The 56,452-nt window shown below is 62.3% G+C and carries 62 protein-coding genes (2 of these 62 only partly in view); 40 read left to right on the top strand and 22 right to left on the bottom strand.

Annotated elements, in window-relative coordinates; translation table 11 throughout:
- Positions 1-891 carry the 3' portion of a DUF4389 domain-containing protein gene (locus ACQP2D_RS09820; protein ID WP_433683402.1) on the top strand. It extends 141 nt beyond the left edge of the window, so the window shows 891 of its 1,032 coding nt (coding positions 142-1,032); its start codon lies beyond the left edge, outside the window; the stop codon is at positions 889-891.
- Between the two features lie 4 nt (positions 892-895).
- On the opposite strand, the gene ACQP2D_RS09815 is transcribed toward ACQP2D_RS09820, so the two are convergent.
- Both ACQP2D_RS09815 and ACQP2D_RS09810 read right to left on the bottom strand, forming a co-directional pair.
- Positions 896-1,903 carry a DNA polymerase domain-containing protein gene (locus tag ACQP2D_RS09815; protein ID WP_433683401.1) on the bottom strand — a complete coding sequence of 336 codons (1,008 nt, stop codon included), beginning with the start codon at positions 1,901-1,903 and terminating at the stop codon, positions 896-898.
- Between the two features lie 81 nt (positions 1,904-1,984).
- Positions 1,985-3,343: an MFS transporter gene (locus ACQP2D_RS09810; RefSeq protein WP_433683400.1), complete on the bottom strand. Its 1,359-nt coding sequence runs from the start codon at positions 3,341-3,343 to the stop codon at positions 1,985-1,987.
- A gap of 58 nt (positions 3,344-3,401) precedes the next feature.
- Here ACQP2D_RS09810 and ACQP2D_RS09805 point away from each other — a divergent pair, with 58 nt between their 5' ends.
- Together ACQP2D_RS09805 and ACQP2D_RS09800 are read left to right on the top strand one after the other, a co-directional pair.
- Positions 3,402-4,361, top strand: a complete 960-nt coding sequence (locus tag ACQP2D_RS09805; RefSeq protein WP_433683399.1) for a LysR family transcriptional regulator — start codon at positions 3,402-3,404, stop codon at positions 4,359-4,361.
- A 102-nt stretch (positions 4,362-4,463) separates the two neighbouring features.
- A complete protein-coding gene (locus ACQP2D_RS09800; RefSeq protein ID WP_433683398.1) occupies positions 4,464-4,994 on the top strand; it encodes a phenolic acid decarboxylase in 531 nt (176 codons plus the stop codon).
- Between the two features lie 14 nt (positions 4,995-5,008).
- On the opposite strand, the gene ACQP2D_RS09795 is transcribed toward ACQP2D_RS09800, so the two are convergent.
- Positions 5,009-5,881, bottom strand: a complete 873-nt coding sequence (locus tag ACQP2D_RS09795) for a glycosyltransferase family 2 protein (protein ID WP_433683397.1) — start codon at positions 5,879-5,881, stop codon at positions 5,009-5,011.
- Positions 5,882-6,088: 207 nt separating this feature from the next.
- Between ACQP2D_RS09795 and ACQP2D_RS09790 the strand changes: the two genes are divergently transcribed.
- Complete coding sequence (locus ACQP2D_RS09790) at positions 6,089-6,487, top strand: hypothetical protein (protein WP_433683396.1); 399 nt, start codon at positions 6,089-6,091, stop codon at positions 6,485-6,487.
- Between the two features lie 88 nt (positions 6,488-6,575).
- Here the strand turns inward: ACQP2D_RS09790 and ACQP2D_RS09785 are convergent, their stop codons facing one another.
- Genes ACQP2D_RS09785 through ACQP2D_RS09775 form a run of 3 tightly spaced genes read right to left on the bottom strand, consistent with a single transcriptional unit; the run spans position 6,576 to position 8,516 of the window.
- On the bottom strand, positions 6,576-7,184 hold the full coding sequence (locus ACQP2D_RS09785) for a SanA/YdcF family protein (protein WP_433683395.1): 609 nt from the start codon (positions 7,182-7,184) through the stop codon (positions 6,576-6,578).
- Positions 7,185-7,240: 56 nt separating this feature from the next.
- Positions 7,241-8,260, bottom strand: a complete 1,020-nt coding sequence (locus tag ACQP2D_RS09780; protein WP_433683394.1) for an ArsR/SmtB family transcription factor — start codon at positions 8,258-8,260, stop codon at positions 7,241-7,243.
- 49 nt (positions 8,261-8,309) lie between these two features.
- Complete coding sequence (locus ACQP2D_RS09775) at positions 8,310-8,516, bottom strand: hypothetical protein (protein WP_433683393.1); 207 nt, start codon at positions 8,514-8,516, stop codon at positions 8,310-8,312.
- A 306-nt stretch (positions 8,517-8,822) separates the two neighbouring features.
- Between ACQP2D_RS09775 and ACQP2D_RS09770 the strand changes: the two genes are divergently transcribed.
- The 3 genes from ACQP2D_RS09770 to ACQP2D_RS09760 all read left to right on the top strand — a co-directional run bounded on the left by ACQP2D_RS09770 (position 8,823) and on the right by ACQP2D_RS09760 (position 10,645).
- Positions 8,823-9,215, top strand: coding sequence for a cupredoxin domain-containing protein (locus ACQP2D_RS09770; RefSeq protein ID WP_433683392.1), 393 nt, complete (start codon positions 8,823-8,825; stop codon positions 9,213-9,215).
- Positions 9,216-9,340: 125 nt separating this feature from the next.
- Positions 9,341-9,760 carry a transglycosylase SLT domain-containing protein gene (locus ACQP2D_RS09765; protein ID WP_433683391.1) on the top strand — a complete coding sequence of 140 codons (420 nt, stop codon included), beginning with the start codon at positions 9,341-9,343 and terminating at the stop codon, positions 9,758-9,760.
- A 498-nt stretch (positions 9,761-10,258) separates the two neighbouring features.
- Positions 10,259-10,645 (top strand): LppP/LprE family lipoprotein, encoded by a 387-nt coding sequence (locus tag ACQP2D_RS09760; protein WP_433683390.1) that lies wholly within the window; start codon positions 10,259-10,261, stop codon positions 10,643-10,645.
- A gap of 9 nt (positions 10,646-10,654) precedes the next feature.
- Here the strand turns inward: ACQP2D_RS09760 and ACQP2D_RS09755 are convergent, their stop codons facing one another.
- The 5 genes from ACQP2D_RS09755 to ACQP2D_RS09735 form a co-directional block, all read right to left on the bottom strand.
- Positions 10,655-11,245 (bottom strand): hypothetical protein, encoded by a 591-nt coding sequence (locus tag ACQP2D_RS09755; RefSeq protein WP_433683389.1) that lies wholly within the window; start codon positions 11,243-11,245, stop codon positions 10,655-10,657.
- A gap of 354 nt (positions 11,246-11,599) precedes the next feature.
- On the bottom strand, positions 11,600-12,100 hold the full coding sequence (locus ACQP2D_RS09750) for a carboxymuconolactone decarboxylase family protein (RefSeq protein ID WP_433683388.1): 501 nt from the start codon (positions 12,098-12,100) through the stop codon (positions 11,600-11,602).
- A gap of 30 nt (positions 12,101-12,130) precedes the next feature.
- The gene (locus tag ACQP2D_RS09745; protein WP_433683387.1) at positions 12,131-12,664 is read right to left on the bottom strand and encodes a VOC family protein; all 534 of its coding nucleotides are present in this window, start codon (positions 12,662-12,664) and stop codon (positions 12,131-12,133) included.
- 14 nt (positions 12,665-12,678) lie between these two features.
- Positions 12,679-13,323, bottom strand: a complete 645-nt coding sequence (locus tag ACQP2D_RS09740) for a TetR/AcrR family transcriptional regulator (RefSeq protein ID WP_433683386.1) — start codon at positions 13,321-13,323, stop codon at positions 12,679-12,681.
- An 85-nt stretch (positions 13,324-13,408) separates the two neighbouring features.
- Positions 13,409-13,876, bottom strand: a complete 468-nt coding sequence (locus ACQP2D_RS09735) for a hypothetical protein (RefSeq protein ID WP_433683385.1) — start codon at positions 13,874-13,876, stop codon at positions 13,409-13,411.
- Positions 13,877-14,051: 175 nt separating this feature from the next.
- Here ACQP2D_RS09735 and ACQP2D_RS09730 point away from each other — a divergent pair, with 175 nt between their 5' ends.
- Genes ACQP2D_RS09730 through ACQP2D_RS09720 form a run of 3 tightly spaced genes read left to right on the top strand, consistent with a single transcriptional unit; the run spans position 14,052 to position 15,435 of the window.
- A complete protein-coding gene (locus tag ACQP2D_RS09730; RefSeq protein ID WP_062985155.1) occupies positions 14,052-14,210 on the top strand; it encodes a ribbon-helix-helix protein, CopG family in 159 nt (52 codons plus the stop codon).
- 20 nt (positions 14,211-14,230) lie between these two features.
- Positions 14,231-14,575 (top strand): VOC family protein, encoded by a 345-nt coding sequence (locus ACQP2D_RS09725; RefSeq protein WP_433683384.1) that lies wholly within the window; start codon positions 14,231-14,233, stop codon positions 14,573-14,575.
- Between the two features lie 20 nt (positions 14,576-14,595).
- Positions 14,596-15,435 (top strand): class I SAM-dependent methyltransferase, encoded by an 840-nt coding sequence (locus tag ACQP2D_RS09720; RefSeq protein ID WP_433685595.1) that lies wholly within the window; start codon positions 14,596-14,598, stop codon positions 15,433-15,435.
- 13 nt (positions 15,436-15,448) lie between these two features.
- Here ACQP2D_RS09720 and ACQP2D_RS09715 read toward each other — a convergent pair whose 3' ends face one another.
- Together ACQP2D_RS09715 and ACQP2D_RS09710 are read right to left on the bottom strand one after the other, a co-directional pair.
- A complete protein-coding gene (locus ACQP2D_RS09715) occupies positions 15,449-16,126 on the bottom strand; it encodes a CPBP family intramembrane glutamic endopeptidase (RefSeq protein ID WP_433683383.1) in 678 nt (225 codons plus the stop codon).
- Positions 16,127-16,233: 107 nt separating this feature from the next.
- Positions 16,234-16,491 (bottom strand): hypothetical protein, encoded by a 258-nt coding sequence (locus tag ACQP2D_RS09710; protein ID WP_433683382.1) that lies wholly within the window; start codon positions 16,489-16,491, stop codon positions 16,234-16,236.
- A gap of 289 nt (positions 16,492-16,780) precedes the next feature.
- Between ACQP2D_RS09710 and ACQP2D_RS09705 the strand changes: the two genes are divergently transcribed.
- Complete coding sequence (locus ACQP2D_RS09705; RefSeq protein ID WP_433683381.1) at positions 16,781-18,331, top strand: FAD-dependent monooxygenase; 1,551 nt, start codon at positions 16,781-16,783, stop codon at positions 18,329-18,331.
- Position 18,332: 1 nt separating this feature from the next.
- Here the strand turns inward: ACQP2D_RS09705 and ACQP2D_RS09700 are convergent, their stop codons facing one another.
- Entirely contained in the window at positions 18,333-19,256 is a 924-nt protein-coding gene (locus tag ACQP2D_RS09700) for a LysR family transcriptional regulator (RefSeq protein ID WP_433683380.1), read from the bottom strand.
- A gap of 75 nt (positions 19,257-19,331) precedes the next feature.
- Between ACQP2D_RS09700 and ACQP2D_RS09695 the strand changes: the two genes are divergently transcribed.
- From ACQP2D_RS09695 to ACQP2D_RS09685, 3 genes are all read left to right on the top strand, one after another.
- On the top strand, positions 19,332-20,843 hold the full coding sequence (locus tag ACQP2D_RS09695; protein ID WP_433683379.1) for an MFS transporter: 1,512 nt from the start codon (positions 19,332-19,334) through the stop codon (positions 20,841-20,843).
- A 220-nt stretch (positions 20,844-21,063) separates the two neighbouring features.
- Positions 21,064-21,474 (top strand): hypothetical protein, encoded by a 411-nt coding sequence (locus ACQP2D_RS09690; protein WP_433683378.1) that lies wholly within the window; start codon positions 21,064-21,066, stop codon positions 21,472-21,474.
- Positions 21,475-22,001: 527 nt separating this feature from the next.
- Positions 22,002-23,375: a TerD family protein gene (locus ACQP2D_RS09685; protein WP_433683377.1), complete on the top strand. Its 1,374-nt coding sequence runs from the start codon at positions 22,002-22,004 to the stop codon at positions 23,373-23,375.
- A 456-nt stretch (positions 23,376-23,831) separates the two neighbouring features.
- Here ACQP2D_RS09685 and ACQP2D_RS09680 read toward each other — a convergent pair whose 3' ends face one another.
- Positions 23,832-24,326: a hypothetical protein gene (locus ACQP2D_RS09680; RefSeq protein WP_433683376.1), complete on the bottom strand. Its 495-nt coding sequence runs from the start codon at positions 24,324-24,326 to the stop codon at positions 23,832-23,834.
- Positions 24,327-25,258: 932 nt separating this feature from the next.
- On the opposite strand from ACQP2D_RS09680, the gene ACQP2D_RS09675 reads away from it, so the two are divergent.
- Entirely contained in the window at positions 25,259-26,260 is a 1,002-nt protein-coding gene (locus ACQP2D_RS09675) for a restriction endonuclease (RefSeq protein ID WP_433683375.1), read from the top strand.
- 46 nt (positions 26,261-26,306) lie between these two features.
- On the top strand, positions 26,307-26,978 hold the full coding sequence (locus tag ACQP2D_RS09670; RefSeq protein ID WP_433683374.1) for a hypothetical protein: 672 nt from the start codon (positions 26,307-26,309) through the stop codon (positions 26,976-26,978).
- A 124-nt stretch (positions 26,979-27,102) separates the two neighbouring features.
- Here the strand turns inward: ACQP2D_RS09670 and ACQP2D_RS09665 are convergent, their stop codons facing one another.
- From ACQP2D_RS09665 to ACQP2D_RS09655, 3 genes are all read right to left on the bottom strand, one after another.
- Complete coding sequence (locus ACQP2D_RS09665) at positions 27,103-28,047, bottom strand: restriction endonuclease (protein ID WP_433683373.1); 945 nt, start codon at positions 28,045-28,047, stop codon at positions 27,103-27,105.
- An 82-nt stretch (positions 28,048-28,129) separates the two neighbouring features.
- Positions 28,130-28,933 carry a phosphotransferase enzyme family protein gene (locus ACQP2D_RS09660; protein ID WP_433683372.1) on the bottom strand — a complete coding sequence of 268 codons (804 nt, stop codon included), beginning with the start codon at positions 28,931-28,933 and terminating at the stop codon, positions 28,130-28,132.
- 83 nt (positions 28,934-29,016) lie between these two features.
- Positions 29,017-30,333, bottom strand: coding sequence for an XRE family transcriptional regulator (locus tag ACQP2D_RS09655; RefSeq protein ID WP_433683371.1), 1,317 nt, complete (start codon positions 30,331-30,333; stop codon positions 29,017-29,019).
- Between the two features lie 275 nt (positions 30,334-30,608).
- Between ACQP2D_RS09655 and ACQP2D_RS09650 the strand changes: the two genes are divergently transcribed.
- The 8 genes from ACQP2D_RS09650 (at position 30,609) to ACQP2D_RS09615 (ending at position 36,285) form a co-directional block, all read left to right on the top strand.
- Positions 30,609-31,046: a hypothetical protein gene (locus tag ACQP2D_RS09650; RefSeq protein WP_433683370.1), complete on the top strand. Its 438-nt coding sequence runs from the start codon at positions 30,609-30,611 to the stop codon at positions 31,044-31,046.
- Between the two features lie 150 nt (positions 31,047-31,196).
- Entirely contained in the window at positions 31,197-31,403 is a 207-nt protein-coding gene (locus tag ACQP2D_RS09645) for a hypothetical protein (RefSeq protein WP_433683369.1), read from the top strand.
- Entirely contained in the window at positions 31,393-32,088 is a 696-nt protein-coding gene (locus ACQP2D_RS09640) for a PEP/pyruvate-binding domain-containing protein (RefSeq protein ID WP_433683368.1), read from the top strand. The genes ACQP2D_RS09645 and ACQP2D_RS09640 overlap by 11 nt, the downstream gene beginning before the upstream one ends.
- Positions 32,085-32,984: a hypothetical protein gene (locus ACQP2D_RS09635; protein WP_433683367.1), complete on the top strand. Its 900-nt coding sequence runs from the start codon at positions 32,085-32,087 to the stop codon at positions 32,982-32,984. The genes ACQP2D_RS09640 and ACQP2D_RS09635 overlap by 4 nt, the downstream gene beginning before the upstream one ends.
- Complete coding sequence (locus ACQP2D_RS09630; protein WP_433683366.1) at positions 32,984-33,643, top strand: hypothetical protein; 660 nt, start codon at positions 32,984-32,986, stop codon at positions 33,641-33,643. Before ACQP2D_RS09635 ends, ACQP2D_RS09630 begins: the two co-directional genes overlap by 1 nt.
- A 44-nt stretch (positions 33,644-33,687) precedes the next feature.
- Positions 33,688-34,677 carry a hypothetical protein gene (locus tag ACQP2D_RS09625; RefSeq protein ID WP_433683365.1) on the top strand — a complete coding sequence of 330 codons (990 nt, stop codon included), beginning with the start codon at positions 33,688-33,690 and terminating at the stop codon, positions 34,675-34,677.
- Positions 34,671-35,582 (top strand): hypothetical protein, encoded by a 912-nt coding sequence (locus ACQP2D_RS09620; RefSeq protein WP_433683364.1) that lies wholly within the window; start codon positions 34,671-34,673, stop codon positions 35,580-35,582. Before ACQP2D_RS09625 ends, ACQP2D_RS09620 begins: the two co-directional genes overlap by 7 nt.
- Positions 35,583-35,604: 22 nt before the next feature.
- Positions 35,605-36,285 carry a hypothetical protein gene (locus ACQP2D_RS09615; RefSeq protein WP_433683363.1) on the top strand — a complete coding sequence of 227 codons (681 nt, stop codon included), beginning with the start codon at positions 35,605-35,607 and terminating at the stop codon, positions 36,283-36,285.
- Positions 36,286-36,539: 254 nt separating this feature from the next.
- On the opposite strand, the gene ACQP2D_RS09610 is transcribed toward ACQP2D_RS09615, so the two are convergent.
- Positions 36,540-39,461: a hypothetical protein gene (locus ACQP2D_RS09610; RefSeq protein ID WP_433683362.1), complete on the bottom strand. Its 2,922-nt coding sequence runs from the start codon at positions 39,459-39,461 to the stop codon at positions 36,540-36,542.
- 249 nt (positions 39,462-39,710) lie between these two features.
- Entirely contained in the window at positions 39,711-40,277 is a 567-nt protein-coding gene (locus ACQP2D_RS09605) for a hypothetical protein (RefSeq protein ID WP_433683361.1), read from the bottom strand.
- Between the two features lie 511 nt (positions 40,278-40,788).
- On the opposite strand from ACQP2D_RS09605, the gene ACQP2D_RS09600 reads away from it, so the two are divergent.
- The 14 genes from ACQP2D_RS09600 (at position 40,789) to ACQP2D_RS09535 (ending at position 53,673) form a co-directional block, all read left to right on the top strand.
- Positions 40,789-41,922, top strand: coding sequence for an OmpA family protein (locus tag ACQP2D_RS09600; RefSeq protein ID WP_433683360.1), 1,134 nt, complete (start codon positions 40,789-40,791; stop codon positions 41,920-41,922).
- A gap of 43 nt (positions 41,923-41,965) precedes the next feature.
- Positions 41,966-43,297: a hypothetical protein gene (locus ACQP2D_RS09595; protein WP_433683359.1), complete on the top strand. Its 1,332-nt coding sequence runs from the start codon at positions 41,966-41,968 to the stop codon at positions 43,295-43,297.
- Positions 43,294-43,554, top strand: coding sequence for a hypothetical protein (locus tag ACQP2D_RS09590; protein WP_433683358.1), 261 nt, complete (start codon positions 43,294-43,296; stop codon positions 43,552-43,554). The genes ACQP2D_RS09595 and ACQP2D_RS09590 overlap by 4 nt, the downstream gene beginning before the upstream one ends.
- Positions 43,551-43,754, top strand: coding sequence for a hypothetical protein (locus tag ACQP2D_RS09585; protein WP_433683357.1), 204 nt, complete (start codon positions 43,551-43,553; stop codon positions 43,752-43,754). Before ACQP2D_RS09590 ends, ACQP2D_RS09585 begins: the two co-directional genes overlap by 4 nt.
- 185 nt (positions 43,755-43,939) lie before the next feature.
- Entirely contained in the window at positions 43,940-44,185 is a 246-nt protein-coding gene (locus ACQP2D_RS09580; RefSeq protein WP_433683356.1) for a hypothetical protein, read from the top strand.
- Positions 44,175-46,364 carry a type IV secretory system conjugative DNA transfer family protein gene (locus ACQP2D_RS09575; RefSeq protein ID WP_433683355.1) on the top strand — a complete coding sequence of 730 codons (2,190 nt, stop codon included), beginning with the start codon at positions 44,175-44,177 and terminating at the stop codon, positions 46,362-46,364. Before ACQP2D_RS09580 ends, ACQP2D_RS09575 begins: the two co-directional genes overlap by 11 nt.
- 212 nt (positions 46,365-46,576) lie before the next feature.
- Positions 46,577-47,398 (top strand): replication-relaxation family protein, encoded by an 822-nt coding sequence (locus tag ACQP2D_RS09570; protein ID WP_433683354.1) that lies wholly within the window; start codon positions 46,577-46,579, stop codon positions 47,396-47,398.
- Positions 47,395-47,991 carry an MT-A70 family methyltransferase gene (locus ACQP2D_RS09565; RefSeq protein WP_433683353.1) on the top strand — a complete coding sequence of 199 codons (597 nt, stop codon included), beginning with the start codon at positions 47,395-47,397 and terminating at the stop codon, positions 47,989-47,991. Before ACQP2D_RS09570 ends, ACQP2D_RS09565 begins: the two co-directional genes overlap by 4 nt.
- 121 nt (positions 47,992-48,112) lie before the next feature.
- On the top strand, positions 48,113-48,472 hold the full coding sequence (locus ACQP2D_RS09560; RefSeq protein ID WP_433683352.1) for a hypothetical protein: 360 nt from the start codon (positions 48,113-48,115) through the stop codon (positions 48,470-48,472).
- A 250-nt stretch (positions 48,473-48,722) separates the two neighbouring features.
- Entirely contained in the window at positions 48,723-49,115 is a 393-nt protein-coding gene (locus tag ACQP2D_RS09555) for a helix-turn-helix domain-containing protein (RefSeq protein WP_433683351.1), read from the top strand.
- Positions 49,116-49,259: 144 nt separating this feature from the next.
- Complete coding sequence (locus ACQP2D_RS09550; protein ID WP_433683350.1) at positions 49,260-49,931, top strand: ImmA/IrrE family metallo-endopeptidase; 672 nt, start codon at positions 49,260-49,262, stop codon at positions 49,929-49,931.
- Positions 49,928-50,245 (top strand): helix-turn-helix domain-containing protein, encoded by a 318-nt coding sequence (locus ACQP2D_RS09545; protein ID WP_433683349.1) that lies wholly within the window; start codon positions 49,928-49,930, stop codon positions 50,243-50,245. Before ACQP2D_RS09550 ends, ACQP2D_RS09545 begins: the two co-directional genes overlap by 4 nt.
- Positions 50,242-51,834: a tyrosine-type recombinase/integrase gene (locus ACQP2D_RS09540; protein ID WP_433683348.1), complete on the top strand. Its 1,593-nt coding sequence runs from the start codon at positions 50,242-50,244 to the stop codon at positions 51,832-51,834. The genes ACQP2D_RS09545 and ACQP2D_RS09540 overlap by 4 nt, the downstream gene beginning before the upstream one ends.
- Before the next feature lie 9 nt (positions 51,835-51,843).
- Positions 51,844-53,673: a recombinase family protein gene (locus ACQP2D_RS09535; protein ID WP_433683347.1), complete on the top strand. Its 1,830-nt coding sequence runs from the start codon at positions 51,844-51,846 to the stop codon at positions 53,671-53,673.
- Between the two features lie 120 nt (positions 53,674-53,793).
- Here ACQP2D_RS09535 and ACQP2D_RS09530 read toward each other — a convergent pair whose 3' ends face one another.
- A complete protein-coding gene (locus tag ACQP2D_RS09530; RefSeq protein ID WP_433683346.1) occupies positions 53,794-54,285 on the bottom strand; it encodes a helix-turn-helix domain-containing protein in 492 nt (163 codons plus the stop codon).
- 63 nt (positions 54,286-54,348) lie between these two features.
- On the opposite strand from ACQP2D_RS09530, the gene ACQP2D_RS09525 reads away from it, so the two are divergent.
- Complete coding sequence (locus ACQP2D_RS09525) at positions 54,349-55,179, top strand: alpha/beta fold hydrolase (RefSeq protein WP_433683345.1); 831 nt, start codon at positions 54,349-54,351, stop codon at positions 55,177-55,179.
- A 609-nt stretch (positions 55,180-55,788) separates the two neighbouring features.
- On the top strand, positions 55,789-55,956 hold the full coding sequence (locus tag ACQP2D_RS09520; protein ID WP_433683344.1) for a hypothetical protein: 168 nt from the start codon (positions 55,789-55,791) through the stop codon (positions 55,954-55,956).
- Positions 55,957-56,198: 242 nt separating this feature from the next.
- Here ACQP2D_RS09520 and ACQP2D_RS09515 read toward each other — a convergent pair whose 3' ends face one another.
- Positions 56,199-56,452 carry the end of a DUF6223 family protein gene (locus tag ACQP2D_RS09515; RefSeq protein ID WP_433683343.1) on the bottom strand. The gene runs 286 nt beyond the window's last position, so 254 of the gene's 540 nt are visible here — the last part of the coding sequence; the start codon falls outside the window, past its right edge; its stop codon occupies positions 56,199-56,201.

Genomic DNA, 56,452 nt, shown 5'->3' with positions numbered 1-56,452 from the left:
AGCATCGCCGCATTCGTGGTGGTGGTCTGCGGCTGGTTCGGCGCATTGGCGCTCGGCCGATTGCCGGACTGGTGCGGTGAGTTCCTGCGGGGGTATTTCGGCTACACCGTGCGGGTGTACGGCTACCTGATGCTGCTGGTCGACCGCTATCCGCCCTTCGCATGGACCGCACCGGATTATCCGGTGCGCCTGCTCTTCCCGGCACCGACGCCGTTGAATCGAGCGGCGGTGTTCTTCCGGATCATCCTCGCCGTGCCGATTCTGGTGCTGTCGAACTGGTTCAGCACCGGCTGGGTCATCGTCTCGTTCTTCCTGTGGCTGATCGTCCTGATCACTGGGCGAATGCCCGCTGCGGTCTTCGAGGCCACCGCGGCGGTGCTGCGCATCGAAATGCGGGTGTCGACCTATGTGTATCTGCTGACGCCCGCCTATCTGAAGGGCGTATTCGGCGATAAGGCCGCGGCTGCGGCTCCCATGCCCCCGGGTGCACCACTGAACAAACAGGCACCGCCGATGACGGAACCGCCACCGCCATCCCCGACCCGACCGCTGCTGCTCTCCGGCGGTGGCCGCGCCTTGCTGATCGTCATACTCATCCTCGGCATCTTCGGCAGCGGGTTCCAGACCAGGACGAGCTGGGGCAACAACGACAATGACACCGATTCGATCTCCAGCGCACAGCTCGCCGCCCAGGTCGCCATCGACTTCATCGGCGACATCGGGCACGCGCCCAAGCACGTGAACTGCCCCAACGGCCTGGACGCCGAGATCGGCGCGACCGAGGTCTGCGCGGTCACCGATGACAGCGACGAGTACCGGGCCCGGGTCACCGTCGACGCGATCACCGACGGGTCCGCGCACTTCCGCACCGATATCGAACAGCAGCACTGAAAAGCTAAGTCTGCCTGCGCGCCCGGGCCCGGCGCTTGCCCTCGTGCATGGCCTGGACCCGGGCCACCGGGATGGTGTGGCCCTCGGCGATGAGATCGGCGGGCAAGGCCTGTGGCGCGGGCATCTCCCGAGTCCACGGGTCGTGCTCGCCCAGGAGTTTCGGTGCGGTTCGCACGGTGAAGTCGGCCGGGCTGATATCGGCGAGCTGGGCCCATTCGACGGGGAACGACACCGGCACACCGGGACGCACGCGCGGGCTATAGGCGGCCACCACGGTCGCGCCGCCCGCGCGCGTCGAATCCAGGAAGACCTTGCCCGCACGGTCCTCGCGGATGAACGCGGTGGTGGCCAGGGCCGGGTCGATGCGTTCGGCCCTGGCCGCGATCGCCCGGGTGGCGGCCGCGACGTCCTCGATCGGGACACCGGATTCGATCGGTACGAAGACGTGAACACCCTTGGCGCCGCTGGTTTTCACCGCGCCCGCGAGTCCGTCGTTCGCCAGCGCCTGTCTGATCAGTTCGGCGGCCAGTACGACGTGTTGGAACGGTCCGCCCTCTGGTGGATCGAGATCCAGGATGAGATGCGTCGGCCCCTGGGCGTGATCGGCGAGCAGCAGCGTCGGGTGATATTCGACCGCGCGCTGATTGCCGAACCACAGCAGCGTGCGCACATCATCGCAGAGTGCGTAGGTCACTTCGCGTTTGGAGGTCTCGGCCCACACGGTCACCCGCCGCACCCAGTCCGGGGTGTACTTCGGCAGGTTCTTCTGCATGAACGGTTCCTGCCCCGGCCGGATGCGCACCACCGAGAGCGGGCGGTCCCGCAACTGCCGAACCAGCCGATCGCCGGCGAATTCGAGATAGTCGATCAGGTCACGCTTCGTCGCCTGCGCACCGTCGAACAGCGGTGCGTCGAGATTGGTCAGCTCGACACCCGCACGGACCTCTGCCTCGCGTCCACCCGCCACCCGGCCACCACCCCTCGTCGAATCGCTGTGCGATGCGGCATTCATCGGCCAACCATGCCCCGCGGCCCGGGACACGGTCAACCATCAACGGTCGTTGCCAGGTGCGGCGGATCGGGTGAATCACCTTCAGGATTCGACTGCGCGGTGGGAACCGAAGACGACGAAGGCGAGCGCGCAGGCCGCCGCGGAGGTCAGCAGTGCCCAGCCGATGCCCGGCGTGACGAGCCCGCCCATGACGGCGACGCCGAGGGTCGCACCGACTTGGCGGACGGCGTTCAGCAGACCGCCGACCGCACCGGCGGTACCCGATGGAGCCGCGTTGACGATGGCGGTGACCAATGCCGGAAGGGCAAAGGCCACACCGAATCCCGACAACAGCAGACCAAACGCCAGCACCGGGTAGGCGAGGCTGGCGAAGACCGCGACGGCCAGCACCGCACCGCCCGCAGCGAGCAGGCCGAGTCCGGTCAGGATCGGGCGGCGCGCGCCGACGCGGGCGACGACCTTGCCAGCCAGCGGTGGGATCACGGCGAAGGGAACGGTCAGCGGCAGGAATGCCAGTCCGGTCTGCAGCGGGCTCAGGTGCCGTTGCTGTTGCAGCAGCAGTGGCAGGACGAACAGTGCGCCGGTGAGCGCGAAGTTGACCGCCGCACCCGCGAACAGCCCGGCCCGCACCCGACCCGCGCGCAGTAGTTCCCGATTCAATACCGGTGCGGCACTGCGTCGTTCGAAGAATACGAAAGCAACCGTCGCGAGCACGGTGCCACCGAGCGACCACGCGGCATGCCGCAACGACTGCGCACCCGCCGCGATCAGCGCGTCGGTGCACAGCGCGAGGGCGACGGCCGCGATCAGCTGCGCCGGCCAGTCGATCCGGCGCTCGCCACGGGCGCAGTGCACCGCCGAGCCCGCGCTCAGCGCCAGCACGATTATCGCGATGGGCACATTGACGAGGAAGATCGAACGCCAACCGGCCAGCCCGACCAGTGCGCCGCCCGCGATCGGCCCCGCCGCGACCGCCGCGCCGCTGATCGCCGCCCAGGTCGAGATCGCGCTGGCGCGCCGCGCCGGATCCGGGTAGAGCCGGCTGATCATCGCCATCGAAGCGGGCACACACGCCGCCGCGGCCACTCCGAGCAGCACCCGCAGCGCGACCAAGGCCCACAGGCTCGGCGCGGCCGCGCTCAACAGCGACACCACACCGAAAGCTGCTGTACCACAACGGAATACCCGATGCGCACCATAGCGATCGGCGACCGCGCCCGCGGAGAGCAGCAGCGCGGCGAACGCGACGGTATAGCCGGTGGTCGCCCACTGCAGTCCGGCGACCGAGGTGTGCAGTGACGCCGCCAGATCCGGTTCGGCGACCGAGAGCACCGTCATATCCAACAACACCATGAAGTACCCGAGGGATATTCCGAGCAGGGCGCGGGTCCGCCCGCTCGACGCGGCGGACGTGCGCGCCCGCGATTGCAGAATGCTCATCTGGTGCAACAGCTCCCGATCAGTCGACTCGAATGATGACGCGATCGACTCTGGTCGGGTGGGCACGGCCACTCCACCGGCCGCGGCGCACGGGGCATTCGGAATATCCGAATGCTCCGGCGCTGTTGGCCACGCCATGGAGTTACGTCAGCTGCGGACCTTCGAGGCCGTGGTACGCCATCGCACCGTCACCGATGCGGCGGTGGCGCTCGACCTCGCACCGTCATCGGTGTCGCAGCAGATCCGCACGCTGGAGTCCGCACTCGGAGCCGAGCTTTTCGTGCGCGACCCCAAAGGCATGCGGCTGACCCCCGCGGGCCAGCGCCTGACCGGGTGGGCACGGCGGCTGCTCGACCTGGCCGAACGGGCCACCCGCGATGTGCGGGCGCAGCGGCCGCTGCTGCGGCTCGGCGCACTGGAAACACTCGCGGGCACCTATGTGCCGCAGGTGCTGGCGCGGCTGGCCGAGCGACGGCCGGATCTCGAGGTCGAGGTGCGCTCGGATCGGGCCCGCGACGGACTGCTCGCCGATGTGGTCGGCGGCGAACTCGATGCGGCACTGCTACTGGATTCCGGTGGTGCCGTGGGGGATCTCGGGTTCCCTGCACCGGCCGAACCACTGGCCTTCCTCGATCTGGACCCGGTGCCGCTGGCCCTGGTCGCGGCGCCCACCCATCCGCTGACGGATAAGTCAGCCCTGACACCGGCCGATCTGATCGATGAGCGGCTGCTGGTCAATGTGCCCGAATGCTCGTTCTGGATGGCCGGGGAGCGGCTTCTCGGCTCGGGTCCGCGGCGGGTCAGGGCCGGTGCGGTTCCGGTCATGCGGGCCTGGGCCGAGCACGGACTCGGCATATCCCTACTGCCGGAATTCGCGGTCGCCGACGGTCTCGCACACGGCACGCTGATCCGACTGGACTTTCCGGTGCCCGATCTCAGGCTGCGGCTGGTGTGGCGGGCGGATCAGGAATCCCTGCCCGGAATGCGCGAGATCCTCTACGCCGCCGCCCGGCCGTGATGACGACGTTCCCGGCAAACCGGCCGCAATGTCGGTCCAAGTGATTAGGCTGACGACAAAGCCCTGGTCCCGACGGCGTAGGTCGACCGAGAGGAGTCAGTGATGAGCGTGCGGCAGCCAGCCTGGACGGCCTCAGCCCTGACCGGTGATCTGTCCGGCATTGTCGGAAAGCACCTGATCTACGCCTATGACAACGGCTGGAAATATGAGATCTACGTGCGCGATTGGCACACCATCGATTCGCGCTGCCTGATGGGACCGATGTTCGGGCGCTGGTCCAAGCATCAGACCGTGAAGCTGGTCCAGCTCAGCGGCGATATGTACAAACTCGCCTGGGTGGAGGAGACCGGCACCACCACCGTGATCATCATCTGGCTCGGGGACCGCCGCGTGCACACCACGATCTCCTATCCGCAGTGGATGCTCGACTACCCCGAGAGCACGCTCACCCGCTACGAACACAATCTCGACGCGATTGTCGCCGACCGCGACAAGGGACCGACCTATCCGCTGACGCTGGTCTCCGCGACCGGGCGCATCACCTTCCTGGAATCCCGGGGTATCGACGACGACACGGTGATCAACTGTCCACCGCACAAACTGCCGCCGGGATACGCCGTGCAGTCCAACTGATCGTCAGGCATTGCCTAGCGCCGTAGACGCTGGGTTATCGCGGTCCGCAGCACCGACAGCGCGCCTCGGACTATCAGGCCCGCCGCGACCAGCGGTGCGAACAGCAGCCACGGTGAGCCCTGGTGGTAGTCGCAGTAGAACCGCAAGGCGCTGCGGTGGTGGCTGCGGATCTTGCGGAAGGGCGCCGACCGCATGCTGCCGCCCTCGCGATGACGGATCTCGACGCCCGGATCGAGCACGACCCGCCATCCGGCGCGGTGCATATCCAGCGCCATCTTGGTTTCCTCGAAGTACAGGAAGTACCTGGCATCGAACCCGCCGACGGCATCGAAGGCCTCGCGGCGGAACAGCATGCAGCAGCCGGAGATCCAGTCGACATCACTGACCATGGTCACCGGATCGCCGAAATACGCGCGGGTGGCGGGATTGCCGGGCCACACACCACCGAGCACGGCGTGGGCGATCCCCACCGCGAGCGACGGGAACCGACGGCCACTCGGGTAGGGCGTTCCGTCCAGCCGGGCTATCCGCGGTCCGATCATGCCGATCGTCTTGTCGGTGCCGGCGGTCTCGACGAGTGCCGCTATCGAACCCGGTGCGAGGTGGGTATCCGGGTTGGCGACCAGGATCCATTCGGCATTCGTCGCGGCCGCGCCCTGGTTGATCGCGGCGGCCAGGCCGACGTTCTTGCGGTTGCGGATCACCGTCCCGCCGAAATCGTCGACGATATCGGCGCTGTTGTCGGTCGAGGTGTTGTCGATGCCGATCACCTCGAGCGCCAGTGGCTCGACAGCCGCGGGTAGCGATTTCAAGAAGGGCGGCAGGTCCTCTGCGCTCTGGTAGGTGACGAGGACGAGACCGACGGTCTTCTCATCGCGAGCGGGCATGCCCGCGAACCTAGCAGGCCGCGAGCCGCTCTGTGGGGCCGATCCCGAGATGCTCCGAACAGTTGGTACCCCAATGCTTCACCGATGCGTTCTTACATCCCCCGCCGACGTCGCCGCCTGGACGACATGAGCCCGACCCGGGTCAGCTGGTGTTGCACTGATTCACCCGCGACCGGATGGGTACCGCTCCGGTGAGGAGGAACGCACATGACGCGTCCAGTGCCACCGAATCCGAGCCCTATCCCGCCGACGCCGATCCCCGACCCGGTCCCGCCGATGCCGATCCCGGATCCGGTCCCGCCGGGTCCCGGCCCCGAGCCGGTTCCCGGCCCTGAGCCGGTCCCGGGCCCCGAGCCGTTCCCTGAACCCGAACCCGCGCCCGGCCCCGATCCCTTCCCCCGGCCCGCACCCACCCCCGATCCGCAGCCCACACCACCGACACCCGGCCCCGGCCCCCAGCCCACACCACCTCCGGAACCAGGCCCGACGCCGACGCCGCCGATTCCCGACCCGGCACCACACCCGGATCCGAACCGACCGCCACCTATCCCGAACCCCGGCGGACCGATCGATCCGATGGATCCCGCACTGCCGGATCCGCGTTGATTCCGAACGCGTAGAACAGCGCGATATCCCTGAGCAACGCACCGCCGCCGCCATCGCCGACGGCGGCGGAGACCACGGAGCAGTGTGGTCAGCGCCAGATCACTGCGGCAACCGCTTTCGGCGCGGCGAGCCATTCGCGAATAGTGTTGCGCACCTTCGTTATTCGCCTGCAGTCGCAATACGCGATGACCCCGTCGGCATCGATGCCTGCGGCGCGGCACAGGGCGACCGCCCGTGGCAGATGCTGGTATTGGGTGACGATGATCGCACGGTCGATGCCGAATAGGCTCTTGGCTCGCGCGCAGGTCGCGCGGGTCGATAGTCCTTCGCCGTCGGAGCGCACGACCGCCGGATCGACGTCATGGTCGACGAGATACTTTGTCATCGCGGCGATCTCATCCCCCGAGATGCCAGCGGCATCACCGGATACCAGGATCTCGTGCACTTTTCCGGCCCGCAGCAATTCGATCGCCACATCGAGTCGCCCGCGCAGATACGCCATCGGCGCTCCATCCGGCCCGACCTTCGCCCCGGGCACGATCGCTACGGGAACCCTCGGCGCGGCCGCGGGTCCGGACCGATGTCCGGACGACACCAGCCACAACCGGAGATTGGCCCCGGCGACGACCAACACAGCTCCGGCGACCAGCCCGACCCCTGCCCACAGCATCCGTGCCGGTCCGCCCTGCTCTACCACGCCGAACTCTTCCAGTCGGTTATGCACTGCACGGGCCCGACCATACTGGCGCGGCATCAAGCGATGCGCACACCACTGTCGAGATCACCGTCGAGCAGCGCGATGCCGAGCGTCGTCGCCTGATGCCGCATCGCATTGCGGTGCCGCCAACTCTCGATCAGCCCGGCCGCCCGCAGGATCGATGCGTGTTCGCTGGCCGTCGCGGGTGAAATACCAAGTCGGCGTGCGAGTTCGGTCGTCGAGCAGCCCTCGGCGATCACCTGCAGCGCGGCGGCGCGCGTCCGGCCGAGCAGCGCGGTCAGCGCCTCATTGGTCGCCCGCGGACCCCACGCCGATGCGAAATCGGCGATATCGCGCAGCATCGGAACCACCAGCGTCATGGGCGAATCCTTGTCGATGGTGGATTTCAGCAAGAGCGGCCCGGGCCAGGCGAACAGCGACGGAATAATGATCAGTCCACGGCCGTCGAGGTGTTCGTCGTGGCAGCCGGTCTTGGCCAGCACCTCCAGCACCGGCGCGCGCCACCGCGCGAGCGGCGCGAGCGCGGCGAAGAGCCGTTCCACCCCCTCGGCGGCAAGGGTGCGGGCCATCCGTTCGGCGGCCACCTCGAGATAGGACTGCAGATGCACCCACCGACCGGCGAACGCCGCCGAATGAAACGCCTGGACGGCGGCCGCGACATCGCGCCGCACCGCACTATCGCGGTCGGACAGGCCGCGCGCCCACGTGGGCAGCGGACGCTCGGTCCGCGCCCGGCTGCGATCGGTATGCTCCACCTCCCGACGGAGTTCATCGCGGGAGGCCAGATGCAGCGCCTCGACTCCGGCGGAGATCGACCGCGCGGCGCGGGTGGGCGTGATCAGGTCGACGAAGGGATCGACGCCGGGGATCAGATCGGCGAGCATGCCGAAGTCCTGCGGTATCGCACGCCGCACCTGACTGCGCCACCCGTCGTACAGCGGCGCGTCGGTGCGTTGCAGCACCCTGGTGGCCAGCACGGTTTCCCCCATCGCGCCGAGCGGTGGTCCGATCCTGATGCGCGTCAGATCCTCGGGTGTGCAGTAGATCCGCTTCATACGCTGCCCCGCATCGCCGTGCCCAGGTATCGCACCACGGTACCCGCGATCACCGCGGACCTCGCACCATCACGGCGAGCACCGGATCCAGCCGCACCAACTGCTGATCAGCGGCCGACGGCAGCGAGAACGTCACCACCCAGCGCAACCGCATCGGCCACAGCCGCCTGCGCCCAGCCACCATCGCGCTGTCGGCCAGTCGACCGATCGCCAGCGCGAAACCGCCGCCCGGCCGCACCGCAACATCCTTCAACATCTCCAACTCCTGCATCGTCACTGTTCAGGAGCCTAGAAATCAGCGGCCCGGATCCTCACCATGTTTCGGCGGTGGCCTAAACACCGTCGAATGGGCCCCCCAGCGCAGCCAATCGAGATACCGGTCGAGCCAGCTATCACTCGGCAGCCCCTGCCGTCCTCCGCGAAGCCGCGACCATCCGATCGTGCAGTCCATCCGCCGCGACGAAGTGCCGGTAGGCGGCGGGTCGCCACCAGCGGTGCGCCTATTCCGGATGCGGTCGACGGATACCGGCATGACGGCGCGAATTTTGGGAAGCCGATCTGTGTGAACAGCACTCGAACCATCCCCGCGCGGCGGCACCGGGTGGCGGTCGCGGTCGGCATGCTCGCCATCGCCTGGACGGCGGGGTGCTCCACATCCAGGGAGGAGCAGGCCGCGCCGGCGCCACCTGGCCCGGCCCCGATATCCGCGGTCACCATCACGATCGAAAAGCAGACCTACAGCGACACGCCCCCGATCACGCCGGGCGCGGTCATCACGGTGATCAACCACGATCTGCTGAAACACAGCATCACCAGCAGACGGCCCGGCCTCTTCGACAGTGAAATCGGTCCCGGCCAGATCATCACCTTCACCGCACCCGATGACATCGGGTCACACCCCTTCTACTGCAAGTATTTCGCGCTCATGGATGGCTGGCTGAGCGTGCGTCATTGACGAAATCCGCAGGAGCGGTGCCCGCCACATTCCCGGACACGCCGGAGCGGCTGCGACACAGTCACGGTAACTAATGCTTTGCTGACTATCGCATCTGTCCCGAATGTGGAGGGAGTAGATCGTCGATGTCACGCATCATCAGCGCCGTTCTGGCCACTGTCTGCATGTCGTTCATCTGCGTCGCTCCCGCGGCAGCCACCACCGACAGCGATGAGATCTCCGGTTCGTCGTCGGCCGGGTTCGCGTTCTCGCTGGTCCGCGCAAGCAGCAAGGTCATGGCATTGACGGTTGTCCCCGCCCATCAGTTCGATTCGTTCGACAAAGTCGTCACGCGCGAAAGCGGTTGGGACCCCTTCGCCACCAACCCGAGCACAGGCGCATACGGCCTCGGCCAAGCCCTGCCGCCGGAAAAGATGGCCACCCACGGCATGGACTGGCGCTTCAATCCGCTCACCCAGATCCGCTGGACCTACGACTACATGATCCAGCGCTACGGCAGCCCCGAAAGCGCCTGGGTGTTCTGGCAAGCGCACCACTGGTACTGAGTCGCTCATCGAGCGCCCCGATAATTCGGGGCACGTTTCTCCGGCTACCCCTGTAACACCGATCGCAATTCGTCCGATGTGCCTGCTGTACGCAAATTGGTTGCGGCACAGGGAAATTCGCGTTGGCGATCAGTTCGAGGGGAAGCCATGGGAATCAGGTCAACGGCGTTCGTCATGCTCGCGGTGAGCATTGCGATCGGCACTGCTGGGTGCGGCACGAGCTCATCGCCGACTGCCGCTACCGCAACATCCGCCCCGTCGGCGAGTTCGCCGAATGTGGTGCGTGCAGGCTCCACCGATCATTCGCAACCCGCAGCCGATCCGAAACCCGAGGCGACACCGGCAGTACCGGCAGCCGAGCCTGCAGCGAGTCCGAAACCCGTAGCGACACAGGAGCCTTCGGCCGCACCCGAGCCCGCAGCCGGTCCACAAACGGGAACGACCTCCGCGCCCGCGGAAGCCGGGCCCTACGGCAGCGGACACGGTCTGTGCTTCGATGTGAACTCAGCGCTCGCGGCCTCCGCGGTCGCTCAGTTGGCGCCGCCACCGGCCGGTAGCGGCTGGGTCGTACAGGGCGGAAGCGGTGATCCGATTCAGGCGGGATGCTCGGGCGTGCTGTCGTGGATGCAGGTGGAATGGCAGGGAATTCATCCCGGAAGCCACATCCTGTTCTTCACCAACGGCACCTACCTCGGCACCGCCACCTCAAAGCCCTACGGCTACACCGAGATTCTCGGCAAGACCAAGGACACCGTCTCGGTCCAGTACCGATGGGCCAAGCCCGACGACGCGCTGTGCTGCCCGCAGGGCGGACCCAGTGTGGTGACGTTCAGCTTGAACGGCACCGCGGTCCACGCGAACGGGCAGTTCCCGCCGGACAACTGAGGCTGCTCGTCACACGCAGTATTGGCAAGTCCCGCTGGCGGGGAGTTGGATGAAACACTGCGCGCATACCGCCGGGCGGGTCGGCTGCGGCTTGGCCTCCTGCGCGGTCGCACCCGCCGATCGACGCCGCCCCGCCACCTTGGGAAGCAATGGCGGGGCGGTCAGATCGGCGGGCATGGCGGCTCCGTAGTGCTCATAGCACTGCCACCGGGCGTAGGACGCATGCAATTCGAGGTCGTTCGGGATCGGTAGCCCCGCGAGCTCGAGCACATATTTGTAGGTGTCGCCGACAGTGTGGTTGTCTTGTACACACAGCGAGGTCAGCGGCGGCTCGCCCGCCTTGTGACAGCGCCGCGCGACCTTACGCAGAATGGCCGCCATCCAGGTCCGCGTCGGCGCCCCAGTCTGCACCCCCGACACGTCCTGCACCCGCTCGGCCAACTCCCCGACGGTGATGAAATGTCCATATCCCGTGGCGATCTCGGCCAGCTCGGCATGTGCGGCAATCGCCCACGCGACCGTCGCCTCCCGCAATGACACCGGGTCGCCGTCACCTACCCGCCAAGCCCCAGCCGTCGTGGATACAGAACTCTCGATCACCCGACCAAGTTATCGCGCCACCCCTCGATCCACCCAATGACCCGCCGCCAAATGTGGGGTGTCACACCGCCCCGGCGACATGGCCTTGCTCGAGCCCGCAAAGTTGTGCGACCGCACATCGAATGCGGCGCGCCGTCCGATCGGGTTCGATGGCGGGCACAACACATAGAGACCGGATGCATCAAGACTTTGACGGAGCATCGCGACGGATCCAACTTGATAGTCAACAAGTAAGTTTTAATCAGCGGAACCCGCTGACCTGCAGGGCTGGCATCTGTTGATCGGCACAGCGAATCGAGAACAGCCCTGATGGCAGCGATGCGCATCCGGGCCCCGACATTTTCGGTTGGCCGCTCAGGCTTCGCCTTCGGTGGTGACCTCGAAGGTATTGAGGAAATTGCAGACCAGTTGGTAGAAGCCGACGGTGAGCACGAAATCGGCCAGCTGCGTCGCGCTGAAGAGTTCCAGGGCTTCCTTGCGTTCGGCCTCGCCGAGGGTGTGCTCAGCGAGTAAGTGATCGGTCCACCGCAGAATCGACGCCTCCTCGGTGGACACACCCGCCGCGGCGCCCGTGGCCGCGGCGGCGATGACATCCTCGCTGAGACCCGCCGCGCGCGCGAACCTTTCGTGATGGTGCAGCTCGTAGGGCGATTCGTAGACGTGCCCGACACGCAGAATCGCCAACTCCCGCAACGGGAACGGCACCGAATTGGTTTGCAGCATCGCAGCGGCCATGTCCAGGAAGCTGCGACCCATGCCGTGCGAATGCGCCACCATTCGATAGATATTCGCAGTGTGGGTGGTCAGTGCCGCGCGCAGTTCGGCGGGCAGGGTGGCGGGATCGGGATATTCCATTGCGGTTCCTCGGAAGTCGTAGTGCCGGGGTCAGAGCTCGCTGATATCGCCCCGGATGGGATCGGTGCCGTCCCAGGTGGCGGCGACTTCCCGGATATATTTGAAGACTTCCCCCTTGGGCCCGCTGATATCGGAGATCTCGATGATCGTGCCCTGGGTGTGCTCGGTGTCGAGATAGGCGAAGCGCCCCTGCGCACCCCCGATGGAACCTTCCTGTCCGACTACGTAGCCCAGCGACAGCGCCTTGTCGTAGAGGGTCTGGAAATCCGTGGTCCAGTACGCGATGTGCTGCGCGCCTTCGCGACCGGAGTCGAGGAAATCCTTGTAGAGCGACGGCGCGTCGTTGCGCTGCTGGATCAATTCGAGCTGCACATCACCGGAGTTGGCCAGGGCCACGCTCATCCGCAGCGGTGAGTCGACGCCGCGGTAGGTGAAGTAGTCGGTCTCCACCTTGTGGACGTAAAACCAAGGGCCGATGCCATTTTCGATGAACTGGTCCATCGCGGCGCGGATATCGCGGACGACGTAACCGATCTGGGCGATCTGACCGAAGATTCGACTCATTGCACGTGTTCTTTCTATTCGGGTGGCACCTCGTGCTCCGCAGGGCGGAGCCGAGTGCGAAATAGTTGTTCGACTTCCCGGCGGCAGGCGTCGAGGTCGACATCCGGGTCGAGCAGTTTTTGCAATGCGATGCCGCGCAGCATGCCGACGGCGGTGGTGGCGAGCCCTTGCGCGTCGATATCGCGGGAGAACTCCCCTGCGGCCTGCCCCTGCGCGATGCGCTCGGCGAGTTCGTCGCGGAATTCGCGATCGGCGACGACGATGGCCGGACGCAGCTCCGACGGTGTGGCCACCGCATCGGCCCACAGCACCAGCCGGGCTCGATTCATCGGCGGAATATCGGACACGATGTCGAAGTAGGTGCGCACGAAACCGATCATCTGGTCCATGGGCGATGCGGATGCGGTCGAAATGATGAGGTCATCCTGGAAGCGTTCGCCGACTACGCCGACCAGCCGCGCCATCATCGCGCCCTTGGAGCCGAAGTGATGGGTGACCAATCCGCGGCTGTAGCCAGCGCGATCTCCGATCGCGGCCAGCGTCACCTTCGAGGGGCCGATCTCGCCGACCAGCTCGGCGGCCGATTCCAGCAGCCGCCGCTCGGCCTCGGTGCGGCGTTCCTCCTGGGACCGACGCGATGTCGCGTCACCTCGACTCATGACCATTCCTCCCGTGCGGCGACCTGTCGTCATGACGGTATCTCGCAAGGTGGCGGGGCCGATGGCGGCGCGGCTCGGGCATCGTTCATGCGCTCCCCTTCGCACCGCGGCGGTGGGTGATGCGCTGGTAGGTGAAGGTCGGGGCGGTACGCGGATTCGTCCACCGGCGCGTCAACTCACTGGAGGGGAAGAACTGCGGAAAGCGGCTGTCCCGGGCGCTGGCATCGACGATCGACCGTTCCAGAATCAGCGAATTGTACTGGGCGGCAATCATTTCGACGGTATTGGCGTTGACCATGACCCCCTGCTGCCATTGCTCGGACCACCGGCGCACACCTGGCAGCTTCGAATGCCTCGGGACCAGGCATTCCGCGGCGATCGCGTTCTCGCTGCCGGCCCAGATGCCGGGCATGCCCGTCGCGCGCAGTTCCGGTCGGAAATCCGTTGCGCACGAAGAGATTCGATCCAGGACCGCACCGGGGGCCAACCCGGGTTCGTGCAGCGGCGCCAGCCATTCGATCCGCGCGCCGACCTCCGGCGCGACCGCGCTCACCACGCACCCCCAGCAGCGGGCATTCCGGTGATGAGCGCTCGGCGGCACTGCACGTCGACGATCATGAACCCTCCTAGAAACTTCCTTGTTGACTAACAAGTTACTGGCCCGAGTTCACTCCGTCAAGGTTTGCGCGATGCGTGACGCTAGCTTGCTAGCATGCTAGCCTCGGGATGTGGGCGACGAGGATGTGAAGCAGTTCAACGTGTACCTGCCGGTCGGACTGATCAAGCAGGTGAAGTTCCGTGCGATCGAGTCGGGCATGTCGCTGTCGGCTCTGGTCGCGGAGGCGCTGCGCGGCTACCTCGACGACACCCACGACCAGCAACCGTGATCGCGAGAAGGAGATTCCATATGGCGACGGAAGGCATTCAGGGCGTCTTCATCGAAACCCACAACTGGGGCAAGGCGGCGCGATTCTTCATGGCGCTCGGCTTCGAACCCGAATTCACCACCGACCACAACTCCGGCCTGTTCCGCAATGGCGACGGACCCTATGTCTTCATCGCCGAGATTCCGGCCAGCGAGACGCCGTCGACCAAACTCGTGCTGACGGTGACCGAACCCGATGCGTTCCGGCCGGGCAGCGATGTCGAGGTGGTCACACCGTTCGAGGAAACCCATTACGGGACAAAGGAAATGACCGTCCGCGACCCCGATGGACGGATCTGGAGTCTGCAGGTCGGAAAGCTCGGCTGAGGGAGTACACCGTGCAACAGATCATTGGTCCGGAGAGCACCGCGGAACGGGTCGCGCTATGGCGCGCCCTGCATATCGAACTCGATCAATCGCCGCATGTCCTCGAGGACGAGGTCGGTCTTCGGCTGGCTGACCCGCCCCCCGGGTGGCGCGACCGAGCGGATATGGATCCCCAGACGACCGCGCTCTCCCGCGCCTGCGTCACCGCGCGCGCCCGCTTCGTCGAAGATCTGGTGGTCGAACAGGCCGGCCAGGGTGTCGACCAGTACGTCATCCTCGGGGCCGGACTCGACACGTTCGCCCAGCGCCGACCCGAAATCGGCGCCCGCCTCACGGTCTTCGAAGTCGACCAAGCTGGACCCCAGGCTTGGAAGCGCCAGCGGCTACTCGAACTCGGTTACGGAATTCCGGAATGGCTGCGGCTGGTGCCGGTCGATTTCGAGACCGAATCCTGGTGGGAACGGCTCATTTCCGCGGGCTTCGATCCGCAGCGGCGCGCGGTGGTGGTCTCGACAGGCGTCTCCATGTACCTCACCCGGGAGGCGAATATCCAGACGCTGCGCCATCTCGCGGCGCTCGCCCCCGGCTCGACCTTCGTCACGACATTCCAGTTGCCGCTGGAGCTGCTCGATGACGAGGAGCGCCCGATCCGCCGAGCGGTCGAGAATGCCGCGCGCGCAAGTGGGGTCCCGTTCCTCAGCCTGTTCGACCCCGACGAGCTGATCGGACTGGCCGAGGACGCGGGTTTCCCATCGGCACAACATATTTCAACGTCGGCCATGACCCAGCTCTATTTCGCCGGGCGGACAGACGGGCTGCGCCCCCCGAGCGCCGAGCAGATCCTGGTGGCGAAAACGTAGCCGAATTCGGCGCTCATTCCACGGGCAGCTGGGAGCCCTGCCGAATTTCGGTGGCACCGTGATAGAAGTATCGGCCCAAACCGATGGTGAAAATGAGCATTCCGTATACGGAATGCTCGACCGAAGCGGTGAACAGTGATTGTGTCCGCAGATATCGAGTTGCGAAGATCCAGCCGCCGGCACCGCTCAGCACGACCGAGATCCAATTGCCGAACAGGATGTGCACGTATCCGAACGCGACGGCGCTCGCGGCCACCAACCCGGTGCCCTCGCCGAAGACCGGCGCGTACCGATGAAAGAGAAAGGAACGGAATATCAGCTCCTGCGGGTACACGCTGAGCACGGGATACAGCACCATCACCGCCAGCCACAGCCAAGGATTGCGCCGCGGCAGGTCGAATAGGTCGTCGCGCCGCGCCATCGCGACTGCCGCGGCGAGTGCCAGCGCGTTCCCACCCGCGAGCGCGGCCATCGAGCGCGCCTGTGGCCGTAGCGCCTCGGTGCGCCACAGTGCGGCGCGGTCGAAATCGGGCGAGCGCCGCAGGTAGCCGGAGACCCCCAGCGCCAGCGCGAGCAATGCGGGAATCGGAGGCCTGCCGCGCAAGACCGCGTTGTACGCGGTCGCCCCGCCGAAGAACAGTGCCGCATACTCGGCGCCCAGATACACCCGGCGCCACCGTCGAATCCGCACGACCACACCATAGTTCCCCGGCCAGCTCACCGCTCGTGTCGAACACAACCGGATGCAGCGCGAGAAAGGCCCTATGTCCTTGCCGGACATAGGGCTGCGGTCTCAGATCACTGTGCGGGCGGCTGGCATCCGGGCGGCGGACCCTGCTGATCGCCCGGCGGCGGACCCTGGCGGTCACCCGGCGGCGGACCCTGGCGGTCGCCGGGCGGCGGGCCCTGGTGGTCACCCGGCGGCGGCGGACACTGCTGTCCGGAGTCCGGTCCCTGGGGCTGGTCGGCGCTTGCGATACCAGCGCCGACGCCGAGCGCGCCGAATACCACGACACCCGCCGCGGCAGCCGTCACCAGCTTCGACTTGACTCCCATACATTCCTCCTGAGGGTGGATCTCGATCAGAAACCGTCGGCCGATATCTCGTACCGACGCGAGAATCGTTGCGCCCCAACCTCTGCTCGGAATGTGAGCAAGATTTGTGCCAGCTGTGAGCACCGCATCCGGGTTTCGGTCATCATCGATGTGGAGCCGGTGAAATGCCGGTGAGACTTCCCCGAGACGGCGATCTCGCAGAGTTGCGGTCGCTGGCCGGGACCGAGGATCCGACCGCGCCTTCCCAATCGAGTGCCCCACAGCTCTCAGGTGATCAGGAGGAGTCGATATGCCCGCAGCTAATGTGGAGGTTCTGATCGTCGGCGGCGGACCGGTCGGGCTCACCGCCCGAGCGCTGCTGGAACGCTGGGGTGTGCGGGCAATGCTGGTCGAGAAGCGCCGCGAGCTGTCACCATTTCCCCGGTCCCGGCTGGTCAATGTGCGCTCGATGGAGATCTTGCGCCAGCTAGGGCTCGCAACCCCGATCGCGGCTCGCGCATTCGCGCCGGAGTACGGCCGCATCCGCTTCCGCGACACCCTGCGGGACCGCGATTTCGCCACCGCGACGATGGTCGGGATCAACGCGCCGATACCCGAAAGCCCGGTGATCGGTGTGATCACCTCACAGGATCGGCTGGAACCCACCCTGCTCACCGCGCCAGGTGCACCGATGCGGTTCGAGGTGGAGTTCATCGACCTGGCCGAAGACACCGACGGCGTGACGGCCCTACTCGTCGACCATCACAGCGGTGCCGACACTCACGTCCGAGCCCGTTATGTGCTCGCCGCCGACGGCGCGAATTCCACGGTCCGGCAACGGCTCGGAATCGACACCACGGGCCCCGGCGCGATCGGGGACGTCACTACCGTCGTATTCGATGCCGACCTGCGCCGCTGGTGCGCCGACCAGCCCGCAGGGCTCTACGTCACCGCGCACGGATCGTTCCTCCCGCTCTACCCCGAGGGCGGGTGGGCCTGGTGCGGCCCCACCCCCGAAGACGCCGCGCGCATCGACTGGCGCGACCTCGTCTCGCGCGCCCTCGGCCCCGGCCTCAATGGAAAGGTCGATGTGTTGCGGGTTCAGCACTGGGTGGCCAACGCATTTGTCGCCGAACGCTTTCGACACGGCCGGATTCTGCTGAGCGGCGATGCCGCGCACGCGGTCCCCATCGTCGGTGGCCTCGGTATGAACACGGGCATCGCCGATGTGCACAACCTGTGCTGGAAACTGGCGGGTGTGCTGCACGGATGGGCCGAACCGAACCTGCTGGAAACCTATGAGACAGAACGACAGCCGGTCGCCGACGAGACCCTCCGGCAAGCGGTGGCCAACGCCCAGCTCATGCTCCAAGCCCAAAATAGGCGACGCGAACAGTTGCAAAGCGGTGCAGCAGCGCAGGCACAGATCGAACTGCCCTGGTCGGAGCGGTACTTCGCCCAGCTCGGTCTGGTGCTCGGGGTCACCTACCGCTCGGACGCCGTCTACAGCGAGGATGACAACCCACCCGGATCATCCGACATAGGCACGGATTACCTGCCCACCACGGAACCGGGCCGCCGTATGCCACACCAGTGGCTCACACCCGACCGCTCCACGCTCGACGCCATCGGCGAATGGCTCACGCTGCTCACCCCGGACCCCGACCACTGGAAGCAACAGACCACCGCACCGTGGCCGCTGCACATCGAGCTCCTCACTGCCGAACACGCCGATCGCTTCGGCCTCGGTCCACATGGAGCACTGCTCATCCGGCCCGACGGCCACATCGGCGCCCGCTGGTCCGACCGGTCTTCCGGCTACTCCGCCCTCCCCCGAGCCCTCGCCACGATCACCCGCTGAATCACTCCTGGCGGCCCACCGGATCGCCAGGCGAGCCGAGCGCGTCGCGAATCGTGTCGCGTAGCCAGCGCTGTGCCGGGTCGGCATCGAGTCGTGCGTGCCAGGCCAGTCGCACTTCGACTTCCGGCAGGGCCGCGGCAATGGGAAACCAGCGCAGGCCGAGGGCGCGGCCGTACTGTTCGGCGAAGCGCTGCGGGACGAGCCCGACGTAGTGGCTCGATGCGACCAGCAGCGCGGCGACGGCGAAGGTGGGGACGACGGCGGCGACGCGGCGTTGTAGGCCCGCGGCGTCGAGCGCATCGTCGAGTGGTCCGCGAGCGCGGCCACGGCGGGAGGCCGAAACGTGGGGATGCTGGCACAGCTGCGCCAGCGTCGGTCGGCGGTGACGGCCGAGCGGGCTGTCGGCGCGGACGATGCCGACTATTCGTTCGCGGTACAGCACGGCCGTCCGGATGTCGGGCGCCGCTTCGCCCGCGCCGATATCCAGATCGACCGAGCCGTCACGAAGGGCATCGTTGCTTTCACTGCCCTCGGTGACGAAGCGCAGTGTCACGCCGGGCGCGAGCGCGGCCGTGGCGTCGACCGCGGCGCTCGCAAGGGTCGCGGCCACGCCGTCATTGATGCGAATCGTGAAGGTGCGCTTCAGTTCCGCGACCGTGATCTCGCGGTCGGCGCTGATCAGTGCCGACGCCTCGTCCAGCAGTGACCGCACCCGCGGCGCGGTGCGCAGCGCGAACGGTGTCGGGGCCATCCCGCGACCGGCGCGCACCAGAATCGGGTCACCCATCGCCCGCCGCAACCGGCCCAGCGCCCGGCTGGTCGCCGGGATGGACAGATGCAGGCGCTCGGCGGCGGCCGTGACGCTGCCGTCCTGGAGCAGCGCGTCGAATACGCGCAGCAGATTCAGATCGAGCTGCTCGGGCATAGTTGCATCGTACGCAAGAATCTATTGTCAAAGTTGCGTGGCACAGAGATCACCCTGGTCCATAGCGTCGCAGCCATGTCATACAACATCTCGACCGCTCCGCCATCGCGCGCCCCGTCGGCCCGTCCGGTCACGCAGCGCGGCCTGCTCGTAGCCATGTGCGCCTGTGTCGTGCTCGTTGTCGGGATGGTCGCCGCCATCAACCTCGCCGTCCCGATGCTGGCCGCCAGCGCATTGCACCCGTCCGCGTCGGCGCTGGTCTGGATCGTCGACACCTACGTGATCGTCTTCGCCTGTCTGGTGATTCCGGGCGGGGCGGCGGGAGATCGCTTCGGGCGCAAGGGGATCCTGCTCGTCGGCCTCGGGCTGTTCGCGGTCGGCGCGCTGCTGTCGGCGATGGCACCGAATGTGGCACTGCTGCTCACCGGCCGTGCCATCACGGGTGTCGGCGCCGCCGCCATACTGCCCAATACGCTCGCCGTCCTGCTGCACGCCGTCCCCGTCGAACGCAAGAGCGCGACGATCGCCGTCTGGGCATCGATGACAGGTATCGGCGGAGTCGTCGGCAATGTCGGCGGCGGCGCGGTCCTGTCGGGCGGATCATGGCGTTGGCTGTTCGCCGCCGCCGTGCCGATCTCGCTGATTCTTCTCGCGCTCGTCGCCCGGGTCGCACCGATCTCGCCGCGCCATGACCGCCGCCTCGATCCGCTCGGCACGGTATTGCTCGTCGGCGCGTCGGTCGCACTGCTGCTGGGCATCGTCCAGGGGCCGGAAGCGGGCTGGGGCAGCACGATCGTCATCACCGGATTCTCCTGTGCCGCTGTTCTTTTCGCGTTGTGGACGATCGTCGAGCTGCGGGTAGAACACCCGCTGCTCGATCCCCGATTGTTCCGCCTCCCCACTCTGCGCAGCTCCTGCCTCGGCATGACGGCGGTCTTCTTCGGCATGTTCGCGCTGTTCTACGTCAACGCGTCATTCCTGCAGTACGGCAAGGGATTCGGCGTGCTGCGGACCGGTCTCGGAATCATCCCGCTGACCGTCCCGATCATCCTGGGCGCAAAGTACGTCGGACGTCTGTCACAGCGCATGGGCCTCGACGCCACCCTCGCTATCGCATTCGTCTTCGTCGGTGGTGGCATGCTCGGACTGTCCACGAGCGACGCGCAGACGCCCTATCTCGCCTACGCCGCATGGCTCGTCGTGACGGGAGTCGGTGTGCTGCTTGCCCTTCCGACACTTTCCGGAGCCATCGCAGGTTCGCTCCCACCCGCACAAGCCGGGGTCGCAGCCGGATTGCAGTCCACGACCCGCGAATTCGGCAGCGCCCTCGGCGTCGCTGTCATCGGCACGATACTCACAGCCCGGTTCGTCTCCGCACTACCGCACGATATCCGCACCGACCACGATCCACACACCGTGGCCCGGGCACTCGCCACCGCCACACCCGACCGTGCCGACGATGTCATCACCGCGTTCGTCTCGGGCACCGACTACGGTCTGCGGATGATCGGCGTGACCGTACTCGTCCTGGGCGCGCTGGTCGTGCTGCAGTCGCTGCTGTCACGACGTGGACAGGCGGCCCGGTGATCACCCGCAACTGCTGTCGGTCGCGAATTGCCGACGCGCGGGATTGGTGATCTTCGAACGCTCGCACCGGCTCGTCCCAGCCGATGCCGGATAGATCTTCGAGAAGTTCTGTGCTGCGGGACGCGGTGAGGGAACATGGAGTGCGGTGCGGTGAGCGCCGTGCCGTCTTTCTCAGTGTGTTCCGCGATCTACTTCCACCTACGCAGGAGGACGAAGATCCATGATGACTTTCCGGAACTACGGACGTCCCGCCCTCATCGCGACCGTCTTCGGCGTGATGGGGCTGGGCGTGATATCGACCGCTGCTCCCGCTTTCGCCGCCAACAGCATCGACGTCACCGGCGTCGGTCCGACCAACATAGGGGTCGACTACAGCTGCGACGCCGCGGCAGGAGTGACCGCTATCAAGGCGATGGTGGGCGATCCCGACGCGGACAGCCCTTCGGCCACCGGCACACAGACCGCCGTCACATGCGACGGATCCCAGCATTCCGCTGTGATCATCCTCGCCGGAGCCGCTGGTCGGGATGCGCCGTTGTCGGCCGGGCAGCGGGTGCAAGTGCGGGTCGCGCTGGTCGATCGCGGCGACACTGTCGTCTCCGGGCAGGCCAAGGTGGTCTCGCTCGGGTAGGTCGCTACCGGCTCCTCCCATTCGCCGAAGGTACTCGGCCGGGAGCCGGTTCTTTTCACCGCTGGCCGGAGTCCGCTCCAGCGTCCGAAATATGCTGGATGACAACCGATTACGCAGGCTTCGGTAGCGTCGAGTTATGTGTGGTGGCGATATTCCTACTTGCGACGTTGCAGGACGAGGAACGCCATCCACGCCGCACCGGCGAGCACGAGCACGCCGACTATCCCAATGCTCGTCAACAGAAAGTCCACGCCCTCGATTCTAGATGTTCGCGAGTATCTTTGATGGGCTTACCAATTCGATGGCCCCGGCTCGCGGCCCGGAGATGTACGGCGCGCGGCGCCACGGCCAGGCCCTGTCCTGCGGCGACCACGACCTCCCGAATCCCACACTCACAGTCGATGATTCGCACCGCGCTCGCCCCCCCCCCCGAACGAGCCGTGCGCCAAAGTTGTTCGGTGTCATCGCCGGTGATCGGCCGCAGTCGTAGAGTTGGTAGCAGACTGCAGTGACGGGTAAGGGGCCGGATGTCCGCGACACTGGTGAAGGGCCAGAACGGCCCGTTGACGGTCACCGATGTGGTGGTCTCGGTGCAGGTCGCCGCGCCAGCGGAGGTGTCAGCGCTGCTGGTCACCGAGGCGGGCAAGGTTCGCTCGGACACCGATTTCGTCTTCTTCAACCAACCGACCGGTCCCGGTGTTCGCTTGCAGCCGATAGAACCCGGCCGACCCGCCGCGTTGGCGGTGTCACTGCATCGGGTGCCCGCCGATATCGCTCAGATCCGGGCGGTGATCACGCTTGATGATGCGAACAGTCGATTCGGTCGCATCGCCGCCCCGTCGGCGGTCGTCTCCGATACTGCGGGTAATCGGTTGTACGAGTACCGGATCGAGGGTCTGAGCACCGAATCCGTCGTGATCGCCCTGGAGCTGTACCGCCGCCAGGGCGGTTGGAAGGTCCGCGCGGTCGGACAAGGCTATGCGGGTGGATTCGCCGCCCTGGTCACCGACCACGGCGTGACCGTCGACGACCCACCCCGGCCCACGGCCACACACATGCCGGCGCCGTCGCCCAATGCTCCCACCTACCCTGCACAGCCCGCGCCGAGCTATCCGCCGCCGATCGCCGATCCGGTGTATCCCACTCGGCCGCCGCAATATCCGCCCGCAGCGGCCCACCCGGCCTCACCCGGCAATCACCCCCAGGGGAGTTACCCTCCGGCACCATCCCCCGGCTCTGTTGGTCCGGGCCACGGCCATCGGCCATCGCCCGGTCCGCCTGCGACACCACCGCCAGGCGAGGTCAGTCTCTCCAAGAACCGCCCGGTCAGCCTGGCGAAGGGGCAGCGCGTCACGCTCCGCAAGGACGGTGGTGTCGCGCTGACCTATATCCGGATGGGTCTGGGCTGGGACCCCGTCAAGAAGGGCCGCTTGTTCGGCGGCCGCACGATCGAGATCGATCTCGACGCCTGGGTGGCGATGTTCGCCGAGGCGCATTTGGTCGATGTCGCCTACTACGGCCAACTCACCTCCAAGGACGGATCCATCCGCCACCAGGGCGACAACCTCACCGGCGAAGGCGAGGGCGACGACGAAGTGATCCTGGTCGACCTCACCCGAATCCCGGCCCACATCACCACCCTGCTGTTCGTCGTGACCTCCTACCAGGGCCAAACCTTCGAACAGGTCACCAACGCGTTCTGCCGCCTGGTGGACAGCACCACCGATGTCGAGCTCGCCCGATACTCACTGACCGGGGGCGCGGCATTCACCGCGATCGCGATGGCCAAGGTCTTCCGCGTCGGCGGGGAGTGGAAGCTGCAGGCACTCGGCGAAGGCTTCCAAGCCAAACACCCCGGTGAAGCGGTACCACAGCTCGGGCGGTTCATCACCGTCCGATGACCAACAGGACCCAGATGCCGACACCCGGCCGTGTGCTGTTCAAGTGGTGCGGAGCGCCCGGCTGCGGCGGGCTCTGCGCGGGAGCCGCTCGCGATCCTGTGTGGCGCCCGGCCGACCGATGTGACGGCCACCCGACATTGCCGCCGCAATCAGCACTGGCGCAGGATGTGGCACACCTTCCAACTGCCGCCCGGGCGGACGGTAGGGTCCCCACAAACACAATGAAACGAGAAAGCCCCATGCTCTTCTGAGCATGGGCCTTCTATAAGTGGGCCGGATCAAGCCGGTCGGCACGCGTAGGGCGACATTGAAGGCATGACCTGCGGTATTTGGGTTCGCTGGTTATCGACGCTCCTCACGCACTCGCCTGATCGGCGGCATCGAATACCCCGACTCGACAGATATCCCGGTCGTGACCAGCAGAAAACACTCGATATGCGGCAAGAGAGGGTGTTGCTAGCCGTAGCAACAGACCCGAACAAGCACGGTGTCGTCGGGCAGTGTCTCCAGGTAGTTTTCGATGCCGCGCGGTGGTATCGGACAGTCGGGTTCGGCCTCGCGGGACGTGGTCTCGCCCCAATCCTTATGTCGGCAAATGCCGCTCCACTCGACCCACCAACCGTCCAGGGTGAGTACATCGGGCTCTGACAGGTTGTGCACCGCGACGTTCAGCAAGGACTTCGGGCCGCCCGCGCACTCGCCTCGCTTGGGGAGCAGCACGATGCCGAATTGGTTGGGGCCGTCGTGAATCAGCCGAGGATCGTCCTCATGACCCGGTCGGACGTAGAACCCGGCTCCTCCTCCGCCATCCCGAATCTGCCACGTGTCCCACATATCTCGCTCCGGGAACCCTTGCCGCATCTCGAATGGAGCGAGAGCTCGCGTGATCGCGGCTTCCACGTCATCGATCGCATCCGGCGGCAGACAGATCGTCACCCAGCGTTGCGCCAAACCACATCCCTCCCGCTGTACCGCGCGCCCCAGATTACCTCTCGGAATCGACGAACGCAGATTCCTGACCGCTGTGACCAATCCGCCAGAACAGTGCCCTGTCATCGGCATGAGCGCTCACTCATTCCAGATATAGCCAGTGCGCGACGACGCAGGTGCACCGGCACCCCCTCTGCGCCGGTTGCGCCGACGCCGACATCATCGACCGCGAGCAGACAGCCCGAGCCCATCCGGAAGCTGTACATAACATGCCGCTCAGCCCCAGGCCGTGCACGCTACAGCATGGAAATGGTTCGGATTACTACACAAACGTGACAAAACCGTAAGCCATTGACCTGCGGCTTTGCCGTTCTGTGGACCTACGGGGAACTTACTCGAACCGCGTGGACCTTCGCGACGGGTTCGCCGACTTGGGCAAACGCATCGAGCAGGGTGGTCGGCGCCAGCCGCGGCCAACTCTTAACGACAGTGCTGGGCAACGCAAGACATGGCGTGTTGATGAGGCGACGGCCGCCAGGATCGTGGCCGGGTACGAAGCGGGTATGCCCTCGAGCCAGCTGATGGTCGATCACCAGGTGGCGAAGGGGACGGTGTTGAAGATACTGCGGGAGGCCGGGGTGACGATCAGGCCGAGAGGTGGACAGTTTGCCCGATGAGGTGGAGTCTTCGCCGATAACACATCCGCTGACTGGACCGCGACCACCCGATCGGTTCGAACGCACCAGCGGCATGTGGCCGGCGACGGTACGACGGGCGTTAATCAAGATAGGAGTGAAGATGAGGTCGGCGGGTGGGAGTCAGGCACATACCAAGCTCCCGCGCATGTTTCGTCAATCGCGCGCCCGCGCCGTAGGCTCTCGGGGACGTTTCGTCGACTGGCGTTCCGCTCCCAGCCAACGACGAGCCAGGCGAAAGAATGCGGAGGATCGACTTTGCTTGATCTCGATTCGTTGGATTGGCAAACCTTCGAAGCTCTTGCGATTCTGCTGCTACGGCGCGAATCCTACGAGTTAACCTCGTCGCCAGTGCCGTTCAACCGGGCTCCCGATAGCGGCGTGGACGCTATAGCTATCGCACCCGACGGAAGGCAAACATTCGCAATAGTCAAGCATTTGCGCGGAAAATTACGGACGTCCTCCGTGCAGGCCAAACGCACAATTAGCGTCACTGTCCGACTTCGTGCTCAGTTCCCCGAATCGAACATTCTCTATATCGTCTCCAGTGACCTCACCCACGAGGCCCGTGCCCTCCTGGATGAAAACGGGATAGTTACATGGGATCGCACAACAATCGAACATCTTCTATCGGCAAACACCGATATTGCGGATGCGATCCAGAAGAAGGCCGAAGAACGGGATCTGAATGACTTATTTCGCGAACATGAAGAGCCATCGCATACCACCTTAGAGAGTCGCGTCATGGCGGAACTCGCTAGCATTCCGCCTGGACAAACCGGCTGGAAGGCGTACGAAGAGGCCGCTGCAAAGCTTCTCACGGAGATCTTCTTGCAACACTTAGATCCTCCCAAGATCCAGAACCGTACAGACGATGGCCTCGATATAATGGATGCCATCTTCGACATACCCCATACGGACTCATCCTGGTCGCAAGCCCGCTCTACATACAAGACTCACTTTGTCATCGCCGAGTTTAAGAATTACACTGGCAATATCGACCCAAAAGCGGTAAGACAGCTCGTCGAGTATCTGTGGCCGAAAGCATTTCGCATGTTCGGCATCGTAGTTTCACGAAGAGGACCGAACGACCAGGCCATCGCCGCGCGGAGGCGCGCATGGTTAGACGACGAGAAGATGGTTGTTTTCCTTAACGATAGCGACGTCATCGAGATGGCACGGCTGGTCGACACTGGAGAGAATCCATATAATCTCATCCATCTCCAGTTGATGGATTTTTTCCGTACGCTTACCCCATAGCAAACTCTCCGCACCGGATACCTCGAATGTATGTTATGTTGAGTATATGAATCCGACAACATCATATTGTCGCCATGGGGGTGGCAATACTTGCGATCTCGCCATCGCAAGTTTCACACCCAATAAATGGTTGGCAAGCACAGGCCAGGTCGGCCATCTTTTCGATGGCCTGTCGTATCTGCTACAAGCCGCGCAGGAGTGGCAATTGCAGACAGATCTCCAACTGGAAGTTGTTGGCTATCCGGCACCAGTCTATGCCATGGATTCCGTATTCTTGCGTGCCCGGTCTCTGTTCGAGTTCTTTCTTGGCACGGGCAGGAACTATTGCCATGCGGAATGCCTTTTCGGACTTAATAGCCAGCTTTCTTGCGCCAAATACGCCAACCCCAGTTCGATCACCAACTTTAGCTGGAAAGATGTCCTGCATGTAGGCTCCATACATCTTAAAGACAGGGATAATCCAGTACAACTCGTCGGCTATGACGGCACTTTGAAGGATCTGAATCAAATGCCCGTTGACTTTGCCAAGGGCATACTCGACGTATGGGGCGACTTCGAAACACAACTACAAGCGCAGGGGTATACGCACTTGCACAGTATGGCAGAAGCGTGCAGAGATAAGGCGAAAGAGGATGCTGGACATGTTTTCGACAACGTCATGCGGCGTGCGGACGCTTACCGGCTTGCATCTACCACGAAGTTAACAAGACTCTTCTAATTAATGCCGGCGGTGCAACATGTGTCGTTGCGGCAGCACTGTTGATCTCTGACACCACGGGACTGTGCTATTAGAAACGCCTAATTGTCACCGGTAGGCTCTAACGCTAAAGGTACACCCCACGTCATGATGCTGACTTCTTTTTGATGTGCTTCGGGTTCAATTGCAGTGACACCCGGCTGCCATCCGAACTTTCCGTCGCCACAATCAAAGCAGGCGTGCTCCCAATATACCCTTCACCGTAGGAGTAGCTGACACCGATCTCAGCCAGCCGCCGATGATGCATGGCTATCTCGGCGACGCGAATTTCCGCCTTGGCGGTAATTTCTAGGCCATCAATCCTTTGCAGCTCTGTCTTTTCACCCTCGACGTAACGGACATAGAGGTAATGTTGCTCGCCATCCACCTTGATCGTCCAGTCTGGCCCGACCCCTATAACGGCGAACCCGTCAAAATCTTCCTCGATATTTACAAGGTCAATCTGCTGGATTATCTGTGGCCAGTGGCCCTCTATGAGCGCCTGAACAATTGGCTTAAGCGGCACAAATGAGCCATCCTCTGCGAATACATCGAGATTGTCAGGAGCTAAGAAGGCGATCACTCCTTCTCCCGGGAAATCGACCAATACGCGGTAGCGCTCCGGGGTCAAATTGACCTGTTTCGGCCACAGAGAGCGGACCGCATTCACGATTTTGAAGGTTGGATCTCCTGCGCCGAGGATCTCCGGCGAAATAGGGACCATATATTCCTTGATCGCGAGATCGCGGGCCTGCTCGGTGAAACCGCTCTCCGATATAAGGATCACCTTGTCTGTCGGGAGGTTCTTATGCTTGCCGACCATATCCTCGACCCACTCGACTGAGGCAGGTTTGGACTGTCGGGAAGTGGCCTCGATACCGATGACAAGTTCGTGACCAGCTGCCTTGGTACGGAGGACCACGTCGACTTCACGCTTCTTGCCGGTGAACCGGTTTAGCAACTCTGCGGACGACTCCATGGAAGCGCCATCGGCGAGATGCTCGTAGATCACCGTGACGACCTGCTGGAAGAGGTTGGTGCGTTTGGGCACGAGACGAGGATACGGCAGACCAGGGACAACTACGGTCGCAATACGCCCGCTTCACGGTACGGTGTTGCTGCCCAGCAAAACCCTAGTATTTTGCTGTCCAGCCCCTCCACGGACGTTCGCCCTCTTTCCCGCGGAGGCATGCCACTCGGTGAGCCGCTTGCTCATGCAGGCTGGGGTTCTCGGCCGCCAGTTGCGCCAGCCAGCTGGTCATCCGGAACTCGCGCACATCGCGGAGCAGTTCGAAACCGTCCCACCCCATGATGTCGTGGCCGTAGGCCGTGACGAACTCCTTGTACTCGGCCTCGGTGATCCATCCACAGGTCGCCCAGTTGACGGCCGTCTGCACGGTGTCCCACTCCGGCGGACCGATACAGAACCGTTCCAAATCCAGCAGGATCGCTCCACCGTCGTCAGCCGTCACGATATTTCCCTCGTGGGCATCACCGTGGATTGCGCACCACGGCAAGCCATCTGGCAGATCCGCCCACCGCTGTTCCAGTGAGGCCAGGTGCTCGTGCATCCACACCCGGTCGTCGTCGGTCAGGCTGGGAGCTGCCTCAATCCGCTGATCAAGCCGAACGAACGGCTGGACTCGACCAAGGCCAATGTCTGTCGGTGCAGGTACGTCATGCAATTGCCGCAGCATGCGCCCAACTTGGGCTGGCCGGCTGATGTCATGCGGCGGCAGTTCGTGCCAGAAGACAACCGGTTGCGCCTCGACCTCGATCGGCTGCTGAAGTTCCCGAATCACGCGAACAGCACGGATGCCGGAATCCTCCAACCAGCGGGATACCACTACCTCACGGCGGGCCGTTTCCAACTGCCCAGGCCGAGAGATTCGCGCAACCACGCCACCGGGCAGCCGGTACACGGCGTTCTCGTTCATGCTGATCACCTCCGCTCCAGTAGCGGAATAACCAACGGCCGCGGAGGCAGATTCGAGGACCGAGCGGGTTGCTGCTTCACGGCTCATACAGCAGCTATACCACCAAGACGCTGCCGAAGGTCGGCCACACCATCCAACCTGCGGTGGGGTGCGGCCAGGCCGTTCAGCTCACGGAGATACCACCCGGCCCGTTGCGAACGAACATGGGAAACGTCGTTCACCGCGGCCTGCCCGATCACGGCGGCCTCTTCCGGTTCGCCAGTTGCCATCACCAGCGACGCCAGCTTGAGGTTCGCGAAGGCACGGGACCGAACGTAGTTGTCGCCATGCCCGTCAACGGCTGTCTGGAGACGGCGCCGGGCCTCGGAAACAAACCTGCCGTGCATCGCCAGATCGTACAGAGCATGGCCGGTGTCGCCGCCATGTTGGGCAGCGTCGTAATAGCCCATCCAGACCGGATCGTTCTCGGGCTGGCTATTACTGAATTCGTCGTCGGCTTCGCCAACGGCCCGGACGGCATCATCAACCCGTTGCAACGTGGCCAGTGCTCGTGCCCGAACCGTATGGATGTTGGCGCGTTCGGTGGCCGTCAGCATGTCGGCCCGTACCAGCGCCAATTCAGCGAACGTCAGTCCGGTATCGGGATCGCCGCACCAGATGGCCTGGCGAGCCATCCGCGTCAAAACCTCCGCCCGGAGGTGGGGGTCGCCCGCTTGTTCGGCACAGGTAAGGGCAAGTCGCATCATGCGCCGTGCGTCGTCGTGAGCGAAGGCATCGAACGCCATCCAGGCTGAGGTATGCCCAAGGAAACCGACCGCGGTAAACAAATCCGCTCGGTTACTGGCTGAGCACCGGGCATTCAGCAGCTCCACGGCGTAGCTCAGTTGCGCGGCAACGGCTTCACGGACCAAGCCACCGCCGTAGGTGTTGTCCCATGACGAAAAGACCTGGGCGGTATTCAGTACCTGCTGGATCTCGGTTCTGCCGACCAAGGATGGGACCGGCGTAGGTTGCGTGACGACCGCCAGTTCCCGCAGTGGCACCGACGCCGCGAATGCAGCTGCGGTCCCGAGAGCTACACGGAAAAAGTCTGAACGGCGCACAGGTTCCTCCTCGGGTAGATCGGAAGCCAGCACAACTGGTGAGCGCTGGTCGTGGAACCCCACGTCATGGTCAGATTCGACCTTGAAGACATGGCGGAAAGCCGCACGGTAGCGGGGGTTCGGCCAGGTTCGTTCGCCGCGCAAGTAGCGGCGAATCGTTTCATCGGTATAGCGGCCGGGTTTGCCGCCAAGCTGTTCGACGCGGGCGTTCAGCAGATCCGCCAGCCGCTGCTGCGTCATATTCGCCTCACTCATGAGGCTCTGCAGCTTCATGTTGGGCACCAGCTGTTTGGTCATCGCCGCCTCCCCTTGCGGTGCCGTGGGTACGGATTAGTGGGAAGGGTACGCCCGGTGGGGGTTTCGTGACGAGAAACCCCCGGTAGACCCCCCTTTTACGGCCCCGGAACCCCCCGTTTAGCGCGGTTCTAAACGGGGGTCGGTGGTGGGCCTACCGACGTTCGCCCGTCGGGGCGACTCTCAAATCGGCGCTTGACAATTCCGGGGTTGGCCAACCCTCCCCACTTTCGCTGAATGTCAGGTGCCCCTTGCCAATCTGCCCAGGGGTTGCCCACATGGAGACGGAACTACTGCTGATCGCGCAACCGACCGCTGTTCGGTGTGCGTGCAATCTGGTGCTGATCAGGCTGTCCCACTGGGGGCTGTCGCATATCTCCTCGGTGATGGAAACGCTGACAACAGATCTCGTTGCCAGCGTGGTTCACACCATCGGTTCCCCTAAGCGGGACCGGCCTGAGCCTGGCGACGACATCCCGCTTATTCGCTGCGTGCTGTGGCAGCGCGGTGGCGTCGTCGGTTTCGCGGTTGAGGACCCGACCGATGTGGACATCCCAACCCCATCCATCGCCACGTTGTATCCAGCCGTCCGGTGGGACCGGACAAGGCTGACGACCGGCAAGGCGACCTGGTTCATCGTCCCAGTGCCATCGACTCTCTCCAGGCCGGACGAGCGCGATGGCTCCTTGTCTCCCAGGAGGGTTCGCCGTGCCTGAGTACCACATCCGGGTTCAGCTCCAGGGATTCCCACCGCTCGACTTCCGCGCCGAGCGGGATACCGCCCTGAACTTCGTCCGCGCTGCACCATCCGTGGGAGCGGTCGCCTCCACCGATGACGACGTGCGAGATGACTTGCCGCTCTTACCTTGCGCACGGCTCTGGCGGTGGCCATGACCCGCGCCACTCACATCCGTCGCAAGGCTGCCACACCGGCGGCAGCACGAAACGAGCTGACGATGCGTGATCTGGAAATTGTCGCTCGTGTCTTCGGCTTCACCGACCTCAACACCCTGATCGACCTCATGACCAGATCTGCCCGCCACCAAACGAAGGAGCAACTCCATGATCGTTGATCTCGCCAATGCGCCTCTGCCACCGGATCTTTGGGGCAACAAAGCAGCGCGGCTCAGTAAGCTCGCAACCGAAGGATTGCCGATTCCGCCTGCATTGTGCCTACAGCCCGGTGCCGTCACCGGCCTGTGGCGAGGAAGCATCCTGGGCCACTGGCTGGCAGCGCTGACCTCCGATCGCGTGGTGCTGCGTTCATCAACCCAAGCGGACGATCGGAGAGATGACGCCGGGGCCGGCAAAACCGTGTCGCTCACAGATCTGCCACCCTCAACCGAACATCTCATCCGGGTGATCGAACAGGAGATTGAACCGGATCTGAGCCGCTACGAGGGTGGACGCTGCTGCATCCTCCAGGAGCAAATTCCCTGTGTACTGGGCGGTGTCGCCTTCAAGACGCCGGAATCCCTTGTGGTGGAAGGCTGCTATGACACACCGCTGGCCACGACGGGCGGCGAGGTGCCTCAGCTGAGATTGGTTTGCCGGGACGGGGTTCGCGAATGGGAGTTCATCGACCACGACAGCGTGCAGTACCAGCGGCTTGCGGCTCAGATCGAAGATCTGGCCACCCGTGTTCACACCGTTATGCGGACGCCAGTGGATATGGAGTGGATGTTCGACGGCCGGAGCGTCTTCGTCGTCCAGGCCCGGCCGGTAACAGCCCCGCTGACGAGCGAGGCCCAGGCGTGACGATCACCAAAGCCCAGGCCGTCGAACTGTTCCAGCGTTTCCACCTGGACGGGCTGCCTGCCTTCCTGCTGCATCTGCCGTCGCCCGATCCGATCGACGCCATTCGCACCCAGCTGCCGAATGCTTCACGGTTCACCCTCCGGGTGTGCGGTGATGATGAGAATCAGAATCTGCCGCGGATCGTCGGCTGCGACCTCGGCGACGCCGAGCAGTGGTTACGTGAAGCCGAAGAGGATGGCGTCAGCACGGTGGTGGTGCAGCCCTACGATGATCTGCTCTTCTCAGTGGAACTGGCTGTGGCCGAACAGGCATACGTCGCCGAAGTAATCCCCGGCATCTGGGAACTCGACAACCTGGCCGAACCCACCACCATGACGCTGACGCCCGCCGAGGAGATCGGTGTCCGACTGCGCGGTCCGATGAGTGCTCAACCTGCCAAGTTCTGGACGATTGCAACTGGCTACGTGGCGCAATATGCCCGCGTCGAAGATTGGCAGCTGAGCGATGTCATGTGCTGGGTCGGCGAAAACGCCGGCGAACTGCAACAGCTACGGACTGCGGTCGGCACCGATGTTGTGGGCATCAAGCTGCACTACGCCCGCCGGTATGGCCTATCGCCGCAGAACATCCACACCAAGGGTCTGTCGATTCCGACCGACGTCCAATCGTCGGCGCTGACACACCTTCCCTTGATCACGTCCATTCAACAGGGACCGCCCCAAACGCCAGCGGTCCGGCTGGCAGTCGGCATCGGCCGGGAGCGCTACGGGGAGCTATTGACGTTCGCGACCAAGTTGCAGGCAGCGGGAATCACAACGGTGTATGTCCGCTCTGGCCTGCTGTCCCACATGGCAATCACTCTGCGGCAGCAGGGTTTTGACGTAAGGCGATGGTGATGTACTGGATATCTATCGACGGTGTGGACGGCGCAGGCAAAACCACCCTTGCCCGTCAACTCCAAGCGCTCGACCTCAAGCGAACCCGCATCCTGGTCCGCGACGACAAACCTGAACAGGCACTGGACAATTCGCTCTTCGTCAGCAAGCGCCTGATCGCTCTGCGCGAACTGGTCTGGGACTACGACCCCAAGGAGAGCGTCTGGGAGTATGGCACCCGCTACTGGCTGCACAGCCTCGCCAGCTGGTTCTGGCTGTACTACGAAACCGTCGTCATCCCGGCAGGTCGGGTGTCGTCGTTCGTCATCACAGACGGCTGGGCGATCAAGCACTGGGCCCGCTTTCGGATGCATGAATCACCGGCCATCCGTGATGCAGCTGACCAAGTGTTTCGCGAGCTGCCGTGGCCCGATCGAACCGTCCTGCTGCCTCCGGGAACCGTTGCCGGAGATGGACCAACGAAGCAGCTGAAACCCTCGGAACTCGGCGCGTTCCAGCCAGGCGGTACAACGAAGTTTGATACCTACCAGCAGGCCACGTGGGTGCAGATGCGGGAGTTGGCCGAAGAGATCGACGACGAACTGACCGACGTCCGCTACGCGCCAGATGGCGAGATACCGGATGCTGCCTCCTTCTTGCGGATTGTCGAGGTCAGCTGATGGCGACGCGCCTTGTTCCTCCGACGCCGCCCGCGGATCACACCATGGGTGAGCAGTTGCATCGCTACGTCCTGCCCAAGGTGCCTGAGTTGGATCTGAGCGACGTGCAGGCCATCAAGGTGTACGGCTCGCCCTCGCTGGCATTGCTACTCAATGCCAAGCCGCTGGATACGAAGCTATTCAATTGGCGCCGACCGGAGTTCATCCGCCTCGGCAGCTTCCTCCACTGCGTCACGTCGCCAGGCCGGGACTACACCTGGCACTACGCCAAGCTGATCGCCACCGCGGGCCTCATCAGGGGTGAGCAGCGGCCGGTGCTGCTGACCCAACCGAAGCGCTACGAGATGGATTGGTTCATCGACCGCTGGCTACCCCATTCGCTGCCGGATGCCGATGTGGTCGTCTTCGGATACGTCCAGCAGCTGTTCGGCCGCGAGGCTGAGGGCGTGCCCTGGAACCACTGCCATGGCTTCGGCTGGAAGCACATCGACGTGGCAGGGGCATCGGTGCTACTACTCGGCTGCGAGTTCAGTTACTGGGGCGATCTGGCCGGGAGCCTGACTGCCGCCATCCTGCGCCGGGAGATCACCTCGTGGGTACTGTACGTCGGCAAGTTGGGATCGCTCGATCCCAGCCTGGCCCCGAACCAGTGGCTGGCGACCGGTCAGAGTTCGGTGGTCGATGGCGTGCCGTTTACCTGGCGGGGCCGTCTCCAGTACGTCCGGCCGACAGGGCGGATGCTTCGAGATATTTGTCACGTGACTATGCCCTCGGTGATCGACGAGACCCGAGAGTGGGCGGTCGAAGCATCGCAATCATGTCAAGTGGTTGATCCCGAAATTGGGCAGATGGGACGGGCAGCCGTCAAGGCTGGCGCGTCGTTCGACTACCTGCATCTCGTGACGGATAACCTCGTCAAGGATTTCGACCAGGGACTGTACGACGAGCGTTCCAAACATGTTGCATCGCAACGGAAATCGCTGCTTTTGGAAGCGGAACAAATGATACGAAGGGGTATAATTCAAACATGCTGAGGGGACCATTTTTGTATTGCGGATTGAGCTGGCGTGAAGATGGCCAGTGGTTCCATGAAGCCATTTCACCCGACGGCGCGGTTGAATACTGGCCGGGTCCGAACAAGCGACTGGCATTTCGAGTGACTGATGAAAGTCGCTACTGCTTGGGTTATTTCACCTTCGACAATGGGATCGGCACCAGACAGCCATGCGCAGAGCGCGCTGCGGTGAAGACCGGCAAGCAATGCGACCGGTGCCGCTTTCTCGAAGGTTTCTCGACTGTCCATCAGCATCAGGGCGCTATTGACGGATTGCCCGTGCAGATACGGGATTACATCGGCCAGCCGCACCTGCTCTACATCGCCTGTTTCGGAACCGGGCAATGCAAGGTGGGAACCGCTGCGCTGTCGCGGAAGAACTCTCGTCTGTATGAACAGGGGGCGATCCTGGCGCGAGTCGTTGCCAGCTCGCCGGATGGCCTCCATGTCCGCCATCTCGAACGGATTGTGTCCGCGGCCGGATTCAAGCAGGCGATGACCAGCAGCGCCAAAACGAACGCCCTTACCGGCACGCTGGATAAATGGTCGACTCTCGAAGGTTCACTCGCGACCGCAGCCGCCAAGGCCGTCGAAAGCCTGCCTCCTGACGCCAAGCTCCTGTACGACACATGGACTGGCGGTGAGTGGTTCTACAACAAGCTGCTGGATTACGGCCGATTCCTGGAGGCTGCGCCATCATTCGACGGCGCTGGCGAGTACGTCATCGACGGGGTCGACGCGTTAGGGCACACCATCCTGTGCCATGACGGCGACGGGTCGTCAGATCTGGTGCTGCAGAACGAATCCAAGTTCGTCGGCCACCTGATCGAACTGGACGACACCATCGAAAACAAACCAAGCTCGGCTCAGGCCAGCCTGTTCTGACCTTCGTTCAAAGGAGTATCCAGTGAGCGCACTGGCGGATATCTGCACCTTCTGCTGCGAGGTGAGCGGCGGAACCAGCTCTAATCTGTTCTACGACCTTGGCATCTCCCCGGAGGACAGCCGCGACTACATCCTCGATGAGACACCGCATTTCGTCATTTTCCCCTGCATCGGGGCGCTGGTGCCGGACTACGTCCTGATCGTCAGCAAGCGGCACACGTTGTCGGCAGGCTGGTTCAACGACGAGGAACAAGCTGACCTCCGACAGCTGATCGATCGTTGGACCGGCCGGCTCGGCTCGGCCGGTAACAGCGTCGTGCTGTTCGAGCACGGCAGCTACGACTTCCGCGATAAGGGCGGTGCCTGCTACGACCATGCCCACATCCACCTCATCGCCGCCGATGCCCAACCGGAAGCGTTCGTGAAATCCGTTGCGGAAGACGTGGTTCTTCATCGGTGCGACGATTGGCTGTCCGCAGCCGTCGACAGCGTTCAGCGGCAGGAACGGTCGTACCTGGCGATGCGTACAGACGGGCACGACTACATCGGGAACTCACGGCAGGCACGGTCACAGTTCTTCCGGCGACACCTTGCTGCATGGTTGGGCGCTGAACCAGGTGGGTGGGATTGGTTGGTGTATCCGGAGATTGAGCGGGTCCAGGGAATGATCAAGCGTCATTGGGATATGAATCCAGTGCGCTGAAATCTCAACTACCAGTGAACAAGTGCAGAACGTTGCCGATGAGGTGCCCAGTTCCAGCTATTTTGTCATGATCGACAAACAGAACACCCGAAGGGTTACTGCATTTTCTTGCATACAACATGTACTGAGGTTATCGACCAAGCGTTAGATTCGGGCTCAGGTCGTTGCCTCTTTCGTTCCCCGACTTCTCTAGCCCCTCTTAACCCAACCATAATAAGGACGTCACATCAACGACCAGCGAGTCTCTTACAGACCTATTTATAGAGCAGTCCCACGATTTTCTTTGGGTCCGCACAAACACCCCGTATGACGTCTCCCCAATCTTCGCGGCCACAAGAAGCCGCAATGTCTAGTGCATGCTCGACTTTCAAAATATCCACAGCGGATTCAGAGCCAATCACCAGACAAGCCACCAGGACTCTGTAACGAGCTATCGCATACCAGTGAGCGTCGGAAAAAATAAGGATTTCGGCGAACTCATTCAAAGTTTCCGCCAAGTCGCTTCGACGAGAGAGGTCCGGGTCTTTTAGGGCCTTGTAGACCTCGAATACTGTCCAGGGAAAATCAAAGATCATACGATGTTCAAACGATTCTATCAACGGCGATTCTGCAAATATAGAGCGGATAGATGTGACGTCAAACCTCACATCGACCGCGCCAAATTTGATCGCAACACAGAAAAAGAATCTAGCGAGCTGATCAACGACTTCCAAAATGAGCTCGCCGTCTCCACACAGCTGGCACTCCATCAACAAGCGATAGCAGTACTCAGTGTAGTATGTCATCATCTCCAGATGTTCGTCTACGCCATCGGCGGCTAGACTCTGAAAACTCTCGGACGCCGAGATATCGTGAGTAAGCAAGTGCATCCTGAACTGAAATACCATATCATGCGGCGGGTCGTCTCTAGAATCCCAACCCTTGGATATTTCTAGTATCTCTTTGTAGACTACGCTTGATTCTACGATACGCCCTGCACGCAACAGGATATCGGAGAGTGTTCGCATGCTCTCAAGAACTATCCACCATCCGGCGGTATCTATAATATGAGAGACATCAATACGAGCGTTCATACTCAAAATGGTCACGGCTGCCGATATATTTCCGATTGAAGCCATGAAACGCCCATAAATGAGAAGGCTCATGCGATCTTCATGATTCATTACCGGCATAGATGGATTCGATACAAACAACAGCGACTCGCGGCCACTAGCCAAATCGTTCCCTGTCAAATATTCATGGAATCCGAGATCGAGGCACGCGTTCAACACCCCCCTCCTTGAAAGGCTCGGAACCAGGACGTTTAATTGTCTACACGGTGCCGTAATACCCTCGATAGTCCATCTATCACCCGTGCCTATTTCGAGCCGGATAAGCAATTCGGTCAAGACGGCTGTACATCCTTGTTTACTCTCTGCCGAAGCATCTCGGATTTCGATAGGAAGGTCGCCGGGATTCGCTGGCCGCAATGTCAATACTTCGTTCGGTTGAACCACAATCAAGCGACGCTCATCAATGGACAGTGACCAGATGAGGTAATCGAAGCACCGACTACTTAGATTGCTGAATACGACATCAATCTGGCGCAGTGCCCGAGCGAGAACAGCAACTGCCAGCTGAATATCATCTGTTGGAATACCCTGCACCTCTTCCTGCGGCGCCTTGCGAAGAAGCAGGTCCATGGAGGCCCATGCGACCGATATCATATGCTTTGAAAGGGCGTGCCCCGGCTTCCACAATTCACACTGAAGTCGTAATTTGAGAGCGCTGAAGAACCTCCTACGACCAGCTATCAGTGAGGGTTTCCGGAGTTCGAGTAAGCATAGCCTTGTTAAGGGGTGCACCGATATTTCGTAGCTATCAGTTTCGACATTCTCGTCGGCACTCTTCGTAATCTCGATTAATGCGTGCCGATGGAGGCATTTCCAGGCGCTTTCAACCTCGTTGCTTGCCGCAAAGCTTCCCGAAATTCCTTTATGCTTCCGAACCATCGGATACATGTCTGACCATAGAATTTTTAGAAATCCGATCTCATGTACTCCATGCAGATCTATCAGTAGGTCCAAAAAGGACAGCGCATGTGAATTCAGTCGCGGAAGAGCTTCGATCATGAACTGATAGTGACTGACAAAGCCTCGACGGTTATCTCCGCTTTGACTTTCAACTAAGCGGATGAAATCGCTGGGATGGGCAATCTGATCCAAGTAATCGGCTATGCAAAATCTGCCCCTTGAGCTGCTGATTGTCCGGCACGCTTGGACAAGTATTAGTATTCTGTGAAACGTAGCCGCTGCTAGTTGCTCGCACTCACTGTCAGCCGCTTCAGGGATAAACTGCCGAATAACGATAGCAGACTCGTCTCTGGACAAGTCACCGACGTGAATACTGTCTTCGTCGGCAAGATGTGAAGGTGGGCGATTCCTTGACAGCACAATAATGTGCGACTGAAACCGGTGATCCTCGGCAATCTCCGGGAATGTACCGGCTTCATGGTTCTCTATCTTTACATATCGAGGACCTCCGTCGCGGCAAAGCAGCTGTATGAATCTGTGCCTCACTAACTCTGGATCACCATCACTTGGTTCTCCGAACAATTCAAGCGCTTTGCGGATGTGCCCGTGTACAGTTCTATCATCAAAAGGATTGCCGTTGGCGGCGCAATCTATTTCAACCACAAAGTCATCTATTCGACCCAACGCTGCGTTTACGGCAACGGTTTTACCTGCGCCTGGTGGCCCGAACACCCAAACTAGTGGCCGCTCGTTGTACTCTATTGCATTTCGTATCGCACGACTTATTTCGGGTCGATTTACGACAAAACCCTGGTTTTCAACTCTCTCGACAGGCTCAGGTCCAGGCCCGGGAAGTTCTTCCGCTATCTTCAGGAGAATCTTGGCAAGATCCATCCAAACGATGTCTAGCATTCTTTTTACTGCCGTTCCTCCGGCTTCTATCCGACGTCCGTCCTTTGTCTTTAGATCAGCAAGGTCCAACGCGGCAGGCAGATAGTGAGTGGAATATCTTAGCGGTTCCGGTCCATACTTTGAGTACACTGCTGGATCACCGAATCCACACAATAAATTGGCAAGCTCTCGCTCTGGTGCGTTCTTCCACTGATTGTCGTCCGCCGTCGACATGGGTCTTTCAGGATTGAGCCCAGACATCTTCTCTGGCATACCGGTCACTATCGCCCTGTGAACAATTCTCCGGGCTTGCTTGTCCGGCTTGACCTTCCATCTTTCTGCCCCCGCGATGATCTCTAGCACCTGCGCCAAGGCACGGTACTTCACGTGATCGTTGGCATGAGTGAAGGCATCATCGAGACCCTGCCTCGCTGCTTGCGCGAGCTGCTTCCGAAGATCCGTGAGAGACGCCAGGTCCTGGGGAGGAGGCTGTGATGGCACTCCACCATTATGCCGCTAGCCTCAGCCCCACTGGTGGTAATCCGAGTTAGCCCACTGCGCGATCTCGAACGGCGAGACTGCGTCGTCTCCCGCATCCTCCAGGCTGCGGTTGAAATCCTCGATTTGCTCGGGAGTAAGACTTTCATGCATCAGGCGGGGAATGGTATTCTCGCGTGCTATTTGTACCGCGAGTTCGTGCTGGTACTTCTCGCTATCAGAGATAAACCTCAGAAGAGTTTCCTTCACGAACTCATAATTATAGTTCACGAGATATCCGACAGTCTCGGCAGCGAAGCGCCAATCATCGTCGATGTCACTTGTTGCGCAGCGATGAATGATATTCCGCGCACGCTCAGGATCGTTGGCGGCAAGTCCGCGCATAGCGCGGTATACGTGATAGCTGAGATCGTCGCCGATCTCGAACGAATCAAAACGTTCGCCTGGACGCCAGCCCATATGCATATTCATAGTAATAGCTCGCTGCAGAAAAATTATCTCATCATCCTGCATCGGCTCAAGGTCGAAATAGGTGTCTGGCGGCGATCGCTCCCGTTCAGCTGACGGCGGATTGAATTCATGATTATTCATCTAGGTACCATTATGGGCTTTTTGGGTGCTATGTAAATAGTTTGGACCGACACCCTCCGCCTGGCCCAAACGTTTGGACCAAAAACGTATCTTTCGGTCCAAACGGTCAGCGTTTAGAAATGATTCAGCTTCTCCGACCGGAGAGCTGAAAGGAAAACGACGATGGAACCAACGGTCACCGCTTGGGCACTGTTCATGGCGTCGTACTTGCTCGTTTCCTTGGAAGCGACCGTCAAGCTGCGGCTCGCCCAACCGCGTCATGGACGACACAGCAGGCCAGTGGTCTACCGATGTGCAGCCTGCGGTCATGACGCCAGCGGGGGTGATGCCTAAATCCCTTTGCGGTGGGCGGCATCAGCTGGGGCTGGTGCCGCCCACCGTTCCGGCAATGCTCCGTCTCGTAATTCCTTTTGTCCTACCTACAGCAAAGGAGCCCACTTTGAACCGTTCCCATAAACCACCGAACTGTCGCTTGATCAGCCCTCCCCCTATTCCACCCAGGCTCGTTCTGGTGTTGGTCCTTCTCATCCTGTCCATCGGCCTGCTGACCGCCTGCGCCCCCGCAAACCCCTCGGCATCAACGCAATCCGTGACATTTGTCCTGACCGCCACCAGCGCTGAACCCCGGCCATCGCTTCCGGCCTCGGTCCGATCCAGCCTCTCGGAACAGGCAGCGCAGGCGAAAAATGCAGGCGACGCCACCGTTCATGTCATCAGCTCGGGGGCCGGTGCCATCCTCGCAAAGGACTTGGCCCCGATGCGCGGCAACCAAATCGAACACGCTCCGGCCGAACGTGATCGGAAGATCGTGGCAGCGCTGGATGACCTTGCCCGTCAGATAGCCGACGTGACCGCCGACCGTCCCGGCCTGGATCTGTTGACTCTTCTCGACCGGGCCAGCGAGCTGCCGAGCAACAACATTCATGTTGTGTCATCCGGCATATCGACAGAAGATCCGGTGGACATGAGGGCACTCGGCTGGAACTTCAAGCCAGCCGCAGTGGTGGATGCCGTTGACGCGCAAGGGCTGCTTCCGAACCTGTCCGGCCGTCACGTGACATTCCATAACCTCGGCGCTGCCGCAGGAAGCCAGCTGCGGCTTTCGCCGGCATCTCGTGATGCGGTCACGGGACTGTGGTTGGCGATGTGTGCTCGTGCTGGTGCCACCTGTACGGCCGTCACGGATGCATCGGGGATGGATGCCCCTATCGCCAAACTGCCAGTGCCGGTCGTACCCCTGTCGACCAGCGTGACGGACGGCGGTTGTCCCGTGTGGGCCAGCCTCAGCGATGAAGTGCTGCAGTTCGCCCCCCGCAGTGCCGTTCTGCCCGACGACGCCGACAACACCTTGCGCCCGGTCGTGGAAGCTGCCAGGCGATGCAACGTGCGATCTATCGACATCGCGGGCCACGTGGCAGACCTCGGCCAGGGTAACGAAATCGGCGATATCTCCGGCCAGCGTGCTCGCGCCGTTGCCGATCGCCTTGTAGCACTTGGCCTTCCCAAGGATGCCCTCGGCAGTGTCACCGGCCGCGGCAATCGTGAACCGGTTGTCATCAATTTCACCGATGGCCAGTTCGACGAGAGCAAAGCACGGTTCAACCGCAGATGCGAGTTGACGTATCACCGGGCGGGCAGCCGGTGAGCCGGATCATTCCCGCAACTACCAGCAGGAAAGGAGTGCATGCATGGCTGTTCGAACACTGAAACGCCGTCCCAAGCCACCAGCCAGACCGGCCGGAGCGTCGGCGATCTACACCAAGAAGAAGGTGCCCCTCCGCCATATCGCCACGTCGGCCCTGACCGCTCAACCCATCGTCCGCCGAAGTATCACGCCAGCATTGGCGCTGGTGCGAGAGCAGTGGCGCATCGGGGTTCCGCGTTCATCGGCCCCTCTGACCAACCTGGAAGCGCTGTACGTCAGCAAAGGCATTGCCGCCGCCGAACACCTGCGTGACCGCGGGGTTCAGCAGCTTAGCGAGGTGGTCGATCGGTACATGCAGGTTCAGGCGAAGGTGGCCGGTCTGCGCCTCGACGTCCAGCGAGCCGATCAGCAGAAGATTGTCGGCCAGGACGGCGAACTCATGACCGTTGCCGAGGCCGACGAAAGGATGGCGGAAGCGTCTGCCTTGGTAGTAGCCGAAACAGCAAGGGGCAGCATCAAGCATCAGCGAGCGGAGGACTGGCTGCGTCGGTTGGTGCCGTGGATGCCGTTCGCCGACTTCCCAGTGATCTTCTACTTCATCGCGATGATCATGAATGTTGACCTGGCGGGCGTGTCCAGTGGCGACGGGGCGGCCATCGGGCAGTCCATCATTCCCTTGCTCACCAGCGTAGCGTTCGCTGTTCTCGCAACGGCGGTTGTCTCCATCGCGCTCCACTTCTTCGCCAACGACTTGCGCGACTATAAGGATCACAACGGGCACTTGGCGATACCGAAGGGGCAAGCGCGCAGTATCCCGCTGTGCTTCCTGGTTCTGGCGATTCTCGTGACTGTTTGCGCGGGAATCCTGATGGCTTACAGGATCGTTCACGACAGCATCGGTGCTGGTGGTGACGCCATTGGCGCCTGGGTCTTGGGGATGTTCTTCTGCGTGATCGTGCTGGCGCTGGACGTCGTAGTTTTCGCCAGCAAATTCCGGGACGGTTCGCGGCTGACCGATGAAATTGACCTGCTCGCAGGACAGTTGGGCGATGTGGCCGCGCGGAAGCAGCAGTTGCACGAACGAATCGACCGGTTGACCCCCGAGTTGGACGTCCTTCGCCAGAAGGGTGAAGCCATCTACGACACCACCCGCACCAAGATGAGCGCCCCGATCCAAGGGGCGAATCAGCTGATGCTGCTATCTCGGAGCTACCACCAGGGGTGCGGCTGGAGTGCGGACCTCCTCGCTCCTGATGGGCAGCCGCCGCATTCGTTCCTGTCGCCGCGTCCAGTGGTAGATACCTCGGCGCTGGATCGCCTCATCGCCAAGCTGCGCACTGATTCAAAGCCCATCGACCGAGAGGAGTCCATGTGACCACCAACCACTTTCGCGAACAACGAGCCGAACTGATCAAACACCCACGGCCCGCACCGCTCGATGGCGATGATGTCGCCGCCGCGGGTGACCTGATCAACTTCGTGCTGGACCGCTGTCTGGAACTGACCGATGCGCTGTACCGCTACGCGAATCTGCGCCTGAACGAGGCACCATCCACCAGCCAGCGAACGATCGAGTTGGCCGGCGTCATCGCCAGCGAAACCGTGACGTGGGTACGGCGGTGGGGCCAGTGAGCAGCGAACCGGAAGGTATGGCCGAGTCTTTCAAACGAGGGTGTATCGCGATTTTTGTCGGCATGATCGCGATCTACGGAGCGTTGACGGTCCTGGAATCTATCTGGCCGGTGCTTCTCATCATTTTCGGTGTCCTGGGCATCGCGGGTCTCGTTGTGGGCGTCATTATGCTGATCCGCCGCTTTCGTCAAGGTTGGTGAAATACCGAAGTTTTCACCTCTGTCAGAGGTCACCATATCGGTGTCGTAGTAATTACAAACATCATTGACTGTAGCTTCAATGCAACACATAGTGAACTGTAGGTGTTGCATGAAAGCTACACATCGAACGCCGGGTAATTCGCGTTCATTCGCTTAATCAACGTAATTCGAATAGGAGGAGAGGTATGTCTAAATCAGGAAAGTTCAACCCCCGTCGTCCCGCCAAGGGGCGCAATCGGCCGAATCGGCCACAGGTCAACATCCGAGTCCGCAGCGTCAAGCACAATCCGCCGGACCTGCGCAAACTCGGTCGTGCGGTCATCGCGATGGGTCTGGCGGAGATGGAAGCCGAAAAAGTTTCTGCCGCAGAAGAAACCGACACCGATATTGCTACGACCGATGAGGGCAAGGAGGTTCGGGATGACCGATGAACAGCTGCCTCTCCCCCTCGCCGCCGACACGCTCGTCTGGCAATACATTCTGTGGCCCAGCCCTTTTCGTGAAGCCACTGCTCTCGGGCTCCTGACAAAATGGGCGGCCGAACAACATGCCCCGCAATTGATTCTGGAAGCCCGTAGCGACAATCGCGGCATCGAGTATCTGGTGGGCAGCCAGCTGCGCCACGCCACGGCGGTTCGCCGATCCGTCGAGCAACTAGTTCCCGGTTCGGTCGTCGTCAATTTCGACGGCACGGACCGCGCCGATATCACGACTGCCCGCCGACTGAAGCTGACTGCCACGGATTGGCCGATCGAACCTGCGGACCGTGTTGCCTCCGAACGTTCGATCCTCGGGGCGATGACGGCACCGCGTGGACACGAGCGCTTGGTCCTTCAGGTGATCCTTGGCCCGCGCCGTCAACCAACCCTGCCACCACTCGAACCAACGAACGGCCGACAGACGGTCATCTCCAAGGTGTTCACTGGCATTCAGTCCGAGCGTCGACCGGATGCCCGCCAGGCGCTGACACGGAAACTAGGCCAATTCGGCTTCCAGGCCAGCCTGCGTATAGGGGTTGATGCACCGTCAGCCGAACGCCGAAAGGTGCTGCTGCTCGGGCTGGCCGCCGCCGTTGGGACGGTGGAGGGCGCCGGTGTTCACCTCCGTCTGACCAACGAGAAGGCCGGGCGGATCAACCAGCCACGGTCACATTGGCCCCTTTTCATGCCGTCGCAGCGGCTCAGCGTCCCTGAGATCAGTCACTTGGTGGCGTGGCCGATTTCCGATCAGGAAACCTCCTTCCCCGGACAACCCCCACAGCACCCGAAACCCGTCCGGCCGACACCTGCCGTTCAAACCGGGGAGCGCATCCTGGCCACCGCCAACGCGCCTGGAGCACAGGGAACCATCGGGTACAGCGTGGTCGACTCGATGAGGCATTTATGGACCATGGGGCCGTCAGGAGTGGGCAAATCGTCGCTGTTCCTGAACCTCATCGTCAACGACATGGAAGCTGGCCGTCCTGTCGTCGTGATCGAACCCAAAGACCTTGTGGCCGATGTGCTGGCGCGGATTCCGGAACATCGCAAGAACGACGTGGTGCTGCTCGATCCGCTGGATAGCGCCCCGATCGGGATAAATCCCCTCGATGGCAGCCACCGTGGCGGGCGCACGCCGCAGGTGGTAGCCGATTCGCTGTTCAGCATGTTTAAGGCGATCTACGGCGACAGCCTGGGGCACCGTTCGGCCGACATCCTGCGAAACTCACTGGAAGTCCTGGCCCGTCGCGATGATGCCTCCCTGGTGATGCTGCCGTTGTTGCTCACGAATTCTGGGTTTCGGCGGTCTTTGACCCAGCAGGTCATCCGCGAAGATCCGTACGCGGCAGGACCGTTCTGGGCCTGGTACGACTCGCTGTCTCCGGAAGCATCGGCCAGCATCATCGCGCCATTGTCGAACAAGTTGCGTCCGCTGATGACCAAGCAACTTCGCGCCGTGCTGGCCCAGAGGAACCCGAAGTTCAACATCCGGCAGGTGCTGAACGAGAACAAGATCCTGCTGGTGCCCTTGCAGAAGGGTGTCATCGGTCCAGAGTCGGCCCAGTTGCTCGCGGCTGCCGTGCTGTACGAGCTGTGGCAATCCATCCTGGAACGCGCTGGCACACCGGAAAACTCAAGAACGCCGGTCATGGTGTACGTCGACGAGGTATCCGAATTCCTGCGCTTCTCGGATGATCTTGCCGAAGCGTTGGCCCTTGCCCGGTCGTTGCGCGCTGGCTTCCACCTGGCGCACCAGCATATTGCCCAGCTGCCGAAGTCCATGCTGGAGGCGTTCAAGAATAATGCCAGGTCAAAGGTATTTTTCCAGCTTCAGCCGGACGATGCCAAGATTGCGGTTGCCGGACAGTCGAAGCTCAGCATCGAAGACTTCACCCACCTGCCCGCCTATTCGGTGTACACCAGCGTGGTGAGGGACAACAGCGTTCAGCCGTGGGCCTCTGGGGCAACCATCCCGCCGCCGCCGAAGACCAGCGACCCGAACGAAATCCGCCGTCTGAGCCGTAAGCGCTATGGCCAGCCGCTGGACGAAATAGAGGCGGGTTTTGCTGAACTGCTCGATCCGACCTCCGACGCACCCACGGCCCCGCGACGGCGACGGAGGCAGCCATGAGAAGCGTCGGTAACGAGATCGGATTGGAGGTTCGAGTGGAAATCCGTCCCACGGGAGCCCAAGGCAACCACCTTTTCGCTCACCATCTCACGTCGACTCACTCCCTCCCATCCTCCCCGCTCAGCTCCCATTCGCCCGTCGTTCCCGTAACGACTGATGGTGCCCATTCGGGCACCACACTCCCAGCAGGGCGGCCCAAACGGCGTATCAGCGTGCGGCGAGACGTCTGGTCCATCGGCGATTCGATCAGCGAAAGGGACTGGGTAATCCTGCGTTCTGTGGCCGAGCATCGGTTCCTCACCGTGGCCCAGATCCATGCGCTTCACTTCGGTGAACTCACGCCCGGTTCGGGCCTCCGCATCACTCAGCGGGTGCTTTCCCGTCTGCGTGAGCTTCGGCTGCTGGGCGCGTTGGATCGCCGCGTTGGTGGTGTCCGGGCCGGGTCGCAAGGCATGGTGCATTACATCGACACCAACGGTGAACGTCTGCTCAAGGCCGAATCCGGCAGGCCGGTGCGGCGGCACATGACCGACCCGAGTGAAACGTTCCTGAAGCACACGCTGGCCGTCGCCGATACACACGTCTCACTGGTGCAGGCACATCGGGCAGGCAACTCGGAACTGCTGGCTTGCCAAGTGGAGCCAGCCGCCTGGCGGCCGTACGTCGGTATGGGTGGTGCCCGGCTTGTTGTCAAACCGGACCTGTACGCCGAAACCGTTGCTTCGGCAGACAGCGAGTACGAAGACAGCTGGTTCATCGAGATTGACCTCGGCACCGAGACCATCCCCCGGTTGATCAAGAAGTGCCGGGATTACGAAGCGTACCGGCGGATGGGCATCGAGCAGGAGCGAAGCGATGGCGCCTTCCCCCAGATCATTTGGAGCCTGACGGCCAAGGACCCAGCCAAGGCCGAACGGCGGCGGGTGGCCCTACGGGATGCCATCGAGCGGGATCGTGAGCTGCCGAGCGAACTGTTCCATGTCATCGCGCCGGAGGAACTCATACCACTAATGCAGAGAGGAGGTGACGTATGAACGGAGACAAGAAGATTGATAGGACCAGCCCAACCAAGCAGGTGAGGAGGTATCGGACGCTGCTCGCGGACCCACCGTGGCCGACGAATCAGAAAGGCAGCTGGGGCGCCAGTCAGCACTACGACTTGATGACCATCGAGCGGATCAAGGCTTTGCCGGTCGCCGAGCTGGCCGAAGACGATGCGTTCCTGTGGCTTTGGGTGACCAACGGCACCCTTCGCGCTGGCTACGACGTCATGGAGGCATGGGGTTTCACTCCGCGGTCGCCCCTCACGTGGATCAAGCCCCGACTTGGCTTGGGCCAGTGGCTCAGAAATATGTCCGAGCACGTCATTCTCGGCACCCGTGGTCACGTGTCGGTGAACTTCCGAGGCCAGCCAACATGGATGTTCGCTGTGCAACAGGAGCATTCGAGGAAACCGGAGGAGTTCTATTCCGTTATTGAGCGCATCTCCGATGGACCGTACCTGGAGTTGTTCGCGCGCCGGCCGTGGCCTGGCTGGGACGCCTGGGGGAATGAAATCGACTCAGCGATAAGCATCCCCGGCTACCCGGTGCCGTCGGATCACAACACAGACGTGAGGGCGGCCTGATGGGATCAAAGGCACGCGCAGGCCCGTCCCCTTGATGCCGACCATTGACCTCGTCGGTGCTGTGCGGCCGTCGTCGTAAGCGAACAACGCTTACCGGCCGCTTGCACCCGAGGAGGTTGCAATGTCCGCACCCCATGACTCGTCCCCCGAAGGCCAGAAGAAGCGAGTGGCGATTGACCTCGACCCCAACCGGCATACGCAGATGACCTGGATCAGCCAGTTGCGCGGCAATGGCATCGCCCAGGAGGTGATGAATGCAGTCGACGCTCACCTGGAGGCTGCCAAGCGCGATCCGGCACTGCAAGCCAAGGCCGATCAGCTGCGGGCCGAGATGGAACGGGAGGTGCAAGCCAAGCAGGCTGCTCTTGCCAACTTGTTCGCCACGTCGGAACCGCCGACGGCTGACGACGGCGAACAGCCCACGAATCGTCCGAAGTCCCGCCGAACCGTAAAGGCAGACGAGGGAGCAGACGAGGCGTAAGGCACCTGCATGGTGTTGATGGCATCGACAGCGTTGTCGATGCCATCAAGTGGGGCCGGGAGGAACGCGAATCGAGTATCAGAACTCTTCGCCACCAATCGGCCCCACGTAAAAAAACGCTATGAAACACAAATGGGCGAATTGCAATAGTTAATAATTATTTAACGTTGTAATTTTAGACTAAAAGTGTTGCTTCAAAGCTACACGCGAGTTATGGTAAAAGACACGCGAATAAACGGAGACTTTCACCATGAATAAGGAGAACATCAGAAACTCTGACACTTTAGGCATTTTAATTGCCGACAAGCGCAAGCATCTCTCTCTTACCGTGCGCGAGGTTGCTCGACGTTCCGGCTTGACCACCACCACCGTAAGCCGCATCGAACAAAGTACAGTAAGCAAGCCAACACCGGATGCCTTGCGTGCTCTCGGGCGCGTCTTGGGAATTCCAACCGTTGACCTATTTATCGCCGCAGGATGGATGACTATTCCGACGATCAAGCAGAGTCTGCGCAAGAGTTACCCTCACGCGACCGATGAAGTGCTGCGCGAGATGGAAGCCGAACTCAAGTATGTCGCCGACAAATACGGTTTGACTGCGGAGAATTCCGCACCCCGCGCCAGCCAGCCTGATTCACTCTAAGCAGGATCTCAGCTCGCTTTCCTACGATCAAAACGAAAGGAGAGATTACCTAAAGTGTAAATAATGACATTCATCTCACGCCAACATACACACCGAAAGGAAATGCCCCACTACGACTAATGACACCCGGAAGGAGAAACTGCCATGCTCCAGACAAAAATCTTGTCCATCAACCGAAAAACCCAAATACCGTCACCAACAACCAAAGCGCAGTACGGCTTGACCATTACGGAGCTGCGTTCCCTGATACCAAGGCGCACTCGCATATCGGTTGCCACCGCTATGCAGGTGGCGGAACAGCAAGCCGATGCCTTGGTGTGGCGCCACAAGCTCAGCGGGAGTCCCTTACTGCCGATCCCGGCGACGGTCATCACCGAAATTAAGCGCCTTCTGGTTATCGAGACTGATCAGGAGATCCCCGGCGTGTCGATGTGGGATCGCCATTCAGGACGCTTCGAGATCCAACTGGCGCGCACAGATATTGCAGCCCAACGCTTCACGCTTGCATGCGAGTTCAAGCACATCTTAGATTATGACAACGTAGATCGACTGTACCGCGGTAGCCCAACAGAATGCCCTGCAAGCCTTGCCGATCGGGCTGCGGACTATTTCGCTGCGTGCCTGTTGGTGCCGACCGAACTACTGAAACAAGCCTGGAGGAACGGCGTTCACACCACGAAGGAATTAGCCCGCCTGTTTGTTGTGAGTGAATCCCTTATCCGGGAACGGCTCGATCAGGCGGGGCTTTCCATCACCAATGAATCCGGCGAACGTCGCCATCTGCTCAGCGGCCTTCCAGTAGGAGTCGCGGCATGACGGGGCTCGACGAAGGAACGAAGGCCACCCTCCAAGTGCTCGGACAGGTGGCACTTCGGCTGGCAGAGGGCCAGTCGGTCGAAAAGGACTGGCTGATTGAGCAGTTCGCAGACAATCGGGCGGGCGGTAGTACGGGGAAGTTGCTCACAGTCGCGGAAGCTTGTGCACGCCTACGGATTAGCAGGTCCAACCTCTACAACCTGATCCATCAGCGAGAGCTAGCCACAGTCAAGATCGGGCGACGTCGGTTCGTGCCTGCTGGCGAAACAGATCGGTACATACAGCAGCTCATTCGTATCGGAGGCCAGCAGTGAGCGGGCGTCGGATCTCTGGCGAAGGCACGGTTTACCGCCGTAAGGATGGCCGTTGGGAAGGTGCTGCTTACCTGGGAACCATCAACGGCAAGGTTCGTCGCCTTCGTGTGTACGGCAAAACACGTGCGGAGGCGAACAACAAGCTCACTGTCCGCTTGGCCGACGCCCAGCGTGGCATCCCGATTCCTGATCAATCCTGGACGGTAGGTACCTATCTCGACTATTGGCTTCGCGATATCGCACCAACCACACGCCGACCGAAGACGATGGAGCAGTATTCGGCAACGATCAGGCTCTACCTCAAGCCGATGGTCGGGTCGTATGCCCTGGACCGACTGACCGTCGCGACGTTGCAGCAGATACTGAATCAGGCACTGGTCGATGGGAAAACGATCAGGACAGTTCGACTCATTCGTACAGTTCTGAGTGCCGCCCTCACGCGAGCAATGCGTGAGGAACTGGTGACACGCAACGTCGCGCGGCTCGTAGAGTTGGAGCAAGCTCCTCGCAAGGAGATCACTCCGTGGACAGCCGAAGAAGGCAGCCGATTTCTCAGCTACGCACAATCCCATCCGCTATATCCAGCCTTCCTGATGCTCGGAGTATATGGGCTCCGCCGCGGTGAAGTCTTGGGGTTGCGTTGGCAAGATATCGACTGGGATCACAACGTCATCCACATTCGGCAGCAGTTGCAACAAATCGGAAATCATCTCGAAGTTGGTCCAGTCAAGACGATCGCCGGTCAGCGCGATCTGCCGCTGTTAGATGTTGTCCGGCAAGCACTTCGACAATATCAGGAACACGCGCAGCGCGGCGCACTGCCTGATGAAGTAGCGAATGCCGATGGTGTACCAGGAGATATCCAAGTCTTGGATAGTCACGGCGGATCATCCTTTAACCATGACGCTGTAGCTACGCGTCTGAGTGATGAGGAGATCGCGGACATCATAATCCGTGGCAGGAACGGGATGCCGCTGTGGCCACGCAATTTCGTTCGCGCCTTCCACTTGCTGTGTGAGAAGGCTGGCGTCCGTCGGATCAAGTTACATCACCTGCGGCATGGTGCAGCCACCCTGATGAAAGATACGGGCGCGCCAGCGCGCGATGCGCAATTGATCCTCGGTCACTCTCATATCTCGACCACGCAGCAGATCTACCAACACGCCGATCTGCCCACTCAACAAGTGGCACTCGACCGTGTTGGTCGGATGCTGATGGATGCGTTTGACGGCTCACGTAGCCGTCAAACTCAGCCGTCAAGCGTTGAAATCGTTGCTGAAAGTGCAACAGAGATCTTGCCAAAGAAAAAAGTCGACCTCAGTTTTAGTCGACTTCTTTCCATGGAGGGACCAGTGGGGCTTGAACCCACGACACCCTGCTTAAAAGTAATCCCGAGGCTAGTAAAGGACCCATCACTGACCTCTGTTATTGGACAACTACGGACCCACATACGCGTACATGTGATTGGCTCCGTTGCCGTCAACTTAGCCGTCAATCCGGACCAGCTTAATTGTGTTGTGTGGGAGTGGATTCCACTGCGCACTGCCCTTACGCCGATCACTATTCCGTTCCTCAACCAGCGTCGTTAGGAGACCTCCGTGACCACACGCCATGCTCGCGGCCCAGTCCAACCTGGGAAAGCCGTTCTGCTGCTTCGTGTCTCCACCAAACGGCAGCTGGAAACCGCCGTCGACATCGACCCTGACGGCCTGTCCATCTTCACCCAGCGCGAATGGGGGCAGAGGAAGGCCGAGTCGATCAACGCCGAGATCATCGAGGAGTTCATCGAACCTGGACAATCCGCCAAGACGATCGACAAACGCCCCGTCTTCCGAAAGCTCCTGCGCTACTTGGCCGAACATCCTGAGGTCAAGTACGTCATCGTCTACATGCGGTCGCGTGCCTTCCGCAATCGGTTCGATGCCGCGATCATCGAAACCCAGCTGAAGGCAATGGGCGTACGGCTGATCAGTACCAAAGAGGACTTCGGCGAGGGTCCGCACGCCGAGGCCATGGAAGGCATGCTCGACGTGATGAACGACCTGATGAACAAGCTGCAAGGCTTGGACATCCAGGAGAAGATGCGCACCAAGGCTGTCAACGGCGGCACGCTCGGGTTCGCCAAGGTCGGCTACCTCAATGTGCGGGTCGAGTTCGAGGGCAAGCAGATCAACACCGTCGCGCTTGATGAGAACCGCGCCCCGTTGGTCCGCAAAGCCTTTGAGCTGTATGCCACCGGTGACTACAGCCTGGATCGGTTGGAAGCCACTATGGCCGATCTCGGCCTGACCGCCCGTCAGCGCGGGAAGATTCCCGAGCGGCCAGTGTCATTCCAGCTGTGGCACAAACTGCTCCAGAACCCTTACTACGCCGGTTGGATCGAGGTCGACGGCGAACTGTACCCAGGCCGCCACGAACCGATCGTGACACAGGAGCTGTTCGACCGCGTGCAGGACGTCATGAACTTCCGGAGTCGGCCAGGTCAACGTGACCGCGTATTGCAGCACTACCTGAAGGGTGGGCTGTTCTGCGATCGGTGCCAGTCGGTTGGACGAACCGCCCGCCTGATCTACACAGAGGCCAGAGGAAGGAGCGGCAACCGTTACGAGTACTTCCTGTGCCGTGGTCGCCAGGACGGCGAATGCGATCTGCCGTATCTGCCTGCCGAAGTTGTCGAACAGGCCATCGTCGACCACTACGCCAGCTTGCAACTACCGGCGGACTTCGTCACCGAAGCCCAAACGCTCCTGGATGGAATCTTGGCGGACGAAACCGCCAGCACCCGCGAGGTACACGCTGGGCTGAAACGACGGCTCAAGGAGTTGGACGCACAGGAAGAACGCCTGGTGGATCTGGCAGTGGACGACGCGATGCCGAAAACCAAGATCAAGGAACGGCTGCGGCGCATCCGGACAGACCGCGCCGGTATCGAGGAGCAACTGTCCGCGACGACCGCGGAGCTGGCGGTCGGTGCTGAGGTACTGAAGCAGGCACTCACGCTGATCACGAACCCTCGCTCGCTCTACGAAACCAGCGTGGATGACGTTCGGCGTCACCTCAACGAGGCGTTCTACGAGAAGATGTACCTGGACGTCGACGGCGTGCGATCTGACGAACTCAGGCAACCGTTCGCTGATCTCCATGAGGTGGCGAACGCAAGGCAGATATGCCACCAAGGGACACGGCAGGCTCAGGGGCACAGAAGCGGCCGAAACGTGAAAAGCGGCCCTACTCTCCCCAGTGCCCTAAAGGTCACTGGTTCGAGTAAGACCGCTCTTGTGGAGCTAAGGGGACTCGAACCCCTGACCCCCACAAAGAGGTTCATGAGGCTCATCGGTCCGGCGAGGCATCGACGTTCTGCACCGACACCAACGATCGCCCCCACGACGGCAACGGAAGTGGCCGCACCGGCCCGGCTCCGATACTAACGAATTACGTTCGGCCACAAAGGAAATACAGCGCACAGCGAGGAACTCCCGTCAGGATCGAACTGCACGGCCTCCCCACCGGGCTACCCCGAACGCACCCCCCACAACGAATACTCAACCTCAATGAGCCGCTCGTCGGAACGTCAAGTCGACCGGCGGCAACGCAGCCTCCCGGCCACTGAGCCCGAGACGGTCCGTGACGCCGAGCAGACGACTGAGCAGGGAAAAGGCTACGCGACCGACGATGCCCCTTCGGCTCCGCGAGCAGTCCTCCCCCTGTAGGCACCCGACGTCGACGTCACATCGATGACGAAAGAGTGGGGTAACTACGAGTTGATCGTGCGGTGTCATCGCGCTGCTCACCTCGGGGGAGACGGTCGGGCGGTCGGGGCGCAATCGGTAGGAGCGTTCCGCCGCGCCGTGCACGCGTCGCTCGTCACGGATCTCGAGCATTCCGCCCTCCGTGAGCAGGCCGAGCTGCCGGTAGACGCTGGTTCGGGGCACATCGGGCATGCGGTCGCACAACTCTCCTGCAATGCGCAAACGGCCGCCGGACAGTGCGTGGATGATGCGCAATCGCACCGGGTGCAGCACCAACTCGGTCGGGTCCATTCCTCAACTATCCCATATCTGGTACCATTCCCAAAGTTGGGATTAAACGGAAGGGTGACCCCGATGCGGGATGTTCCTGGTCGTCGAATGACGGTGAACGGCAACGAGATCTACTTCGAAGAGTCCGGCACCGGGGACACCCTGGTGGTGTTCGAATCCGGTGGTGGCGCCGGGCGGACGCTCTGGGATCGGGTGGTGCCGTTACTCGGCGACATCGCGCATATGGTCGCCTATGACAGGGCCGGTCGCGGCCGCAGTGGCAGCCCCGCCGAACCGCAGAGCATCGACGACATGGCAGCCACCCTGGTGGCATTGGTCCGGGCGCACGCGTCGCGCCGGTTAATCCTGGTAGGCCACAGCATGGGCGGGCTGATCGTCCGTCGCGCCGCCGAAACGCTCTCCCCGTCCGGGCTCGTCCTCATCGACCCGACACCGGAAGCCGCTCCGAACTACGACAATTGGGCGCCGACCGCCAAGAAGACCGACCGAATCCTCGCCGTGCAGCAGGCGCTCAGCCACGTCCCACCGCTGATGCGGATGCTGACCCGCTCCTATGGGCGCAAGTTCCCCGCCGATAGCTACGCGACCATGCTGTCCGAGGACTTCACCCCCGCCGGGCTCGCCACAACCCGGCATGAAATAAGGGCCGTCGCGGGGGCGATCGACGAATTCCGCCGCCGCCCACCAGAACCGCCGAAATCCGCCGTCATCGTCATCTCGGCGATCCACGCCGCCCGCTACCAGGCCCGCAATCTCGACCTCATGCGCGAATACCAGCACAGATACGCCGAACAGGTCGGCGCTCAATACGAGGACGCCGTCTCCGAGCACATCATCCCCGCCGAGCGACCCGAGCAAGTCGCTGCCGCAGTTCGCCGACTGATAAACGCTTAGCATCGCAGGAACAGTTATGGAGCAATCCAGCAAAGCCGAGGATCCGCGACACCAATCACCCGAGTTCGAGAGCGAAACGCCCCTTCCGAGCTACATGGCCGGTCCCTACGAGCCCGCCGGAATCGGGCAGAACTGATACCGACCAAGGGATCTCGGCCAGCGAATGCCATGCTCCCGGCGGCTACGAGAAAGCTTGAACTCCCACGCGGTCGAACTGGTTCGATATGCTAACTGGCGGAACGACTTTCGGTCATACGCCGCGATGCCATGCGGATCCGTCGGGGCTATATTGCTGGAGCGGATAGTACGGCCGCGAGTGTTGTTACGCAGGAAGGACATCGACTGATGACAGTGCGGCGAGCAGCGGCAGGGGTCGTGGTGTCGGCAGGGATCGGTGCGTTGATGTGTGGAATACACGCGACGCCGGCGCAGGCGGATCCGCTACCGTAATGGGCGCCGTTCGGCACCACGCTCTACACCTTCGGGGATGCGAATTTCTGTGCTGGGACGATCGGCGTGGCGGTGGAGGCCGCACCGTAGCTGCCCGGCCACGTGACACCACTGGGTTATCAGCGCGGGCCGTGCGGCAATCACGTGATGCTGGGATGGGTGGGCTCAGCGGGTGCGCGGGCGCGAGATGTGTATGTGCACACCGATGCGGCGCCGGGCGACACCGTGACCGTGGACCTGTGGGTGGGGATGGGTCCGGCCAAGATCATGGCCGACACTTGGCCGATCCAGGGCCCGTTCGCGGAGTGGTATCTGCTGGTGCCCTAGCGGGGCAACGATGCGAACCGTGCTCGCACAGCCTCCCGGCCTGCTCGGACTGCACGCCTTCGTGTCCGACTTCCGACAGCGGGCCGACAACCTCACCGACGCCTCCGCTGCACGCCATTCAAGCGGTCGCCGCGGCGTCGTAACGACCACGATTCACGCCGGCGCCACACGTCGGATTCGCTCCCACGAATAGCGGACCCAGGCGGTCCGTCACTCGCAGCCGACGGCTCTAATGACTTCTGTCAGTTGATCTTCGGATCGGTCGAGGGCGCGACGGTGCGGTGAGCACGGGCCAGCGTCAGCCCGCCGAGGACGATCCCGGCAAGTGCTATCACGACGGCAACGATCGCTCCGGCTCGCCCGTTGCCTGTTCCGAAGCCGGCTGCAGACCGAGCCCAATGCCATACGCCGAGCGCAACACCGGTCAGCCCCAAAGCCTGGGCCAGGATTGCTTCAATGCGCCCGGTGCCGCGGCGGGAGCGGACCACGGCAAGCA

It is taken from the genome of Nocardia sp. CA-119907, assembly GCF_050955995.1.
GTDB lineage: Bacteria > Actinomycetota > Actinomycetes > Mycobacteriales > Mycobacteriaceae > Nocardia.
The sequence above is the reverse complement of the archived record's forward strand: the minus strand, read 5'-3'. Positions and strand labels throughout refer to the sequence as shown.

Coding starts and splice junctions, on each gene's coding strand:
- ACQP2D_RS09775 (WP_433683393.1), bottom strand. CDS start 8,516: ATGTTGAAGGATGTTGCGGTGCGGCCGGGCGGCGGTTTCGCGCTGGCG.
- ACQP2D_RS09690 (WP_433683378.1), top strand. CDS start 21,064: ATGATGACTTTCCGGAACTACGGACGTCCCGCCCTCATCGCGACCGTC.
- ACQP2D_RS09630 (WP_433683366.1), top strand. CDS start 32,984: ATGTACTGGATATCTATCGACGGTGTGGACGGCGCAGGCAAAACCACC.
- ACQP2D_RS09560 (WP_433683352.1), top strand. CDS start 48,113: ATGTCCGCACCCCATGACTCGTCCCCCGAAGGCCAGAAGAAGCGAGTG.
- ACQP2D_RS09670 (WP_433683374.1), top strand. CDS start 26,307: ATGAATCCGACAACATCATATTGTCGCCATGGGGGTGGCAATACTTGC.
- ACQP2D_RS09725 (WP_433683384.1), top strand. CDS start 14,231: ATGGCGACGGAAGGCATTCAGGGCGTCTTCATCGAAACCCACAACTGG.
- ACQP2D_RS09815 (WP_433683401.1), bottom strand. CDS start 1,903: ATGAATGCCGCATCGCACAGCGATTCGACGAGGGGTGGTGGCCGGGTG.
- ACQP2D_RS09800 (WP_433683398.1), top strand. CDS start 4,464: ATGAGCGTGCGGCAGCCAGCCTGGACGGCCTCAGCCCTGACCGGTGAT.
- ACQP2D_RS09545 (WP_433683349.1), top strand. CDS start 49,928: ATGACGGGGCTCGACGAAGGAACGAAGGCCACCCTCCAAGTGCTCGGA.
- ACQP2D_RS09705 (WP_433683381.1), top strand. CDS start 16,781: ATGCCCGCAGCTAATGTGGAGGTTCTGATCGTCGGCGGCGGACCGGTC.
- ACQP2D_RS09655 (WP_433683371.1), bottom strand. CDS start 30,333: ATGACCAAACAGCTGGTGCCCAACATGAAGCTGCAGAGCCTCATGAGT.
- ACQP2D_RS09550 (WP_433683350.1), top strand. CDS start 49,260: ATGCTCCAGACAAAAATCTTGTCCATCAACCGAAAAACCCAAATACCG.
- ACQP2D_RS09610 (WP_433683362.1), bottom strand. CDS start 39,461: ATGCCAGAGAAGATGTCTGGGCTCAATCCTGAAAGACCCATGTCGACG.
- ACQP2D_RS09695 (WP_433683379.1), top strand. CDS start 19,332: ATGTCATACAACATCTCGACCGCTCCGCCATCGCGCGCCCCGTCGGCC.
- ACQP2D_RS09660 (WP_433683372.1), bottom strand. CDS start 28,933: ATGAACGAGAACGCCGTGTACCGGCTGCCCGGTGGCGTGGTTGCGCGA.
- ACQP2D_RS09685 (WP_433683377.1), top strand. CDS start 22,002: ATGTCCGCGACACTGGTGAAGGGCCAGAACGGCCCGTTGACGGTCACC.
- ACQP2D_RS09750 (WP_433683388.1), bottom strand. CDS start 12,100: ATGGAATATCCCGATCCCGCCACCCTGCCCGCCGAACTGCGCGCGGCA.
- ACQP2D_RS09565 (WP_433683353.1), top strand. CDS start 47,395: ATGAACGGAGACAAGAAGATTGATAGGACCAGCCCAACCAAGCAGGTG.
- ACQP2D_RS09780 (WP_433683394.1), bottom strand. CDS start 8,260: ATGAAGCGGATCTACTGCACACCCGAGGATCTGACGCGCATCAGGATC.
- ACQP2D_RS09580 (WP_433683356.1), top strand. CDS start 43,940: ATGTCTAAATCAGGAAAGTTCAACCCCCGTCGTCCCGCCAAGGGGCGC.
- ACQP2D_RS09765 (WP_433683391.1), top strand. CDS start 9,341: ATGTCACGCATCATCAGCGCCGTTCTGGCCACTGTCTGCATGTCGTTC.
- ACQP2D_RS09650 (WP_433683370.1), top strand. CDS start 30,609: ATGGAGACGGAACTACTGCTGATCGCGCAACCGACCGCTGTTCGGTGT.
- ACQP2D_RS09745 (WP_433683387.1), bottom strand. CDS start 12,664: ATGAGTCGAATCTTCGGTCAGATCGCCCAGATCGGTTACGTCGTCCGC.
- ACQP2D_RS09555 (WP_433683351.1), top strand. CDS start 48,723: ATGAATAAGGAGAACATCAGAAACTCTGACACTTTAGGCATTTTAATT.
- ACQP2D_RS09525 (WP_433683345.1), top strand. CDS start 54,349: ATGCGGGATGTTCCTGGTCGTCGAATGACGGTGAACGGCAACGAGATC.
- ACQP2D_RS09710 (WP_433683382.1), bottom strand. CDS start 16,491: ATGGGAGTCAAGTCGAAGCTGGTGACGGCTGCCGCGGCGGGTGTCGTG.
- ACQP2D_RS09575 (WP_433683355.1), top strand. CDS start 44,175: ATGACCGATGAACAGCTGCCTCTCCCCCTCGCCGCCGACACGCTCGTC.
- ACQP2D_RS09595 (WP_433683359.1), top strand. CDS start 41,966: ATGGCTGTTCGAACACTGAAACGCCGTCCCAAGCCACCAGCCAGACCG.
- ACQP2D_RS09530 (WP_433683346.1), bottom strand. CDS start 54,285: ATGGACCCGACCGAGTTGGTGCTGCACCCGGTGCGATTGCGCATCATC.
- ACQP2D_RS09625 (WP_433683365.1), top strand. CDS start 33,688: ATGGGTGAGCAGTTGCATCGCTACGTCCTGCCCAAGGTGCCTGAGTTG.
- ACQP2D_RS09740 (WP_433683386.1), bottom strand. CDS start 13,323: ATGAGTCGAGGTGACGCGACATCGCGTCGGTCCCAGGAGGAACGCCGC.
- ACQP2D_RS09640 (WP_433683368.1), top strand. CDS start 31,393: ATGATCGTTGATCTCGCCAATGCGCCTCTGCCACCGGATCTTTGGGGC.
- ACQP2D_RS09810 (WP_433683400.1), bottom strand. CDS start 3,343: ATGAGCATTCTGCAATCGCGGGCGCGCACGTCCGCCGCGTCGAGCGGG.
- ACQP2D_RS09790 (WP_433683396.1), top strand. CDS start 6,089: ATGACGCGTCCAGTGCCACCGAATCCGAGCCCTATCCCGCCGACGCCG.
- ACQP2D_RS09620 (WP_433683364.1), top strand. CDS start 34,671: ATGCTGAGGGGACCATTTTTGTATTGCGGATTGAGCTGGCGTGAAGAT.
- ACQP2D_RS09605 (WP_433683361.1), bottom strand. CDS start 40,277: ATGAATAATCATGAATTCAATCCGCCGTCAGCTGAACGGGAGCGATCG.
- ACQP2D_RS09700 (WP_433683380.1), bottom strand. CDS start 19,256: ATGCCCGAGCAGCTCGATCTGAATCTGCTGCGCGTATTCGACGCGCTG.
- ACQP2D_RS09795 (WP_433683397.1), bottom strand. CDS start 5,881: ATGCCCGCTCGCGATGAGAAGACCGTCGGTCTCGTCCTCGTCACCTAC.